The organism is uncultured Streptomyces sp., assembly GCF_947488945.1.
Taxonomy (GTDB): Bacteria; Actinomycetota; Actinomycetes; order Streptomycetales; family Streptomycetaceae; genus Streptomyces.
In genome coordinates, this window is record NZ_CANLBS010000013.1 from 1 (window position 1) to 55,880 (window position 55,880).

Annotated in this window: 55 protein-coding genes and 2 pseudogenes (1 of these 57 running past the window's edge); 18 read left to right on the forward strand and 39 right to left on the reverse strand. The window is 70.6% G+C overall.

The annotated features are described in order from the left end of the window. The coding region (locus Q0994_RS20930; protein WP_299537303.1) for an FG-GAP-like repeat-containing protein at window positions 1-1,796 on the forward strand (1,796 nt) is incomplete at its 5' end. Between the two features lie 213 nt (window positions 1,797-2,009). Here the strand turns inward: Q0994_RS20930 and Q0994_RS20935 are convergent. The 3 genes from Q0994_RS20935 to Q0994_RS20945 form a co-directional block, all read right to left on the reverse strand. Continuing rightward, window positions 2,010-2,225, reverse strand: a complete 216-nt coding sequence (locus tag Q0994_RS20935) for a hypothetical protein (protein WP_299537306.1) — start codon at window positions 2,223-2,225, stop codon at window positions 2,010-2,012. Between the two features lie 61 nt (window positions 2,226-2,286). Further along, the gene (locus tag Q0994_RS20940) at window positions 2,287-2,655 is read right to left on the reverse strand and encodes a hypothetical protein (RefSeq protein WP_299537309.1); all 369 of its coding nucleotides are present in this window, start codon (window positions 2,653-2,655) and stop codon (window positions 2,287-2,289) included. Then, window positions 2,645-2,875 carry a hypothetical protein gene (locus Q0994_RS20945; RefSeq protein WP_299537311.1) on the reverse strand — a complete coding sequence of 77 codons (231 nt, stop codon included), beginning with the start codon at window positions 2,873-2,875 and terminating at the stop codon, window positions 2,645-2,647. The genes Q0994_RS20940 and Q0994_RS20945 overlap by 11 nt, the downstream gene beginning before the upstream one ends. 762 nt (window positions 2,876-3,637) lie before the next feature. On the opposite strand from Q0994_RS20945, the gene Q0994_RS20950 reads away from it, so the two are divergent. Together Q0994_RS20950 and Q0994_RS20955 are read left to right on the forward strand one after the other, a co-directional pair. Continuing rightward, window positions 3,638-4,276: an RNA polymerase sigma factor gene (locus Q0994_RS20950; protein WP_299537313.1), complete on the forward strand. Its 639-nt coding sequence runs from the start codon at window positions 3,638-3,640 to the stop codon at window positions 4,274-4,276. A 2-nt stretch (window positions 4,277-4,278) separates the two neighbouring features. Continuing rightward, window positions 4,279-5,376 (forward strand): CU044_5270 family protein, encoded by a 1,098-nt coding sequence (locus Q0994_RS20955; protein ID WP_299537315.1) that lies wholly within the window; start codon window positions 4,279-4,281, stop codon window positions 5,374-5,376. Window positions 5,377-5,802: 426 nt separating this feature from the next. Here the strand turns inward: Q0994_RS20955 and Q0994_RS20960 are convergent, their stop codons facing one another. The 5 genes from Q0994_RS20960 to Q0994_RS20980 form a co-directional block, all read right to left on the reverse strand. Then, on the reverse strand, window positions 5,803-6,540 hold the full coding sequence (locus Q0994_RS20960; protein WP_299537317.1) for an ATP-grasp domain-containing protein: 738 nt from the start codon (window positions 6,538-6,540) through the stop codon (window positions 5,803-5,805). A 617-nt stretch (window positions 6,541-7,157) separates the two neighbouring features. Continuing rightward, window positions 7,158-7,595, reverse strand: coding sequence for a hypothetical protein (locus Q0994_RS20965; protein WP_299537319.1), 438 nt, complete (start codon window positions 7,593-7,595; stop codon window positions 7,158-7,160). A gap of 1,115 nt (window positions 7,596-8,710) precedes the next feature. After that, complete coding sequence (locus Q0994_RS20970) at window positions 8,711-8,905, reverse strand: hypothetical protein (RefSeq protein ID WP_299537322.1); 195 nt, start codon at window positions 8,903-8,905, stop codon at window positions 8,711-8,713. 204 nt (window positions 8,906-9,109) lie between these two features. Then, window positions 9,110-9,547 (reverse strand): hypothetical protein, encoded by a 438-nt coding sequence (locus tag Q0994_RS20975; RefSeq protein ID WP_299537324.1) that lies wholly within the window; start codon window positions 9,545-9,547, stop codon window positions 9,110-9,112. Window positions 9,548-9,818: 271 nt separating this feature from the next. After that, entirely contained in the window at window positions 9,819-10,151 is a 333-nt protein-coding gene (locus Q0994_RS20980; RefSeq protein WP_363325560.1) for a hypothetical protein, read from the reverse strand. Window positions 10,152-10,340: 189 nt separating this feature from the next. Here Q0994_RS20980 and Q0994_RS20985 point away from each other — a divergent pair. Then, a pseudogene (locus tag Q0994_RS20985) lies at window positions 10,341-11,350 on the forward strand (zinc-dependent alcohol dehydrogenase family protein). 563 nt (window positions 11,351-11,913) lie between these two features. On the opposite strand, the gene Q0994_RS20995 reads toward Q0994_RS20985, so the two are convergent. Together Q0994_RS20995 and Q0994_RS21000 are read right to left on the reverse strand one after the other, a co-directional pair. Further along, the gene (locus Q0994_RS20995) at window positions 11,914-12,096 is read right to left on the reverse strand and encodes a hypothetical protein (RefSeq protein WP_299537326.1); all 183 of its coding nucleotides are present in this window, start codon (window positions 12,094-12,096) and stop codon (window positions 11,914-11,916) included. A 196-nt stretch (window positions 12,097-12,292) separates the two neighbouring features. Then, window positions 12,293-12,606, reverse strand: a pseudogene (locus tag Q0994_RS21000) (DUF6879 family protein); the annotation flags it as partial. Between the two features lie 102 nt (window positions 12,607-12,708). On the opposite strand from Q0994_RS21000, the gene Q0994_RS21005 reads away from it, so the two are divergent. After that, complete coding sequence (locus Q0994_RS21005) at window positions 12,709-13,548, forward strand: alpha/beta fold hydrolase (RefSeq protein WP_299537328.1); 840 nt, start codon at window positions 12,709-12,711, stop codon at window positions 13,546-13,548. Here Q0994_RS21005 and Q0994_RS21010 read toward each other — a convergent pair. The 15 genes from Q0994_RS21010 to Q0994_RS21080 form a co-directional block, all read right to left on the reverse strand. Beyond that, window positions 13,545-14,219, reverse strand: coding sequence for a ScbR family autoregulator-binding transcription factor (locus Q0994_RS21010; RefSeq protein ID WP_299537330.1), 675 nt, complete (start codon window positions 14,217-14,219; stop codon window positions 13,545-13,547). The two genes, Q0994_RS21005 and Q0994_RS21010, sit on opposite strands and share 4 nt — an antisense overlap. Before the next feature lie 6 nt (window positions 14,220-14,225). After that, a complete protein-coding gene (locus Q0994_RS21015) occupies window positions 14,226-15,269 on the reverse strand; it encodes a DMT family transporter (protein WP_299537333.1) in 1,044 nt (347 codons plus the stop codon). A gap of 212 nt (window positions 15,270-15,481) precedes the next feature. After that, the gene (locus Q0994_RS21020) at window positions 15,482-16,510 is read right to left on the reverse strand and encodes a GntG family PLP-dependent aldolase (RefSeq protein WP_299537335.1); all 1,029 of its coding nucleotides are present in this window, start codon (window positions 16,508-16,510) and stop codon (window positions 15,482-15,484) included. Window positions 16,511-16,559: 49 nt separating this feature from the next. After that, on the reverse strand, window positions 16,560-17,804 hold the full coding sequence (locus Q0994_RS21025; protein WP_299537337.1) for an MFS transporter: 1,245 nt from the start codon (window positions 17,802-17,804) through the stop codon (window positions 16,560-16,562). Further along, window positions 17,801-19,135, reverse strand: coding sequence for a DUF1116 domain-containing protein (locus Q0994_RS21030; protein WP_299537340.1), 1,335 nt, complete (start codon window positions 19,133-19,135; stop codon window positions 17,801-17,803). Before Q0994_RS21030 ends, Q0994_RS21025 begins: the two co-directional genes overlap by 4 nt. Then, a complete protein-coding gene (locus Q0994_RS21035; protein WP_299537343.1) occupies window positions 19,132-20,505 on the reverse strand; it encodes an acetyl-CoA carboxylase biotin carboxylase subunit family protein in 1,374 nt (457 codons plus the stop codon). Before Q0994_RS21035 ends, Q0994_RS21030 begins: the two co-directional genes overlap by 4 nt. Window positions 20,506-20,561: 56 nt before the next feature. Next, the gene (locus tag Q0994_RS21040) at window positions 20,562-21,563 is read right to left on the reverse strand and encodes an aspartyl/asparaginyl beta-hydroxylase domain-containing protein (protein WP_299537345.1); all 1,002 of its coding nucleotides are present in this window, start codon (window positions 21,561-21,563) and stop codon (window positions 20,562-20,564) included. 60 nt (window positions 21,564-21,623) lie between these two features. Continuing rightward, window positions 21,624-23,429, reverse strand: coding sequence for an asparagine synthase (glutamine-hydrolyzing) (gene asnB / locus Q0994_RS21045; RefSeq protein WP_299537347.1), 1,806 nt, complete (start codon window positions 23,427-23,429; stop codon window positions 21,624-21,626). A 3-nt stretch (window positions 23,430-23,432) separates the two neighbouring features. After that, the gene (locus tag Q0994_RS21050) at window positions 23,433-24,698 is read right to left on the reverse strand and encodes a hypothetical protein (protein WP_299537349.1); all 1,266 of its coding nucleotides are present in this window, start codon (window positions 24,696-24,698) and stop codon (window positions 23,433-23,435) included. Window positions 24,699-24,740: 42 nt separating this feature from the next. Then, window positions 24,741-25,748 carry a 2,3-diaminopropionate biosynthesis protein SbnB gene (sbnB, locus tag Q0994_RS21055; protein WP_299537351.1) on the reverse strand — a complete coding sequence of 336 codons (1,008 nt, stop codon included), beginning with the start codon at window positions 25,746-25,748 and terminating at the stop codon, window positions 24,741-24,743. 82 nt (window positions 25,749-25,830) lie between these two features. Beyond that, window positions 25,831-26,811 carry a 2,3-diaminopropionate biosynthesis protein SbnA gene (sbnA, locus tag Q0994_RS21060; protein WP_299537353.1) on the reverse strand — a complete coding sequence of 327 codons (981 nt, stop codon included), beginning with the start codon at window positions 26,809-26,811 and terminating at the stop codon, window positions 25,831-25,833. Further along, window positions 26,808-28,259 (reverse strand): M20/M25/M40 family metallo-hydrolase, encoded by a 1,452-nt coding sequence (locus Q0994_RS21065; RefSeq protein WP_299537356.1) that lies wholly within the window; start codon window positions 28,257-28,259, stop codon window positions 26,808-26,810. The genes sbnA and Q0994_RS21065 overlap by 4 nt, the downstream gene beginning before the upstream one ends. A gap of 29 nt (window positions 28,260-28,288) precedes the next feature. After that, window positions 28,289-29,224 (reverse strand): hydroxyacid dehydrogenase, encoded by a 936-nt coding sequence (locus Q0994_RS21070; RefSeq protein ID WP_299537358.1) that lies wholly within the window; start codon window positions 29,222-29,224, stop codon window positions 28,289-28,291. Window positions 29,225-29,395: 171 nt separating this feature from the next. After that, window positions 29,396-30,376: an NAD(P)-dependent oxidoreductase gene (locus tag Q0994_RS21075; RefSeq protein ID WP_363325561.1), complete on the reverse strand. Its 981-nt coding sequence runs from the start codon at window positions 30,374-30,376 to the stop codon at window positions 29,396-29,398. Next, window positions 30,325-31,422 carry a ScbA/BarX family gamma-butyrolactone biosynthesis protein gene (locus Q0994_RS21080; RefSeq protein ID WP_363325562.1) on the reverse strand — a complete coding sequence of 366 codons (1,098 nt, stop codon included), beginning with the start codon at window positions 31,420-31,422 and terminating at the stop codon, window positions 30,325-30,327. The genes Q0994_RS21075 and Q0994_RS21080 overlap by 52 nt, the downstream gene beginning before the upstream one ends. 53 nt (window positions 31,423-31,475) lie before the next feature. Here Q0994_RS21080 and Q0994_RS21085 point away from each other — a divergent pair, with 53 nt between their 5' ends. After that, window positions 31,476-32,111, forward strand: a complete 636-nt coding sequence (locus Q0994_RS21085) for a ScbR family autoregulator-binding transcription factor (RefSeq protein ID WP_299537362.1) — start codon at window positions 31,476-31,478, stop codon at window positions 32,109-32,111. A gap of 310 nt (window positions 32,112-32,421) precedes the next feature. On the opposite strand, the gene Q0994_RS21090 is transcribed toward Q0994_RS21085, so the two are convergent. Then, window positions 32,422-32,760 carry a MerR family transcriptional regulator gene (locus tag Q0994_RS21090; protein WP_299537365.1) on the reverse strand — a complete coding sequence of 113 codons (339 nt, stop codon included), beginning with the start codon at window positions 32,758-32,760 and terminating at the stop codon, window positions 32,422-32,424. 926 nt (window positions 32,761-33,686) lie between these two features. Between Q0994_RS21090 and Q0994_RS21095 the strand changes: the two genes are divergently transcribed. The 3 genes from Q0994_RS21095 to Q0994_RS21105 all read left to right on the forward strand — a co-directional run bounded on the left by Q0994_RS21095 (window position 33,687) and on the right by Q0994_RS21105 (window position 36,596). After that, window positions 33,687-34,007, forward strand: a complete 321-nt coding sequence (locus Q0994_RS21095; protein ID WP_299537367.1) for an STAS domain-containing protein — start codon at window positions 33,687-33,689, stop codon at window positions 34,005-34,007. A 160-nt stretch (window positions 34,008-34,167) separates the two neighbouring features. Then, on the forward strand, window positions 34,168-34,527 hold the full coding sequence (locus Q0994_RS21100; protein ID WP_299537369.1) for a hypothetical protein: 360 nt from the start codon (window positions 34,168-34,170) through the stop codon (window positions 34,525-34,527). An 869-nt stretch (window positions 34,528-35,396) separates the two neighbouring features. Beyond that, window positions 35,397-36,596, forward strand: a complete 1,200-nt coding sequence (locus Q0994_RS21105; RefSeq protein WP_299537372.1) for a PP2C family protein-serine/threonine phosphatase — start codon at window positions 35,397-35,399, stop codon at window positions 36,594-36,596. Window positions 36,597-36,684: 88 nt separating this feature from the next. Here the strand turns inward: Q0994_RS21105 and Q0994_RS21110 are convergent, their stop codons facing one another. Continuing rightward, window positions 36,685-37,089, reverse strand: coding sequence for an STAS domain-containing protein (locus Q0994_RS21110; protein ID WP_363325563.1), 405 nt, complete (start codon window positions 37,087-37,089; stop codon window positions 36,685-36,687). 62 nt (window positions 37,090-37,151) lie between these two features. Continuing rightward, window positions 37,152-37,502, reverse strand: coding sequence for an ATP-binding protein (locus Q0994_RS21115; RefSeq protein WP_299537378.1), 351 nt, complete (start codon window positions 37,500-37,502; stop codon window positions 37,152-37,154). Window positions 37,503-38,047: 545 nt separating this feature from the next. Between Q0994_RS21115 and Q0994_RS21120 the strand changes: the two genes are divergently transcribed. Further along, window positions 38,048-38,362, forward strand: a complete 315-nt coding sequence (locus tag Q0994_RS21120) for a chaplin (protein WP_299537381.1) — start codon at window positions 38,048-38,050, stop codon at window positions 38,360-38,362. 727 nt (window positions 38,363-39,089) lie between these two features. Here the strand turns inward: Q0994_RS21120 and Q0994_RS21125 are convergent. Further along, entirely contained in the window at window positions 39,090-40,661 is a 1,572-nt protein-coding gene (locus Q0994_RS21125; protein WP_299537389.1) for a DHA2 family efflux MFS transporter permease subunit, read from the reverse strand. Window positions 40,662-40,972: 311 nt separating this feature from the next. Between Q0994_RS21125 and Q0994_RS21130 the strand changes: the two genes are divergently transcribed. Both Q0994_RS21130 and Q0994_RS21135 read left to right on the forward strand, forming a co-directional pair. Beyond that, window positions 40,973-41,593: a TetR/AcrR family transcriptional regulator gene (locus Q0994_RS21130; RefSeq protein ID WP_299537390.1), complete on the forward strand. Its 621-nt coding sequence runs from the start codon at window positions 40,973-40,975 to the stop codon at window positions 41,591-41,593. 111 nt (window positions 41,594-41,704) lie between these two features. Next, window positions 41,705-42,451 carry an NADPH-dependent F420 reductase gene (locus tag Q0994_RS21135; protein WP_299537391.1) on the forward strand — a complete coding sequence of 249 codons (747 nt, stop codon included), beginning with the start codon at window positions 41,705-41,707 and terminating at the stop codon, window positions 42,449-42,451. 314 nt (window positions 42,452-42,765) lie between these two features. Here Q0994_RS21135 and Q0994_RS21140 read toward each other — a convergent pair whose 3' ends face one another. From Q0994_RS21140 to Q0994_RS21160, 5 genes are all read right to left on the reverse strand, one after another. Continuing rightward, window positions 42,766-43,764 carry a zinc-dependent alcohol dehydrogenase family protein gene (locus tag Q0994_RS21140; protein WP_299537392.1) on the reverse strand — a complete coding sequence of 333 codons (999 nt, stop codon included), beginning with the start codon at window positions 43,762-43,764 and terminating at the stop codon, window positions 42,766-42,768. Window positions 43,765-43,901: 137 nt separating this feature from the next. Beyond that, window positions 43,902-44,252 (reverse strand): helix-turn-helix transcriptional regulator, encoded by a 351-nt coding sequence (locus Q0994_RS21145; protein WP_299537394.1) that lies wholly within the window; start codon window positions 44,250-44,252, stop codon window positions 43,902-43,904. A 576-nt stretch (window positions 44,253-44,828) separates the two neighbouring features. After that, window positions 44,829-45,284, reverse strand: a complete 456-nt coding sequence (locus tag Q0994_RS21150) for a replication-relaxation family protein (RefSeq protein ID WP_363325564.1) — start codon at window positions 45,282-45,284, stop codon at window positions 44,829-44,831. 73 nt (window positions 45,285-45,357) lie between these two features. After that, window positions 45,358-45,480 carry a hypothetical protein gene (locus Q0994_RS21155; protein ID WP_299537396.1) on the reverse strand — a complete coding sequence of 41 codons (123 nt, stop codon included), beginning with the start codon at window positions 45,478-45,480 and terminating at the stop codon, window positions 45,358-45,360. Between the two features lie 108 nt (window positions 45,481-45,588). Beyond that, window positions 45,589-46,494 carry an NADP-dependent oxidoreductase gene (locus tag Q0994_RS21160; RefSeq protein WP_299537398.1) on the reverse strand — a complete coding sequence of 302 codons (906 nt, stop codon included), beginning with the start codon at window positions 46,492-46,494 and terminating at the stop codon, window positions 45,589-45,591. Window positions 46,495-46,736: 242 nt separating this feature from the next. Here Q0994_RS21160 and Q0994_RS21165 point away from each other — a divergent pair, with 242 nt between their 5' ends. Then, window positions 46,737-46,883: a hypothetical protein gene (locus tag Q0994_RS21165; protein WP_299537400.1), complete on the forward strand. Its 147-nt coding sequence runs from the start codon at window positions 46,737-46,739 to the stop codon at window positions 46,881-46,883. 326 nt (window positions 46,884-47,209) lie between these two features. On the opposite strand, the gene Q0994_RS21170 is transcribed toward Q0994_RS21165, so the two are convergent. Then, window positions 47,210-47,485, reverse strand: coding sequence for a hypothetical protein (locus Q0994_RS21170; RefSeq protein WP_299537402.1), 276 nt, complete (start codon window positions 47,483-47,485; stop codon window positions 47,210-47,212). Window positions 47,486-47,548: 63 nt separating this feature from the next. Next, window positions 47,549-48,307 (reverse strand): DeoR/GlpR family DNA-binding transcription regulator, encoded by a 759-nt coding sequence (locus Q0994_RS21175; RefSeq protein WP_299537404.1) that lies wholly within the window; start codon window positions 48,305-48,307, stop codon window positions 47,549-47,551. A 48-nt stretch (window positions 48,308-48,355) separates the two neighbouring features. Between Q0994_RS21175 and Q0994_RS21180 the strand changes: the two genes are divergently transcribed. Continuing rightward, window positions 48,356-48,739 (forward strand): DUF4406 domain-containing protein, encoded by a 384-nt coding sequence (locus Q0994_RS21180; protein WP_299537406.1) that lies wholly within the window; start codon window positions 48,356-48,358, stop codon window positions 48,737-48,739. Between the two features lie 323 nt (window positions 48,740-49,062). Continuing rightward, window positions 49,063-49,611 carry a GNAT family N-acetyltransferase gene (locus tag Q0994_RS21185; RefSeq protein ID WP_299537408.1) on the forward strand — a complete coding sequence of 183 codons (549 nt, stop codon included), beginning with the start codon at window positions 49,063-49,065 and terminating at the stop codon, window positions 49,609-49,611. Window positions 49,612-49,722: 111 nt separating this feature from the next. Here the strand turns inward: Q0994_RS21185 and Q0994_RS21190 are convergent, their stop codons facing one another. From Q0994_RS21190 to Q0994_RS21200, 3 genes are all read right to left on the reverse strand, one after another. Next, a complete protein-coding gene (locus Q0994_RS21190; RefSeq protein ID WP_299537410.1) occupies window positions 49,723-51,441 on the reverse strand; it encodes an acyl-CoA dehydrogenase family protein in 1,719 nt (572 codons plus the stop codon). Window positions 51,442-51,575: 134 nt separating this feature from the next. Then, window positions 51,576-52,148 carry a PadR family transcriptional regulator gene (locus tag Q0994_RS21195; protein ID WP_299537412.1) on the reverse strand — a complete coding sequence of 191 codons (573 nt, stop codon included), beginning with the start codon at window positions 52,146-52,148 and terminating at the stop codon, window positions 51,576-51,578. A gap of 111 nt (window positions 52,149-52,259) precedes the next feature. After that, window positions 52,260-52,550: a DUF4873 domain-containing protein gene (locus Q0994_RS21200; RefSeq protein ID WP_299537415.1), complete on the reverse strand. Its 291-nt coding sequence runs from the start codon at window positions 52,548-52,550 to the stop codon at window positions 52,260-52,262. Between the two features lie 293 nt (window positions 52,551-52,843). Here Q0994_RS21200 and Q0994_RS21205 point away from each other — a divergent pair, with 293 nt between their 5' ends. The 3 genes from Q0994_RS21205 to Q0994_RS21215 form a co-directional block, all read left to right on the forward strand. Beyond that, window positions 52,844-53,986: a GH12 family glycosyl hydrolase domain-containing protein gene (locus tag Q0994_RS21205; protein ID WP_299537418.1), complete on the forward strand. Its 1,143-nt coding sequence runs from the start codon at window positions 52,844-52,846 to the stop codon at window positions 53,984-53,986. Window positions 53,987-54,194: 208 nt separating this feature from the next. Further along, on the forward strand, window positions 54,195-54,422 hold the full coding sequence (locus tag Q0994_RS21210; protein ID WP_299537421.1) for a hypothetical protein: 228 nt from the start codon (window positions 54,195-54,197) through the stop codon (window positions 54,420-54,422). Window positions 54,423-54,988: 566 nt separating this feature from the next. Further along, on the forward strand, window positions 54,989-55,880 hold the 5' portion of the coding sequence (locus Q0994_RS21215; protein ID WP_299537424.1) for a carbohydrate ABC transporter permease. 35 nt of this gene lie beyond the right edge of the window; the window shows 892 of its 927 coding nt (coding positions 1-892); its start codon is at window positions 54,989-54,991; the stop codon falls past the right edge of the window.

The window sequence follows — 55,880 nt, forward strand, 5'->3', positions numbered from 1 at the left end:
ACGCCGCCACCGGGCAGCCCCTCGGCACCAGGGCCGTTCCGGGCGCGGACGGGGCGCTCGTCGTCCGCGACTACCCCGAGGCCACCCCGGGCCCGCAACAGTGGCAGTTCACCCCCGCGCCGGGCGCCGGGGACGATCCGGCGTATGTGATCCGCAACGCGGTCAGCGGCAAGGTGCTCGACAACCCCGCCGCTGCGGACCGCGGCGTCCGGCAGTGGGACGCCGCAGCGAACAAGAAGGGCCAGCAGTGGCGCCTCGTCCCTGTCGAGGGCGAAGCGGGCCTCTACGTCATCGAGGGCGCGGTCGATGAAGCCGTTCTCGACCTCGCCGAACCCGGCCCGGACGACACCCGGATCGTCCTTGGTGAGTACGACGACAGTGCGCAGAGCCAACGGTGGCGCCTGGTGCCGGCCGAGCCGGAGCGCACCAGCGACCTGGTGCTGCACTGGGCCACGCTGAGCCACTGGAACAGCCGCCAGTCCTGGCGACTGGCCCACGACAAGACCGCTCTGCGGCCGGTGGCCGACGCGACGCCTTCCTTCAGCAACGTGCTGCTGGTCCTGGACAAGTTCGGCAGCGACCAGGAGGCCGGAAAGTGGCAGGCCGTCACCTCCACTCCCTGCCCTGCCGGGCAGCCGGGCTGGTGGGCGGGGCTCGGTGAACGGTTCCTCGCCGACACCACCGGAACAGGGCGCGCGGACATCGTCGGGCTGAAACCCGCGAAGGGCGCGGTGACCTCCTCCGGCCGAGGGGACGGAACCTTCGACGACGAGGAACGGGTTCTGCACCCGCCCGCGTCCTCCGCGAGCCCCAAGGATCTGTGGACCCTCGCGCCCCTCAACGGCGAGAGCCGTCCCGGTGTCGTCGTGCTTACCGCCGAAGGCGTCCGGGTGTCCGCCCAGGACGAGAGCGGCACGTTCACGCCCGCGGGCGGCAACCTGGCTTTGAAGGCGTTCGGCCACGGCCCGCAGGCCGGCAGCTGGCTCACCGACAAGCACCCCCGCTTCCTCGCCGACACCACCGGCGACGGCAGGCTCGACATCATCGGCTTCCACGACGACGGCCTCTGGGTCTCCCTCCAGGACGAAGAAGGAAAGTTCGCGCCGCTCTCCGACGAACCCGTCCTTCGGGCGTTCGGCCACAACGAGGAGGCCGGCGGCTGGCTGGTCGACAAGCACCCCCGCTTCCTCGCCGACACCACCGGCGACGGCAGGCTCGACATCATCGGCTTCCACGACGACGGCCTCTGGGTCTCCCTCCAGGACGAGGACGGAGTATTCGCCGAACCCCTGTACATTCTCGACGACTTCGGGGTGGACCAGGGATGGAGTTCGATCAGGGAGCACCCCCGGTTCGTGGTCGCCACCAGCCGCGGCGGGGTGTCGGACATCGTCGGTTTCGGCCCGCAGGGCGTGGTCGTCGCCCGCGGACGCGACGACGGCACGTTCGAGCCCTCCCGACTCGTCCTGAACGACTACGGGCAGGCCCAGGGGTGGACGGGCGAGAAGCACCCCCGGATCCTGGCCGACGTCACCGGCGACGGAACCCCGGACATCGTCGGCTTCGGCAACGAGGGCGTCTGGGTGTCGCACAACAACGGTGACGGCACCTTCGAGCGGGCCCAGTTGGTGTGCCGCGGGTTCGGGTACAACGAGGACGCGGGCGGCTGGCGGGTCGACCGGCATCACCGCTTCCTGGCTGACATCACCGGCGACGGACGCGTCGACATCGTCGGCTTCGGCGGGCCGGGCGTACACGTGGCCCGCAACCTCCACCGCCGCTTCAGGACCCGGTGACGCCGGAGACACCTCGGGCCCGCGCGATCGGGAACCGTGTCCGGGGCGCTCCAGGGCCGTGCGCAGGTAGGCAGTGAACGCGGCCGGCTCGGCGGCGCGAGCGTTGCCTTGGCCAAGCGGGCGGCGAGCCGCGGACGCAGCTCGCCGCCCCGCGGCCGACTCCACCCCTCGGGCGGTGACGGTTCAACCTGGCCCGCCGTCTCCGACACGCAGTCAGGCCAGTGCGGGAGCGACCTCGGCACGGTGTGGCAGTTGCTGGTCGAGCAGGTCGAAAACGCGGTGAACTTCGTCGAGAAGCGCCTGGCCCCGCGGTGTCGCGGCAACGGGGCATGTCCGGTGATTGAAGATCTCGGATCCGGCGGCGGTTTCCAGCATCTTCAGCCGAGCGTTGAGTGACGCGACATTCTTCGGCGGCACTGTCACTTTCATGGAAGCGACTGGTGACGCTCCCGCAGGGCTCGTGGCTGCGAGCTCCCGTGCCATCCCGGGTTCATCTGAGCTCTGATTGGAGTCCTGCTGCGCCCTGACATCTCCGCAGCCATGCCCGACTCGTTGGGGGTTCATAGCCGAGGATCGGGACGGCTGAAGGTGCGGGGCGAGTCACGCCTCGATGTAGGCGACGATCGTGACGGTTCTGAGTGCGGTCAACGAAGTGGATGACGCGGACGCCGTCGATGTCGTCGGTGGAGTCGCGCAGGAGGGTACCGGGGATGCCGGTGCCGGGGTCGGGGTTGACGCTGATCGCGACGATGGCGCGGTCCAGGCGGTGCGTCTCGTCCGCGGTGAACTTCGTGAGCTGGGTGAGCGCGGGTTCGACGGTGATGACCCGTGCGCGGCGGGCGCCTGGATCAGGCGACACGGCGCTGCCGGTCGGCGAGGCGGGCGAGGTGCTCGTCGCGGGCCACTTCCCACGGCACGCCGGTCTCGGGTGAGGGGTAGCCGTTGGTGGCGATGTCCTCCAGGACGGAGGCGAGGGTGTCCGTCTTCGCGCGCTCGGCGGCCGCGTACGCGCGTGCCGACGCGGCGGCGTGCTCGTCGAGGGGCTGGCGGGCGGGCGCGGTGGCCGGCTGCTGGCTCATCCGGGACTCCTGGACTCTGAATGTGGCGTGTGCCCCCACGGTAGCGCCGGTGCGACCGTGGGGAGCTGTAGTGCAGGTGTTGCGCTGGAGGGGGCAGTCCGGGGGTGGTGCTTCGACCTGCGCCGCCACGACCGGTCCGGATGTTCTGCGTCGTCGTGTCAGTTCGATCGGTTACCTGCCCGCGAGTACGTCGGTTGGTGTGCTGCCGCAGTCGTCCCGCTGCCCAGAAGGCGGCCATGGGCTCTGCGGCGAAGGGGAGCTGGGTCAGGTCTGCTTCCAGCGGCGTGTAGTTGAGGCTCTTCTGCTGGTAGAGGGGGAGGAAGAAGAACGTGGCGGCCCAGACCGCTCCCGGAGCAGAATCAGAAGGTTGCCGGTGACGGTGGAGCGGTTGCACAGGAGGGACGGCGGCAGCAGGGGGCTTCCGCCCGTCGCTCGATCGGCAGGGTCGCTCGACCGAATTCGGCCGTCCCGGGCGGGGGGCGCATGCCAGGTGGGAGTGCCCGCGCGGACCCTCCGCGCCCCGTGGCACACTGCGGGACGCCGTACCGCTGACCTCGGTCGGGACGGTGATCGCCCCCGGGCGGGCCGGACGGCCTCGGCCACCGGTCCGGTTGTCCCTCCGGCAGGAGAGGGCGGGCTGAGAACCCGAGGGGACGATCGTCAGATCCCGAAGGACGACCGGCATGGGATGCCGCCCCGACGTGATGTAGGTCTCGGGAACTCCGCGGCCGGGACCGACAGCTGACTGAGGTGACCACAACCATGCGTGCGCGCATTCGAGCGGGGGATCCGCAGGCCTTCGCGGAGCTCTTCGACGAGTACGCGAGAACCGTCTACAACCATGCCTACCGGCTGACGGCCGACTGGGGGGCGGCCGAGGACATCGTCTCGGCGACGTTCATGGAGGCCTGGCGCGGCCGGCTGCGTCTTGACGCGGAGGGCGGCAGTGTCCGCCCGTGGCTGCTCGGCATCGCGACCAACCTGGTCCGCGCCCAGTCGCGCAGCAATCGACGCTACCGGGCGGCGGCTGCGGCATCCGCCCGTGCCGCCGGTCTCGGCGGTGGGGCGGCGGTGGCCGATCACGCCGACGAGGTCGCCGGCCGCCTGGACGACCGCAAGCGCCTGGCCGCCACCGCCCGCGCGCTCGCAGAGCTGCGGCGCACCGAGCGGGAGGTGCTGAGCCTGTGCCTGTGGCAGGGGCTGGACTACGCCGCCGCGGCACGGGTCCTAGGCGTCCCGGTCGGCACGGTGCGCTCCAGGCTCTCCCGGGCCCGGAAGAAGCTGAAGAGGATCGCCGAGGCGCAACTCCTGGCCGAATTCCGGGAACCCCGGGCGGCGAACCAGCAGGTAAGAGGCAACCGCACGATCGCGGCCCGGTCCGCACAGGAAGGAACCCGATGAACATGCGCCGGCCACGTCCGAGCGATCCCCGCCGCACGCCTGACGAGCGGCACGAGGGCGAGCAGCTTCTCTTCCTCGGTGAAGCCGACCTCCCCGCAGACCGTCACGCCTTTCACAGGGAAGAGCTCATGGCCTTCATCCAGCAGGAGACCAAGGACGCTTCGGCCACCGCGCCGGTCTCCCCCGTCGCACCCGTGCGACGTCGACTCGTGCGTCCGCTGTTCGTCCTGCCCGCTGCAGCGTGCTCGCTCGCCGTCCTGGCCGCGGGTGCCTTGACCCTCACCGGCAGCGGTGGCCGGGAGGCGGTGGCCGGGCCGCCGCTCACCGCGACGGTCGGCACCGGGACCGGCTCAGGTGTCCCCCAGCTCCTGGACCGGATCTCCCTCGCGGCGAACAAGGCCCCGCAGGTGAAGGTCGGCGCGGGCCAGTACCTGTACGTCGAGAGCAAGGTCGGCACCACCTACGAGAAGACGGTCGACGACAAGACGTCCCTCGCCAGCGACGGCATCCACCGCCGCCAGGTCTGGAAATCCACCGACGGCACACGGGGCTGGCTCATCGACCCGGCCGTCTCCCCGCCCGACGGCGAGAAGCTCGACCGCATCAACGAGAAGGGCGCGAGCGAACCGGCCTACCTCAACGCGCCCACCCACGACTACCTCAAGACGCTGCCCACCGACCCCGCCGTCCTGCTGAAGAAGATCTACAAGGAGACGAAAGGCAAGGGCAACAACCCCGACCAGCAGGCCTTCACCACCATCGGCGACCTGCTGCACGAGTCACTGCCGCCCGCCGAACTGAACACCGCCCTGTTCAAGGCCGCCGCCAAGATCCCCGGCGTCCTCCAGGTCAAGGACGCCACCGACGCCGCCGGCCGGCACGGAATCGCCGTCGCCCGCCTGGACGAGACCTCCGGCGCCCGCACCGAATGGGTCTTCGACCCCAAGACCTTCACCTACCTCGGCGAGCGCACCATCCAGGTCCGGCCCCAGGGAGGCGACTCCGGTCTCATAACTCCCGGCACCGTCCTCTACACCGAAGCCGTCATCGTCCGCCAGGCCGTCGACACGCTCAAGGAGATCCCCTCCTCCGGCGTATGACACCCCACACCAGGGTGCCCCGCAACGCCCCCCTGGGCACTGCGGGGCACCCTGGCGACAACGGTGGTACGCCCCGCAGCCGGTCCCACCGCCCGGGCGGACGTGCGGGCCGGACGACATCGTCATCGACATCGCCCCGGCCCCGCCGGCGACCCAGCGGGAGCAGCGGGAGCCCGAGCGGCGCTTCGCCCGGATCCATCGGCGCCCACCCCCGGACCTCTCCGGCCTGGACGCCTGACGGGCGCAGTACTCGGCTGCTGCGCTGGAGGACCGCGCTGAACGCCTTCGACATCACCTTCGACGGCCGCCTATCCGCAGCACGTCAGTAACCCAACAAGCCCATTTACACCGTTCGTTCGACAGACCCGTTCCTGGAGTGCGACCGGGCCGGGCTGACCGCTGGGGGCCCTGTCCGCGCGGTGCGGATCAGTGCCGTTCGAACTCCAGGTCTTGCGGCCGCATGTGCTCGCGCGGGCCCGCCGCCCGCAGGACCACGTCAAGCACCCGCGCCGGATCGGCGGCGTAGGCGTGCGAGAACCACGCCATGTTCGCCTCCACCACGGCCCAGCGGTGGCCCGGGCGGTACGGGTCGAGCAGTTGCCCGACGTCCACGACGACGGCACTCGGCAGCGTGTGCCCGGCTGCGGCGGCCAGCCGGTCGGCGAACTCCGCGATCTCCACCGCGGTGGCCCGGTCTGCACGGTCCGTACCGAGCGGATGGGGGTCGAGCCGGCCGAACACCGCGTACCGGCTCGCCGCAGCAATGCACCCGTCCAGCAGGAACAGCCGATACTCGGCCGCGAAGGTCACCACGTCGGACAGCAGCACCGGTGTCGCCGGGTCCAGGGCAAAGGACAGCCGGGAGCCGTCGGTGTAGACATCAGCCGGGAAGGACTTGTCACGCGGCGGCTTGACGAACGTCGGCTGGGCGAGCGCCCATGCATCCGAGACGGTCCCCGCCCGGACCTGGCGGCCGGTGAACTCCTCTGGCAGCTCGGCGAGCCAGCCGTCCGCCGGCTCGAGCAACGCGAACCCGAGTCGGCCCGCCAGCAGCGCGCCGGCGACCGGCCCGCCATACCAGTACGCGGGGTCTGCGAGACCGGGCTCCTCCGCGGCCCTGACCGGCATCCCTCGGCCCGCCGCCTCGACAGCCAGCAGTTCCATCGTCGACGTCCGTCGCCCAGGCATGACCAGCACCGCACATCCCTCCCGCCCTCCTCAAAACCGCCACGCTAGTCCCACGGCGCCCACCACCGCAGCCGAGATTCCTCCGCCGCAGGCCCCAGGCGGGCCAGGGAGCGGCAGGGTGCAGTTCACGACCAAGTGACAGGAGCCCGGCCTTGGTCAAGGTCACTTGGCAAAAGGTCAAGATCGCCTGTCAGAGGACAACCAGGAAGAAAAGGGGGTGACCTCCCAGGCTTCCTAGAGAAAAACAGACAAACCGGACACCTGGGAGGCCGAGCCGGGAGCAGCCGGGGAGACCGACCGGGGCACGCTCGGGGGGCCGCTGTACGGCGCTCTGGCGGCCCCGCGCGGCCAACCCGGACTACGGGGTACGGGGTCCCAGAGCGGCAGAAGCGTGTTCACGGGACCCCTGGACCCGTGGGTGGGGCGGGTGGTCAAGGGGTGCTTGCCTGCGGAAGCCAGGCGGTCAAAGGGGTGACCTCGCTGCTTCGCAGGCGGCGCAGCCGCCGTGGCCGTGCCGGCCCCGGCGGCACCCGGCACGCTCCGGACGGGCTTGCCCCTGGGGCACGCGCAAGGAGCCAGGCGACGCACGGTAGTTACCCGGAAACCAGGCGCCGTTCCCAGGGCACGAGTTCACCATCCGGGCGGAAGTCTCTCCCAGCCGAGTGAGAGGTAGCACCTGCTGAGACGTGGAGCACGTGAGAGGAGAGGATCAAGAAGGATCTCTCCTTTTTGATCCTTGCATGCCCGCAGAAAATCTGTTTCAGAAATTCTTCCAAGTGGTCTGCGGGCACACCGTCGAAAGTCCAGTCGTCGAGTAGAACCCGAACTGTCTTCCCTTCGGGCGATCCCCCCATGATCCCGATGTACACATCGGAATCGGCTAGCACTCCGTCCCAGTCTGCGAACCAGCTCTGGTTTTCGACATCCCGCTGTTCAAAGGCCGCCCCCTTCACGCCGAGATGTTCCAGAGCTCTCTCCGCCTGCATGACTGGGAGATACTTTTCAGTTCGCCTTGAAGTCATTACATTCACCTACCCTCCTGTCGTCCCAGTGCAGCTTCCCGGAACCCCGGCCAACCCGACCCTGCACAGCCTCCCCGGCCCGGCACCCAGCGCCAAACCAGAACCACGGCCGGCACAGCGCCGCACGCTTCCCCGAAGCCGCCCCGCCACTCAGCCACCCACCCATCAGTCAGAGGACGGGAAGAGCCGGGGGAAGTCCGAGCACTCACCACGCGGAGTCCGGGTACCGGCCTGGGGTGGGGTGGGCGGTGGCCCGCAACAGCGTTCGCCACCACTGTCGCACCGCCAGCCCTACCCCGTACGCAACACCCGGGCACCGCCGCAGCCCTCGTCCTGGTGGGCGGACACCGCCCCGCGATGCTCACTCTGGCGCGAGGCCGCCGCGGCGTGCGGTGCCAGCCGCAGCACGACCCGCCGGCGACGCGAAGCGGGCGACCCGCCCCACCCGGTCCACGACGAGGCCCGCAGCTACCTGATCCCGGTCAAGGACCTTCTGGCGGCCGGGGCGGCCGGAGGCGGTCGTCGTGGGCCAGGAGGACGCCGCCGGACTCCGTGCCGAACCCGAACGCCCGCCACAAGCACGCCCTGGCCCGCGCGGAAGCCGAGCACGGACGGCAGCTCGCGCAGGCCGAGCCGCGCACCTACGGAAGCAGCTGGAGGCCCGCGTCGAGCACATTGCGGACCTTCGGCAGGCGTTGCAGGCACTGACGGCCGCACCCGACCGGGCGGTGATCCAGCCGTGCGTGCCCGGACAGATCCACCCCGCCGCCCCTCCGGCCCGCGAGCCAGGGCCAGCCCCGGCGGCGGAGGCCGAGGCCGGGCGGCGCCGGCCGAGGCGGCACACCTGAGCGCACGCAGGACAGCGGAGAGGCCCTGCCGTGACAGCCGGGCCTCTCCGTGTGTGCGGGTGGGTCAGCTCTGGCCCTCGTACACCGCGTCGGCCGAGGCCTGGTCGGTGTACTCGTCGCGCAGGACCTTCTCGGTGTCGATCAGGTCGGCCGGGGTGCCGGCGGGGTGTGCGGCCAGGAGCATGCGGGCGACGCGGCGTGCGTGGCGCTGAAGGGGGGACAGCTTCAGGTAGTTGTCCGCGGCTTCGGGGCGCCGCCTCGATACGGGCGGCCTCCTCACGGGCGCGCGGCGGCCAGGGCCGCCCCGGCCGTCGCCCTCTCCGTCCCCGCCAGCTGGTGCTCGTGCGTAATGCGGTCCTTGGTGCGACGGACCGTGTCCTGCGCCCGGCTCCGCCTGGTCCCCGGGCCGGGCCGCGCCTCGTCGCGGTCGCGGGCCGCCTTCAGCTCCAGGGCGGCCGCCTCGTCCTCCACATCATTTTTGGTGGCTGGGTGGGACTGTGTAGCCGTTGGGATTGTGGCCCGCCACCTCTCCGCGCCTGGGAGTGACTTTTGATGCGCGGGTAGAAACAGGAGCCGATTGCTATCTCCGGCCCGGGAATCTGAACTCCGGGCGTACCGATAATTCGCTTGTTTTGGGTTCTCAGATTCTGATTTGATTGCCGGTTCTACGGTGTGTCAGTGGCGCCAGCGGTTGAATAGGTACCACTGGATATGTCCTGGGAGTTGATGGCGCCAGAGCCACCAGGGCAGGTTCCGGCGCGGGACGAAGTCCCAGAGATCGTCGTCCGCCTCGTTGCCACGTGGCTGGGTGCGCAGCAGGGCGAGGCATTCCGGGTCGGTGGTGTGGTGCAGTCGCGCGACGTGCGCGAGCGCCACTGTGCCTTGGTGCTGCCGTGCGGGGTCGGTGGCGCGGAGCGCCTGTGCGACGCGGGGCAGGATGGTCCGGGGGTCGGGGTGGTGCAGGGCGAGCCCGATGACCGCGACGCCGACGTGGCGCTCACCGCGTTCGAAGGCCGCGTCGACGACGGCCGGGTCACGGACCCCGATCAGTCCGGTCCCATGCTCCCAGTCGGGAACTGCGGGCTGGGACTCCGGAATCTCCTCGTATGCCATGACCGAACGTTAATGCGGGCGGGTTGGTTCCGTTCCGGCGCCCGCCAGAAGGAAGAGCACAGGACGACGGTGCGCGCGGGCGGATGACGGGGCGTCTGATACGCCACGTGCTGCTACGCCACACCAGGCGTGGTGGCTCCGGGGCGTCCGTGCGGGTCACCACCCGCGGCAGCAACCGGCATGGCAGCACCTGCGTGCCTCGCTCTATCCGCTCCCACGCCGCCTCCGTCAACTCGCCTCGACCCGCCACAAGAACAATCAACGACCGACCTCAGTCGCCCATGAACCACAGATAGCTGCCCGGCGTTGCCGTACACGCTTCAAGGAGCACACCCAGGTCGAGGAGGGCCGCCCGCTGCCCCTCGTCGGAGCACTTGCGCACCAGGACAGCAACCTCCTGACGAGCAACTTCGGCCTCCTGCTCGTTGAACATGGTGTCCCCGTACGGGTCAACCCAGCCCAACTTGCCAGACCCGTGGCGGTCCAGCGCACTCAGCAGCGCACGCGCCAGCGCGTCGCCGTGCGCGTAAGACACACGAAGCAACGTCGCCCGAGATGAACCCTTACGAGGCCTCCCGGAGTGCAGTTCAAGCTCAATGCCCACCGACCCTCCAATGATCTCCGCCTCACAGCTTCGCAGAGATCATGTGTCAGACGGGCTCCAGTCCCTTCCAGCGGACTCGACGGCGTGAACCCTTTCACATCGAGGAAGACGCCGCCCCGCCGTGCCGTCCTGAACACGAGCAATCCGGCGCCTCACGCGCTGGCACGACAGAGCAAAGGAGACCCCACGATGCGTGGAGTAGTGATGTACACCGCCGGAGACGTCCGGGGGAGGAGCGCGAGGACCCGAAGATCATCGAGCCGACCGACGCGATCGTGAAGCTGACGGCGACCTGTATCTGCGGCTCGGACCTGTGGCCGTACCGCGGCATCGAGCCCGCCGACCACCAGGTCATGGGCCACGAGTACGTGGGCGTCGTGGAGGAAGTCGGCTCTCAGGTCGAGAACGTCGAAATCGGCGACTTCGTCGTCGGGTCGTTCGTCATCTCCGACAACACCTGCGAGATCTGCCAGGCCGGCTTCCAGTCCAAGTGCCTGCACGCCGAGTTCGTCTCGCAGACGATCGGCACCCAGGCCGAGAAGGCCCGCATCCCGCACGCCGACGGCACCCTCGTCGCCACCCCGGGCCGGCCCGACGCGGACCTCATCCCCGCCCTCCTTGCCGCCTCCGACGTGCTCGCACCGGCTGGTACGCCGCCGTCGCCGCCGAGGCAGGCCCCGGCAAGACCGTCGCGGTCCTCGGCGACGGGGCCGTCGGCCTGATGGCCGTCCTCGCCGCCAGGCAGCTCGGCGCGGAGCGCATCATCGCCATGTCCCGCCACCCCGAGCGGCAGAAGCTGGCCCGCCACCGACATCGTCGAGGAGCGCGGCGACGACGGCGTCGCGAAGATCAAGGAGCTGACGAACGGGCTCGGCGCGCACTCGGCCATCGAGGCGGTCGGGACCCAGGAGTCGTTCATGCACGCTGTCGGTGCCACCCGCGGCGGCGGGCACCTGGGCTACGTGGGCGTGAACGACGACGTGAAGATCCCCGGCATCGAGCTGTTCTTCGCCGGCATCCACACCCTCGGCGGCCCCGCCCCGGTACGCCGGTTCCTGCCCGACCTGATCCAGCTCATCTGGGACCGCAAGATCGACACCGGCAAGGTCTTCGACCTCACCCTGCCCCTCGACCAGGCCCCCGAGGGCTACAAGGCCATGGACGAACGCCGCGCCACCAAGGTCCTGCTCACCCTCTGACACGCCTGCCCACGAGATCGGGGGCCGCTCCGCACCACAGCGAAGCAGGCGACCGGGTCGGGGAAGACCCGGGTGGCGGTCCGCAGCGCCCCGAAGACGACAGCCACTGACCGCTCGGCTCCCCCGGGCCCGCCCGGTTTCACCCCGCAGGGGCCTCCAGCCGGTCCAGGCGCTCGTAGAGAGCGCGCACCGCTCGGGCGCGGGCCTTGGCGCAGTCCATGGTGCCTTCGGCAGCGGGGACAGCTGGTCTTCCGTCTCCCGCAGGACGAGGTCGGTGAGTGCCCTGGGGCCGCTGGACTTCGGCAGAACGTCGGCTCGTCTGCGGAGTTCGGCGGAGACGGCGCGGGCGTGGCCGGTGAGCTGGAGGGCGATCTGGTGGCAGTCCCGGATCGCGAGGGTGTCGGGGCAGGTCCACCCGAGGACAGCCTTGATGAGGCTCTCGTACGGCTCACGGCCGCGCGTGAGCTCCGCTCCGAGCAGTCCGCCGGGGTCGTGGAGGACGGTGTGCGTGCTCGGGCGCAGCGGCGATGTGGCCGGTGCGCTGTCTCCCGGGGGGCCGGCGGTCACCGGGCGCTGCTCGTGCGGTGCGCGGCCTGGTCGTCCCGGTCGTCCTGGTCGCCGGTCCGGTCGAGGAAGCGTGCGTAGCCGCGGTCGGCGCGTGCCAGCAGTGCCGGGGAGGGCCGCCCGAACACGGGGCGGGGCCCGTGGTCTTCGGGTTCGGGTTCGGCGGGCGTGGGTGCGCGCATGGGGTGCCGCCTCCGGTTGCTGGGTGCGTCGGTGTCATTCGACGCTACGGAGGAAACGGATGGGTCCTCAAGACGATTGCGGGTAATTGCGGGAATGCACTCCAGGGCGTCGACCGCGGCCTGGATGAGGGCGCGGGCGGCGTCTCCGTAGACGGCCATCTCCGCGGGGCCGGCGAACGCCTTCGGCGTGGTCGGTGGCCAGTTCCCACACCGTACGGAACGCCTCCGCGCACAACTTGACCGCCTGCGGATCGTCGGTGTGGTCGGGTTCCAGGGCCTCGCCGTCGCCGGAGAAGATGTTCCACCGCACGACCTGGTCGTCGATGAGACAGAAGTCGTTGCCGGGCAGGGCGAGGGTGGAGGCGCGGCGGCGGGGCGGCGGGGCGGCCAGCGGACCTGTTCGCCGGCCCGGAGGTTCGCGTCGGTGATCACGTGCTCGAAGCGGATGTAGTCGGTGACCGGCTCGGAGACGATCCGGGCCCGCCGTACTGTCACCCCGCGCGCGATGGTCCGCTCCACGGAGGCCGCCGTTTCTTCTCGTCCGGGCGGTCGTTGTGCCTCCCATATGTGCCTTCTCTTGGGCACGGGAATTACATCGGGAGGTATCACGTCGTGCTGAAGCACGTGGAACGCGAGGATATTTCGCTTGCCCTGACCCGGCGTGCCGGCTCAGGCCGGCCTCTTCTGATCGTGCCCGGTGTCATGGCCGACGCCGCCTCGTGGCAGCCGGTCGTGGACGCGCTGGACGTGGCCGGATCGGTCTACGTGCTCAACCGGCGTGGGAGGAGGCCGAGCAGCGCGCTCGGGCCGGGCTACTCGCTCCGCACCGAGATCGAGGATCTCGGCCACGTGCTGGAGGTGATCGCCGCGGAGGAGGGCGCGCGGCAGGGGGTGGATCTGTTCGGCTGGAGTTTCGGTGGGCTGGTGGCGCTGGAGACCGCCGCCCAGAACCTCCGGTACGTCCATACGCTGACTCTCTACGAACCAGTCGTACGGCCTTTCGGCGACCAGGTGCTCGACGCGCTGCGGGAGGCTGATGCCGCAGGTGACCTGGACCGTGCCGTGGAGATCGTGAACCGGGACCTGTCGGGGTTCTCCGCGCAGTACGTTGCGCGGCTGCGTGAAAGCGACACGTGGGAAGTCCTGAGGCCGCTGGCCGCTCCTCTCCTCCACGAGTTGACCGCTCTCAACGAGCACCGCGCCGATCTGGGGGCGTTCGGTGCCCTCGATCTTCCCGTCACCCTGCTGCTCGGATCCGAGAACGAGGGCACCGTCCCCTATGGCGAGGCGTTCGCCCGATTCGCGTCGGCCCTGCCGCGCGCCCACGTCACCGTCATGCCCGAGCAGGGGCATCTTGCGCACGCACAGGATCCGGTGGGGCTGGCCGGCCACATGACGGAGGCACTCGCCCGAGCAGTCCACCAGCGCGGGACGGAACCCTGCCCGGGCTAAAGGTCGTCGGTGGCATCAGGCGTCACCGATCCGCCTTCCGGACCGCTCCCCCGCCGGTCCTGTGTCGGAGGCTTCCGGTGCGTCGGCGGCGGGCCGGGGGTCAGTTCGGGAAGGGTGACGCACCAGAAGAGTTCCAGAACCCGGGAATGCACTTGGGCGGCGCCACGCTGGCGTGCCAGCATCTGGATGCCCACCGTGATCGCGACGACACATACGACGATGTCGTCGACCGCGGCACCCGGTGCGAGGCTTCCGTCGTGCCGGGCCTCCTCCAGCAGCCCCACCAGAAGACAGGAGAGCCGACGGCGCAGGACCGGCTCTTCCCCCTCGGCACGGTCGCAGCTGACCTGGAACCCGGCCCGCACGACCACGTCGTCGGTCAGCGCGCGGGCGAGTTCGCGCGTCGTCTCGACCATCGTCGTCAGAGCCGGAGCCGGCCGGCACGTCCGGGCGGCCGCCATCCTGTCCAATGCCCGTGCCGCCTCCTGCTCCAAAGCGGAGGCCAGCGCGTTCTTGTCGGCGAAGTGGAAGTAGATCGCACCTTTGGAGAGGCCCGCCTCGACGCTCACCCTGTCGAGGGTCGCGGCGGTCAGACCGTGCCGGTCCACGACTCTTGCCGCGGCTCGCAGGATGGCTTCGCGTGAACGGACGGCGCGTTGCTGTCGTACCACCGGAGGTCACTTTCCTCCTCCGTCGAGGCCGTCCGCGGGCGGATGAACCGTGAGAAGCGGCGGAAGAGGGCCGGGGGCGCTGCGGGCCGGGGCGGACGGAGCCGCCATCACAGCCGCAACGATCAGCAAGACCGCTCCGATGACGACCGCCCAGAGGTGCGGCGGCGGTTGCCCCATCAGCGGCCCCAGGACGAGCGACCCGAGCACCTGTCCGCCGACCATGCCGAGCCCTGCGGCCAGTACACCGATGCGGCGCACGGCCAGCACGGCCGACAGCACCACCACACAGCCGAGCAGGCCGCCCGTGTAGTGCCACGGCGGGCCGGAACGGGGTGCGGGCAGCCGGCCGAGTACCGCCAGTGCGGCGGCGGCGGCGAGCATCAGCGCGCTGCCGGTGGCGAAGCTGAGAAGGACCGCGGGGTACGGGTGCCGTCCGGCGGCTTCGTCCACCCGGCCATTCACCGCCATCTGCCAGGACAGGGCGGCACCGGCGAGGAAGGGCAGGGCGGCGAGCGCCAGCGTGCGTCCGGCGTCCGGTGCGGCCAGCACAGGGAGGGCCACCGCGCACACGGAGAGCAGTCCGCCGACCAGTCGGCGCCGGGTCGCCGGGTGCGGGGCGCCCGGGCCCAGACCGAGATGGTCGACGAGCACTCCGCACAGTGTCTGGCCGGAGACGAGTGCGAGCGTGTACGAGGCCGGCCCGAGCGGCGCCGCGGTCAGCGCCTGGGTCAGGATCATGCTGCCGCCAGCGACACCGCCGAGGCAGTGCCGGGGACGCAAGGCACCGGACTGCAAGGCGGCGCGCAGGGCGGCGAACGCCGGTCGCAGCGCTGTCAGGAAGACCGCGGCGCCGACTACGACAGACAAGCTGAGCATGTTCGACCAGGTCGCCGCGGCCACGGATCCGGCGTGCTCACCGAGCCTGCCGTTGACCACGGATTCCAGGGCGAGCGCGACGCCTCCGGCCACGGCACCGGCCAGCGGCAGGGCGGCGGATCCAGTAGCACGTGACGCGTGCTCCGGTTCGCCGCGCGGCCGGGTTCGTGGCACCGGGTCGGTCTCGGGGATCCATCTGCGTGGTGTACGCGACAGCGGCATGGGCGCTCCGGTGGAGGATTGGCAGGCGGCTCAGTGATGTCCGACCGATCGGGGCCGGACAACGCTCGGGGGGGTGTCGCAGGCCGACCGGGTGCCGAGGGCGGTCGGCACCCGGTGGCGGCGCTACGGGGATCGTCGCGGTGCCCGCTGCCCCGGCACCCCGCTCAGGCGGGCGGCGGGAAGGCGTTGATCGTCCGAATGATGTCGTGACGTGACACGTCGCAGTGCGTGATCATGCGGACGCCGGTATCCGTCGGCAGGGTGAGGATCCCGACCTGTCCGAGGCGAGCGACGGTGCCGGCCGGGTCATGGACGGGCACGGCAACGATGTTGGTCTGCGGGGGCGCGGTCTTCCATCCCCGGTCGGCGAGGCCGGCCGCGAGCAGCAGGGCGTGTTCGTGGTCGACGGCCAGTCGGTCCTGGCGCTCCAGGGCCACCAGTCCGGCCGCGGCCAGGACTCCGCCCTGCCGGACACCGCCCCCGAGCATCTTGCGGACCCGACGGGCCTGCCGTACGAACTCCGCGCTGCCCGCCAGCACCGAACCCACCGGCGCGCCGAGCCCTTTGCTCAGGCAGACCTGGACGGTGTCGGCGCCCTCGGCCAGCACCGCAGGCGCCACACCGAGTGCGGAAGCGGCGTTCCACAGGCGGGCGCCGTCGAGGTGAACCAGCAGCCCGGAGTCGTGGGCGGCGGCGACCAGGCGGCGGTGCTGCGAGGCGGTGGTGACCGTGCCGCCGGCTGCGCCATGGGTGTTCTCCAGGCACAACAGCCGGTCCCGCAGGGCGAAATACGGCCCGCCGGGGGCGACGGCCCTGCTGATGTCGGAGGGGTCGGGCACCCCGGGGCCTGCCGTCCAGGGCAGGGCGCGGGGCATGCCTCCGGCCAGCCAGGCAGCCGTACCCGCTTCGAGGTCGAGGATGTGGGCGCGGTCCGGAGCGAGGAAACGGTCTCCTCGTTCGAGGTGCACGCATAGGGCGATCAGGTTGCCCATCGATCCGCTGGGCACCCACAACGCGTCCTCGGTGCCGAGGAGCTCGGAGACCTTCGCCTCCAGCGCCCGCATAGTGGGGTCGCCGTCGAGGACGTCGTCGCCGACCTCGGCGCTCGCCATGGCCGCGCGCATCCGTGCGTCCGGCCGGGTCACGGTGTCGGAGCGCAGGTCGACCGGCGGTCCGACGGGGGGGACAGTCATGGATGCCTCCGTCAGGGGGTTTTCGGCACGGGTGACGACGGGGCCCCGGCTACTCGGGGCGGGCGACGCTGTAGCGGGTCATCAGGAGGGCGGCGACCAGGCTGAATCCGGCACCGATGAACATCACCGCGGAGGGGCCCGAGGTGTCGACGAACCACCCACCGATCAGTGCGCCGAGCGCGATGGAGATGTTGAAGGCGCAGATGTACAGCGAGGTCGCGGCTTCGGGGGCCTTCGGGGCGCTGGCGAAGACGAGGGTCTGCAGGCAGACCGGCAGCGCGGTGTACGCGATGCCCCACACGAGCAGCAGGACGACCGTACCGGGGCGCCACTCGCCGTTCACCACCAGCAGGACGACGGCCGCGGCGAGCAGCAGGATGCAGGTGAGGGTGGTGGTGCGCAGTGCTCGGGCAGCGGCCGCGCCGCCCCCGAAGTTGCCGACGACGCCGGCTACGCCGTACAGGAGCAGCAGGGCGCTGACCCAGTGGGCCGGGATACCCGCGTCCTGTTCGAGGAAGGGCGCGACGTAGGTGTAGGCGGCGAAGTGTCCGATCACCATGGCCACGGTGACGAGGGTGGCGATCCGGAGATTGGCGTCCCCCAATAGCCGGGGCAGTTCGGCCAGGCGCACTACGGTGCGTGGTTCGAGGCGCGGCACGAGCAGCACCGCCGCGGTCAGAATCAGGACGCCTATGCCGGAAATGACCCAGAACGCGGTACGCCAGTCTGACTGACCTATGAAAGTACCGAAGGGCACGCCGACGACGGAGGCGATGGAGATGCCGCTGAAGACGACCGCCGTGGCCCGGACGGCCTGGCCTTTCGGCACCAGGCGGATGGCGATGCTCGCGGCGATCGACCACATCACGCCGTGTGCGAAGCCCGTCAGCAACCGCGAGACCATGAGGACGGTGTACGAGGACGACAGCGCAGTGAAGGCGTTTCCCGCGATGAAGATGCCGAGGACCAGCAAAAGCAGCACCCGGCGGTCGAGCCTGCGGGTCGCCGCAGTCAGCACCGGTGCGAAAAGACCCGCGATGGCGCCGTACAGGGTCACCGACAGGCCGACGGAGCCCTCCGAGACGCCGAGGTCCCGGCTCATCGCGGGAAGCAGTCCGATCGGAACCATTTCGGTCGTGGTGAAGGCGAAGACGCCCATGCCGACGGCGACCACGGCGAGCCAGCTGCGGACGGGACCGAGGGGGACAGAGGGCTTGGCCGGGCGGTCGGGGCCGTCCGGGGTGGTCGTGGGTGCCTCGTCCGTGTCCGGGCGAGAGGGCAGCGAGGGTGTCACGGGTTTCTCCGGGTCGGGCTGGTGCGGGCGTGGTGGCCGGGCGGGTCGGCGGACAGGTATGCAGCGGCCCGCCGGAAGGGTTCGAGCGGGGGGAGGAACAAAACGGCGCCGGCGTGCCCGCCGTCGCGCAGCGTCGCGCCGAGGTGGACCGCGGGGACGATGCCGGTTTCCGCGACGCGCGTCACGTCGATGCCGCACGGCGCGCCGCGGTAGGCGAGGGCGGGGATGCGGTACTCGGGGTGCTCCCGCAGGGTGATGCGGAACATGCGTTCGGTCAGCCGAATCATGTCGGCCGGGGTGCCGGCGGAGTGGTCCTGCAGGGGCATGGCGGCTGCGGCGGACATGCCGCCGAGGCCGATCGTCTCCGTGATCAGGCTCTCGCCTCCCACGTACGCCAGGTCGTCCGTGGTCCAGCCGTCGTAGAGGCGGCCGCGCAGGGTGGACACCGGTGGGAGGGGTGCGGTGAACCATCGGTCGCCGAGACCGGACACCCGTAACCCGAACTGCTTCCCGTTGAGGTTCATCGCAGTGACCAGCGTGCTGCCGGCGATGCCGGAGGCGCTGTCGGTCGCGGCCTTGGCCGCTGCCATCACGAGGTGCAGGAACAGGTATTCGGCCGAGCGCAGATAGGCGGCCAGAGCCCGGTGGTGCGACGCGACCCCGCTCGTCGACAGGTCGAGCAGGGCGTCCAGCACGACGTTCCGCAGCATGGCGCCGGACGCCTTGTGACGGCTGTGCAGATCGTCGCCCATGGCCAGGGCCCGGCGGACGAGCGGGGCGAGCGGCAGCCCGCCCAGGTGCTCCAGCACCTCGGCGAGCGCGGGCGAGACGACGTCGGAGACGTGTCGCAGTCGGGCGCCGACCCCCTCGTCCCAGACTCCGAAGGTGAGCGAGGCGCGGTCGGCTCCCTCGTTCATCCGGCAGAAGGCGCGCCGTCCGGAAGCCTCGTCACGGACGACGACCACGGGCATTGACGCGGTGCACACACCGGTGAGCGATCCGACTGTGGCGTGATCGTGGGAGGCCCGCACCTCGATGGTGCCCTCGGCGAGCAGTGCCTCAGCCTCTGCTGTGCTCCGGGCGAGGCCCTCGTAGAGGACGGCGCCGACGACGGCCCGGCGCTGACCGCCCGCGTACTCCTTCCAGGGCATGGGGGGGCCGGAGACGAGGACCGTCAGGGGCGTCATGCCGGGGACGACGTCGCCGGCGGGGGCGACAGTCTCCAGGACGGGACGGGATCCGGTGAGACGAGCCACGGCCCGGGCGTTGGCCGCGTCGCGCGCCGCGGCCCCGGTGCCGGTAGCGGGAGCGGCGGTGGGGCGGGCGGTCACCGCACTGCCTCCTCGGGCGCGGCGGGCGCCGGCTCCAGCGTGTAGATCCCCGTGACCGCGGTCACTTCGGCAACGGCCTTGTCGAGATCCGCGTCGAGGGGGCCGTCCAGGACGACGGAGACCGACCGGCCCTGAGAGTCGGACTGCTCACCGAGCAGGTCGCCGCGGTGCCGGCTCACCAGGACTGCGTGACTTCGGGGTGGAACGTCGCTCGGGAGCGGCGTCAGATCCGGCCACCGGCCCTGTTCACCGACCCAGTGGACGGGTACGTCTCCTGCCGTCACGTCGGCGAGCAGCCCCCGGGGATGGTCGAGGTAGACCTGCTTGGCGCGGCGACGCGGCGGTGCGGTGGCGGGCTCGGCGCCGAGCGCAAGGTCCAGCAGGGCGGCGTCCAGGTCCATGCCCGTGGCCAGGCGCCACAGCCGGGTAATGGCGTCACCGGGTGGCCGGGCCGCCGCCTCCATCAAAATCACCTGCTCCCGCGCCGTCAGTCTGAACTCGGCGTGGCACATGCCGGTGCCGAACCGGACGGCCCGCAGGAACTCGTTGTTGGCTTGGAGCAGCAGCTCTTCCTGGGCCGGGGTGAGGTCGGGTGCGGGGGAGGTGTGGCCGGTTTCGGTGAAGAAGGACGTGCCGGACTCGTTGGTGTCTTTCGCGGTGATGCCGGACCAGAGCACCTCTCCGTCCCGGACCAGGGTCTCGACGGAGTATTCGCGGCCGACGATCCGCTCCTCGAGCAGGAGCAGCTCGTCGGGGCCGTACTCGGGCAGGAGCGGGGGCACGCCTCCCGGCTCGTGGACCGCTCGTACGCCCGAACTGGACATCCGCGAAGCCGGTTTGAGGACGGCGGGGTACAGATCCCAACCGTCCGTCGGCCTCGTCCGGCCGGGCTGGAGCAGGGTCCAGCGGGGTGCGAGGCCGGGGGCGGCCATGCGCTGGAGCACCTTGTTGCGGCAGACCAGCGCCGCGTGCGTACCGGGACCGGGGAGCCCCAGCGTCTGGGCGAGGGCTCCGGCGGACTCGACGAACACCTCGCCGACGTTCAGCACCGCACGCACGGACCGGTCGCGCAGCCAGGGGGTCACCCCGTGCAGCAGGGTCTCCAGCGAGGTGTCCGTGAGGTGCCGGAGGTCCTCGTCGGGGATTGCGGAGAGCGGGTGCTCCGGGTCGCCGCGGTGCCGGGCCAGTTCCTCGGCGGGGGTTTCGGGCCCGAAGACGAACAGCGGTGTCACGCCACGCCGGCCGGCCGCGTCCAGCAGGCGCAGGTGCTTGGCGAGCACGACCAGGTCGGTGATGACGATGACGGCGGGCCTGGGACGGTCGGTGGCGGTCGCCGCGGATGGCGCGCCTCTGTCGCGGTAGGCGGTCATGGCTTCCCTCGGTCGGGGCGGGGCGCAGCCGTGGCTGCGCCCCGTACGGTGGTGGGTCAGGCGGCGAGGCGCTCGGCGGGCACGGTCAGTTCGTGGACCTGATTGCCCTCGCGGGTCCGCAGCACGACCCTGGGGTCCGGGCCGTCGGGGAAGACCTGGAGGGTGCGTTCCTCGCTCCAGCCGGAGAGGCGGTATTCGTCGTCACCGAGGTGTACCAGTGCGAAGTCACGGTCACCGGACAGCCGGAGCGTCATCCGGTCCCCGTCCTCGGCCAGCGTCGCGGTCTGCTGGGGCTGGTCGGCGGACAGCGGGGTGAAGTCCTCCCACAGGTGGAATGTGGCGGGGAGGGAGAAACGGGTGGCGCCGTTCCGGCGGCGTTCGTCGGCGGTCTGCGGGCTCTCCTGGCGGTTGTACAGGACCTCGCCCTTGCTGAAGTACTCCTGCCAGGTCTCCGGGAAGAGGGAGGCCAGGCCGGGGGTGACCAGGACATCGATGACCAGGTGCACGCGGTGCTCGCTGCCGCTGTTCTGGACGCGGTGGGTGCGACTGAAGTCGCCGAACCAGAAGTCCCCGGGCTGCCAGCGGTGTTCGACGCCGTCGAGGACCAGTACGGCGCCGGGGTTGGTGACGACCGGGACGTGCAGCCGTCCGACACCCCAGCGGGGCCCGTACTTGGGGTCGGTGTGGTCCATCCCGACGGTGTCGGGGCCGAGGGCCATGAACCGGACGGCGTGCAGCGGAGCCGGGATCGACTCCAGCACCTCACGAACGTACGGGATGCGGTCGAGCCACACGGTGTCCGCGAAGCTGAGCGGGCCGGGGCCGCCCGGGTCCGTGCGGTCGCCGGCGCCGCCGGGACTGCGCAGGGCGAGGCAGCGCCAGTCGACCTCGGTGGCGTCACCGACGCCGTTCTCGGTGTAGACGCGCTGCTGGTCCCAGGAGTGCTCGCGGACGGAGGTGAGTTCGCGCAGCAGTCGAGCAGCGTCGAACGTGGGCTTGAGCCGGGCTCCTTCGGCGGGCATGGACGGTGCACCCAGGAGCGTGGGATGAGCGGTCATGAGGATCACCTTCGTAGACGTGCGGGTACGGTCGGGTGGATGGTCCGTCGCGGTGCTGGTTCAGGCGTGGGCGACCGCGGGCGCCTCGTGGGCGGCGCTGCCCTCCTGGAGCTGGTGCCACCGCTCCAGCATGTAGAGCGTCCACAGCGCGTAGCTGTGCGCCGGCCGGAACTCGCGGACCGTGGAGCGCAGGACGTCCGGGCGGAAGTAGCCGCGTTCCAGTGAGGCTTCGGACAGCAGGGTGTCGGTGATGGTGGAGCGCAGCTCCGTGCCGAGCCAGCTTTCCAGGGGCACGGCGAGTTCCTGCTTGCGGCGCTCCAGGACCGGCCGCGGGAGGTAGCGGGCCGCCACCCGCTTGAGCGGGGCCTTCTCCTGCCCGCCGACGAGTTTGCGGGCGGCGGGGATACGGGTGACGTAGTCGATGAGCCGGTGGTCGAGCAGCGGGCTGCGGGGTTCGACGGAGTGGGCCATGGACATGCGGTCGATCTTCACGAGCTGCGCGTCGGGCAGCCAGAATCCGCTGTCGACCTGCATGGCGCGGTCCAGGTCCGGCACCGAGGGATCGGTTCGGCCGAAGCGGGCCCTGAGGTAGTTGTGCGGGTGTCCCGGGATCCGCGCGGCGAAGTCGGCCGAGTACAGCTCGTCCTTGAGCACGTGGGGCACGCCGTCCACAAGGACGCGCTCGTAGCGGTCGGCGAGGTCGCCGCCTCCGGTCAGGTCGCGCAGCCGCTGGTAGCGGCCGTATCCGCAGAAGATCTCGTCGGCTCCGTCGCCGGTCAGCACGACGGTGACGTGCTGTTTGGCCAGCTTGTACATGCAGGATGCCGCGATGGCGGACGGGAACGCATAGGGCTCGCCCATGTGGGTGAGGATGGTGTCGACCGCCTCCTTCGCGTCCTGGGCGCCGATCCGGTACACGTGGTGGTGGGTGCCGCAGTGGTCTGCAACGGCGCGGGCGTGCACCGACTCGTCGAAGGCGGCGTGCTCGAAGCCGACGGAGAAGGTGTGGAGGGGCCGGCCCAGCTGCCGGGTCGCCATGGCGACCACCAGACTGGAGTCGAGGCCGCCGCTGAGCATGGCGCCGAGCGGCACTTCCGATTCCAGTCGGTCCCGCACTGCCTGCTGGAGCAGTGTGTCGATCCGGTCGTCGATTTCGTCCTGCGGTACGTCGGTCAGCTCGGCGGTGAAGTCGAACTGCCAGTACGTGTGCCTGCGTTCGGGGCGGCCCGCCTCGAACACCAGCGTAGTCGCCGGTTCCAGCCTGCGGACTTGCCGGTAGATGGTGTGTGGTGCGGGTACGACCCGGTAGCTGAGGTATTGGTCGATTGCGACGGGGTCGGTGGACTTGCCGATGCCGGGGTGCAGCATGAGGGCGGGCAGCTCCGAGGCGAACGCCACCGAGTCGCCGGTCGGCCTGGCGTAGAACAGCGGTTTCTTGCCGACCCGGTCGGTGGCCAGGACGAGGCGCCGGTGGCGGGTGTCGTAGACGGCGATGGCGAACATGCCGTGGAGCCGTTCGACGAAGCTCTCGCCCAGCTCCTGGTACAGGTGTGGCAGTACCTGCGCGTCGCTGCCTCCACGCACCGGACGGCCCCGGGAAGCCAGGAAGTCGCGCAGTTCCCTGTGGTTGTAGATCTCGCCGTTGAGGACGCAGATGACGGTGCCGTCGTCGCTGTGGACGGGCTGGGACCCGTCGTGGAGACCGATGATCTTCAGCCGGCACATCGCCAGGGCGGCGTCGGCCGCGGCGAAGGTCCCCGTCTCGTCGGGGCCCCGGTGCTCCATGGCCGCGCAGGCGGCGAGCGCGTAGGGAGAGTGGACGGGAGCGTGTCCGCCGAGGGACACCGTTCCGGCGATTCCGCACACGGTTCAGCCCTCCTTGAGGTCGAGGCGGCGCTTGGCATGACCGGACCTGAGTGCGTCCAGAGGAACGGCCTTCACGCGGACCGGCCCAACGAGGCCGGATGCGATCATCTGCGCGACGTCGGGGGCCAAACGGTCGACGGCCGCCCGGACCGCGGCGATCTGGTCGTCGCCGACGCGGTCCGCGACGACGCTGATGATCAGACCGTCCTCGTCGGACGCTTCGAAGGGGCGGCCGGGAAAGTTCTCGGCCATGACCTGTGCGAGGTCGTGGTTGCTGACTCGCTCGCCGTGCTTGAGGTCTCCGGCGAGGCGCCCGTCGATGCGCTCGAACGCGAACACCTCTCGGCCGTCGTGGCGGACACGGCGCAGACCGGTGATGGCGTCACCGGTCATGTAGCGGACCGCGGGGAAGTACCGGCGCGCGAGCGACGTGAGCAGGAGGGCCCCGCTTCCTTCCTGGTGGGACGGGACCCGGTCGTCCTCGGTGAGGTGGGCCAGCTTCTCGGGAGGAACCACCTCGGGGACGATGTGGTCGTGGAAGTGGTAGAGGCCCGTCTCGGCGCACGAGTGGGCGATGGCCCCGACCTCGATGGAACCGAACACGTCCAGGACGTCCTCGGTGCGCAGCCCGAACCGGGCGGCGATGTGGGCGCGCCAGGCGAGGGGTGCGACGTCGCCGACGACCATGATTTTCCGCGGGCGGATGTCGAGGCCGGGACGGGCCTGCAGCAGCTTGTCGAGGATCATCGGCATCGTGAAGAAGACGTCGGGGCGCCAGGCGTTGAGCTTGTCGATGTGCTCGTCCACGGGCCGGGTGAAGTCGATGTCGTAGGCCGTGAAGCCGAGCTCGAGGAAGACGCGGCGAGCGGAGGCTGCGGCGTGGCCGGTGCCGAGGTCGGCCACCGCGACGGAGCCGCGCGGCACGGATCGGGTGAACTCCCCGAAGAGCAGGCGGCGGTGGGCCACGTAGGCGTCGTCGTCCGCGGGTGAGTAGAGGATGCGCTTGCGCTGTCCGCCGGAGGTTCCGGAGGTGTGGTAGGCCGACGCGTCCGGCATCTGCGGATGTTCGGCGGTGTAGTAGTGCGCACCGAGGAGGCCGGTGCCGATGACCGGGAGTCTGGACAGGTCGCCGGACCCCAGTACACCGCGGCGCAGGAGAAGTTCCCGGTACCAGGGGAAGCGCTGGGCGTGGCCGGCCGCGAGGGCGGCCAGCTCGGCTTCCCGGGCGTGGGCGCGGGGCCAGGTGGTGGTGGCGGTGCTGAGAGGCATGACGGGGCTCTTTCTCCGGGGGGCGAGGAAAGCGTGCGGACGTCAGTTCCAGCGCTGTGTCTCACCGAAGAAGTCGGGGACGGACACCGCGAGGCCCTTGTCCACTGCCTGCTGGTAAAGGCGCTGTCCCACCGCGAGGTCAAGGACGCCGAGCCCGAAGGGTGAGAAGATGCGCGGCCGGTCCCTTGCCGGAGTGATCTCGCCGCGCAGCATTTGGGCGAGGGTGCCGTCGATGAAGTCGCGGTTGCCGAGTTGCTGTTCGGCCAGGTGGGGCGAGGTGTTGGCGGTCAGGCAGTGGTCGACGTCGTCGAGGATGTTCTGCGCGCCGGCCACGACGTCCGGTCCGAGGTCGCGCAGCGAGATGTTGAGGACGGTCTGGCCCGGGGCGAAGGCGTCCGCCCGGGTGACCCAGGGCTCTGGTGCGGTGGTGGCGAAGACCACGATGTCGGCGTCGGCCGCGGCCCGCTCGTAGGAGTCCTCCTGCTCGGCGCGGTAGCCGAGTTCGCCGATGCGGCGGGTGAGTGAGGAGGCGTAGGAGACGTCCCGGTCGTGGACGACGAAGGTGTCGACCGACCACGACTGCGCGGCGAAGAACTCGGCGATGTTGCGCGCGATGACCCCGGCGCCCACCAGGCATATTCGGGTCGCAGTCGGTCCGCCGGCAAGTTCCTGGGCCCCCAGGACGGCGGACGCGGCGGTGCGGGCGGCGCTGATCTGTGACGCCTCCAGGCAGGCGAAGGGGTAGCCCGTCTCGTAGTCGTTGAGGAGCAGCGTGGCCGAGGCACGGGGGATGTTGCGCTCGATGTTGCGGGGGTAACTGGCGATCCACTTGATGCCGGAGACGCCGTGGTCGCCTCCGAGGTGGGCGGGGAGGGCGATGATGCGGGCGTCCGGCTTGTCCGGGAAACGCAGGAAGTAGCTGTTGGGGTTGACGGAGTCGCCGTCGTAGTGGGTGAGGTAGGCGGAGCGTACCGTGTCGACGATGTCGGGGCGGGAGTCGTCGATGAGGGTGCGCAGCACTGCACCGCCCACCACGTGGAAGTCGAACATGCTGGATTTCCTCGTCTCGTTTCTGGTCGGAACGGGTGCGTCGTGCGTCGCTCGCCGGGCCGGGGGGCAGGCCGGCGGCCGGTCACACGGCGACGGGATGTCTGCCGGAAGGGTCGAGAACGTGCGTGCCGAAGGTGTCGGCGACCCAGTCGTCGTCGTAGATCGTCCTGACGTAGCGGTCTCCCATGTCCGGGGAGACGGCCACGACGCGCGAGCCCGTGGGAATCCGGTCGGTCATCGACTCCAGCGCGGCGAGCACGGATCCCGTGGAGCCTCCGAGCGGCAGTCCTCGTTCGCGGGCCAGGCGGCGGCACATGCGGACGGCGTCGCCCTCGTCCACCAGGACGACCTCGTCCACCTGGTCGGGCCGGCACAGTTCGGGGCGGCGGCTGGTGCCGAGGCCGGGGATGTGACGGGGGCCGGGCGGGCCGCCGAAGGTCACGGATCCGACGGTGTCCACCGCGACGATCTTCGTCCACGGCGAGAACGTCCGGAAGTGCTGCGTGCAGCCCATGAGCGTGCCGGTGGTGCCCGCGCCCACCACCAAGACGTCGACGTGGCCGATGTTCTTCAGGATCGAGGTGGCGGTACGCCGGGCGTGGGCCTGCGCGTTGGCGGGGTTGGCGTACTGGTTGAGCCACACCAGGCCCGGGTCGGCGTCGATCATCTCGTGGATGCGGGCGATCCGGGTGGCCAGGTAGCCGCCGTTGTGGTCCCGCCGGGTCACTTGGACGACATCGGCCCCCAGGGCACGGATGAGAGCGAGGCTCTGCGGGGAGACGTTCGGGTCGGTCACGCAGGTGAAGTCGTATCCGCGGGAGGCGGCGATCACGGAGAGCGCTATGCCGAGACTGCCGGAGGAGGACTCGACGATCCGGCCTCCGGGCCAGAGCACACCCTTGCGTTCGGCGTCGTCGACCATGCCGACCGCGGACTTGAGCTTGACCGACCCCGCCGGGTTCATCCCCTCCAGCTTCAGGAAGAGGTGGCTGCCCGGCAGGACGTCGTCGACTTCGAGGAAGATCTCGTCGGTGACGATGTCGCATGCACGCTGGTAGATCATCGGTCCTCCTGCGGGCCGGTCGGCGTGGTGCGGGGTACGACGTCGCCGCCCGCACTCCGCGGGTCCGTCCGGAGAGCGGCCAGACGGCGGAGGAAGAGCGCTTCGGCGTGGGCCAGCGAGGCGATCTCGCGTGGGCTCACGCTCTCGTCGGTGCCGTGGATGTTGGACGGGGGATCCTCGACACCGCACAGAAGGATCTCCGCGTCCGGATAGAGCGTCCGCAGGACGGAGCACACGGCGATCGAACCGCCGGCCCCCACTTCGCGGGCGTGGACACCGAAGGCGTCCCGCAGGGCGCCACGCATCACGCCGTGGGCCTCTCCCCCGGTGTCGGCGAGGAAGGACGGACCGCTGGTGACACGCCGGACTTCCAGGTGCGCGCCCCAGGGGACCTGGTCCCGCAGGTGCCCGGCCAGCGCCTCATGCGTACCGGACACGTCCGTGCCGGGCGGTGTGCGCACGCTGATCAGCGCCTTGGCCGAGGGCAGCAGTGCGGGTACGGCACTGTCGAGGGGCGGGGACTGTACGGCCAGGACGGTGACGGCCGGCAGGTTCCACAGCCGGTCGGCGATGCTGCCCGCGCCGATGAGTTCGACGCCGTCCAGGAGGCCGGCGTCGGCGCGGAGGTCCTTCTCGGCGTACTCCGCGCGGTCCCCGCCGTCCCGGGCCCCGGATGCCGGCTCGGGATCGAGGCCGGGCACCCTGGTCGTGCCCCCGCTGTCGTGCAGCGTGCCCAGGAGACGGATGAGAGCGGTCATCGCGTCGGGCACGGGCCCGCCGAACTGGCCCGAGTGCAGCGTCTTGGACAGAGTGGAGACAGTGACCTCCACGACGGCCATGCCCCGCAGCGAGGTGGTGAGGGTCGGGACACCGGGGGCGACGTTCCCGGTGTCGGCGACGACGATCACGTCGGGTTCGACGACCAGACCGGGGTGGGCGCGCAGCACTTTCTCCAGGCCTCCGTCGCCCGGTTCCTCGCAGCCGTCCACGAGGACCACGAGGTCGAGGTCGGGGAGGGACTCGCCGGTCCGGTCCCCCTGGAGGGCTCGCAGTGCCGTGAGGTGCATGACGACGTTGCCCTTGCAGTCCGCGCTGCCTCGGCCGTACCAGCGTCCGTTACGGTCGGTCAGCTCGAACGGGGGTGTCAGCCAGTCGGTTTCGTCCTGTGCGGAGACGACGTCGTAGTGGGCGTAGAGCACCACGGAAGGCGCGCCGGGCGACCCGGGGCGGCGGGCGTAGACCGTCTCGGGGCCGTCGTCGGTCGGGAGCAGGCGGGTCTCGGGAAAGCCGGCGTCCGCGAGCAGATCGGCGATCCGGCCGGCCGCGCGGCGGAACTGGTCCGGGGGCGAGGCCCCTACGACGGTGCGCAGCGCGACCAGTTCCGCGAGGTCGTCGCGGGCTCGGGGTATCAGCGAGCGCACTGTCGCGGCTGAGGGGGATGCAGGCATGGTGGTCTCCGGCGTGCGGGCGCGGTCGCTCAGACAGCGGCGGGTGTGGGGGCGAGCAGCGGAGCCAGCTCCGCGAGGACGAGGCGGACGACTTCCTGTCCGGCCCTGAGCTGGGCGCCGTTCGTACTGGCGCCCAGATGGGGAATTCCGAGAACGTTCGGCAGACCCAACAGCGCCGCGGGACCAGGGGGCTCGGTGGTGAAGACGTCGAGCGCGGCGCCGGCCAGCCGTCCTTCCCTCAGTGCCCGTTCCAGGGCGGCCTCGTCGACGATGCCGCCCCGTGCGGTGTTGATCAGGTAGGCGGTGGGCCGCATCAGGGAGAGTTCCCGGGCCCCGACGAGACCCGTGGTCTCCGAAGTCCTGGGCAGATGCAGGGTCACGACGTCGCTGGAGGCGAGCAGTTCGTCGAGTTCGACGGACCGGACGCCGCTGTCGGCAGGGACGGCGTACGGGTCGTGGACGAGGATCTGCATGTCGAAGGCGGCCAGCCGTCGTGCGACCTGCCGGCCGACTCGGCCGTGTCCCACAATGCCCGCGGTACGGCCCGCGAGCTCCACGCCCGTGAAGTCGGCCCGACGCCACTCCCCCGCTTCCAGCGAGCGCGCCGCGGTCTTGACGTGGCGGACCAGGGCGAGTAGGAGCCCGACGGTGAGCTCGGCCACGCTCACGGTGTTGGAGTCGGGGGCGTTCACCACAGTAATGCCACGAGCCGCGGCAGTGGCGGTGTCGACGTTGTCCAGGCCGACGCCCGCTCGCGCGACGATCCGCAACCGGGGCGCGTGGCCGAGCGCTTCGGCGTCGACCTTCGTGCCGCTGCGCACGATCAGGGCGTCCGCGTCGGACAGGGCGGTGAACAGGGCGGCACGGTCGCGGCCGTCGATCCGCCGGACCTCGCACGCGGCTTCGAGCGGGACGACGGCGTCGTCCGGAAGCACGTCACTCACGATCACGATCGGTGTGGACACAGAGCTCTCCCTCAGGGAGGTGACGGGACACAGCCGAACTTTCATAAGCCGAACGATTGGTTTGTTTCTGAAAAAAGCCTAACGGTCGGTTTGTTTTAGGGGAAGGTACGTGCGTGTGTGTCCTGCGTCACCTCCCGCCGCAGCGGCCCTGCGGCGGGAGGTGACGCGGGATCAGCGCACCAACTGTGCGCGGTACCAGGCGGCGTGGGCGGCCAGGCCCGCCGAGAGCCCGATCTCGGGCGCGTGGTGCCCCATGGCACCGAGCCGGGTCGCATCCAGCCAGTGGTCGACGCCGAGCAGATCCAGGATGTGACTGTCGCACCCGGCGGCGACCAAGGCCTGCCGAGCATGCTCGAAGGACTGGTCGCCATCCACGAGGGGGAAGCCGAGGTGACGATGGGCCGCCGCGGCCAGCTCCCGCAGGCTGACAGGCTGGGACGGACAGGCATGGAAGACGCCGGCCGCTGCCCGGGCCCGGTGGGCCACGGCCATGCGGGTGAGGGACAGGGCGAGGCTGCCGACCTCGGTGAGCGAGAGCAGCGCGGCGCCGCGTTCGGGCAATCCCGAGGGCAGAGCGCGCAGCATGCGCAGCAACGCCGGCATCACCCACCGGTCACCGGTGCCGTACACGAGGTACGGACGGAGGACGGCACCGCCCGCCTCCAGAGTGAAGCGTTCGCCGACGAGACGGCTGCGACTGGTCGGCGATACGGGACGCGGCTCCATCGCCCCTTCGGTCAAGTTTCGGAACGGGCCGTTGCCATACACAGCCGCGGTGCCCAGTTGGACGAACCGGTCCACACCGGCGCGCCTGGCCTCCTGCACGAGGCCGCGCGTGCCGTCGACGTTCACAGCGACGCACCGGTCCTCGTCCTTGCCCACGTACGAGGCCAGATGCAGCACAGCATCCACGTCCCGGCAGATGCCTCGCAGGGACGATGGGTCCGCGATGTCGCCGTCGACGGCCTCGGCGTACCGCCCCGCCTCGACGGGTTGCTCGTGGACCAGCACGCGCACACGCACACCCGCGGAATTCAGCAGGGGAACGACCGTGCCACCGATGAATCCGGATCCGCCGGAGACCAGGACGCGTGGGCGATTCACCGTGAGCCGCCCGAGGGCGCCGACGCGTCGTGGACTGTCAGGGTGCACTCGTAGACGACGGCGTCGCGCTGCTCGGCCGCCACCCGCACCCGGAGCGGACCGGAGCCTTGCGGTGGGTCCGGCAACCAGGCGCGGACGAGGCACGGGGTGTCGAACTCGACGTACCGGTGGAAGTGGTTGGACATCGAGGCCGCCAGTACCGCGCCCGGGCCGGCGAGGCTATGGGCCGCCTGTCTGGCTGCTTCCAGCAAGAGCATCCCCGGCACATGGTCCGTCGGGTGGTCGAAGAGCGTCGGGTGTGACCAGTTGACGCGCAGCGGCCAGACCTTTTCGTACCGGTCCCCTCCGCCGCCGTCCTGCAGCGGCCGGCCGAGCACCACGTCAGCCTCAACGACCCTGCCCACCTCTCGCGGCGGGAGGGGCTCCGGCTGGGCGGGCAGGCGCACAGGCGCCTCGGCGTACGCGCCCCGCAACCTGCGGTAGACGGAACCGCGCATGCAGTTGAACACCATTCGGGCGCGCCCCATCTCCGTCGCACCGCGGCTGAGCAGGACATCCATGGTCATCCCCGCGAGCCGGTTCGCGTGCAGCACGACGTCCTTGCACGCGATGGCGAGTTCGACGTCGAGGGGACGGTCGTCGAGGAGGAGAGCGTCCGGATCGAGATCGGTGCTCAGTTCCGTCATCAGGGTCGGGTGGTCCCGGGGCAGGTCGTAGAAGACATGACTGACCAGAGAAGATGCCTGGCGGATACTCTCGGCGGCGAGCAGGGGATCATGCCAGCGATCATTGATCGGGCTGTAGAAACCGTGCCCGCGCGGCCACTGGGCGCCCACCTTGAAGCGGTGCGTAGCCAGACGTATCCAGTGGTCGGTCAGCAGCACTTCACCTATGGCTCGGCGGTGCACCAGATCACGTGACGCTGTTCGCTCGAAGGAGAGAGGACTCATGGGCTCGGCGGGGAGGACGTGTGGAGAGGTCCGTAAGACAACCGGCATTTCACGACTCCTGTCTGCGTGGCGTCCCCCAGGCGGCACTCGGTGGCCACTGGGCACGTCGAACCGTACTGAACGTACGGTTTGTTTTGGAAGCATTGAATCAGCCTCACTACAAGACCGACATCTCCAGGAAACGAGGAAGCAACGCGATGACGCGACAGGAACGGGCGATCGAAACGCGACGAAGGCTACTGGTGGGGGCCGCCAAGGTCTTTGACGAGCGTGGTTACGCGGCCGCGAGTATCAACGAGATCCAGGAGCGCAGCGGCATCACAAAAGGAGCCATGTATTTCCACTTCAAGTCGAAAGAAGAGATCGCGAGGGGGGTGATGACCGCTCAGACCGAAGTGCCGATCGAGGTGGGCGACTCCACCGCGTCACCGATGCAGCAGGTCATCGACTTCACGCACGAGTTGGCCCACAGGCTGCGCACGGACGTCCTGTTCCGCGCGAGCATACGTCTCACTGTGGAACAGAGGATGTTTCAGCCGGACGACTCCGGCATGTACAACTGGTGGCTGAGCGCATTCACGCTTGATCTGGCGCGTGCTCAGGGCGCATCGGAACTGCGTGAGGAGCTGGTACCCGAGGACGTGGCGGCCAGCGTGGTGGGCTGCTTCACGGGCATACAGATCCTCTCCTACGTCACGTGCGGACACCGCGACCTCCACCAGCGCCTGACCCGTTGGTGGCAGCAGATGCTGCCCGGCATCGCGACGCCGGAAGCCGCGGCTGCGGCTCTTCCGGCCGGATCCCGGAAGTTCGGTCAGGCCGACCTGGCCTGACCGGAGGCCCCGGCCCGAGAACGGTCACGCCGCGGCATGTGGGTCTTCGCCCTGACGGATGCCGCCCCATACTGACCGCACCCGTCGACGTTGACGTGCCGGGCCACCTCACGCAGCGTGATCGTCCCTGCCGGTCGCGCAGAAGACTGCTGGGACGTCCGTGACGAATGCCGGGTCGATGTCGGCCGGCAGCCCCGGCTCCTCAGTCCGGGCCAGCCGCCGCGCCGATCTGGTCGGCTTCCCGCTCACCGGGCGGCGCTGAGTCCAGGAACGCCCGCCGGGCGCGCTCGACATCGCCCGCCACGGCCGCTCAGGCCGCGGCGGTCGGGTCCGCGGGGGCGGTGGCGCGGCGGTGTTCGGCGTTGATCCGCTGGGCTTCTTCGAGCTGGTCCTCGAGGATGATGATGCGGCAGGCGGCCTCGACGGGGGTGCCCCGGTCGACGAGTTCGCGGGCGCGGGCGGCGATGCGCAGCTGGTAGCGGGAGTAGCGGCGGTGTCCGCCCGGGGAGCGCAGCGGGGTGATGAGGCGGGCCTCGCCGAGCGTCCGGAGGAAGCTCGGGGTGGTGCCGATCATGTCGGCGGCCCGGCCCATGGTGTAGGCGGGGTAGTCGTCGTCATCGAGCCGGGCGTGCGGGGTGTCTGCGGTCATCGGCACCTTCCTGTGGTGGGACGCGTGGAGGGGCCCTGGTGCCGTGTGGCACCAGGGCCCCGAAGGAACTGCTACACCATCCGCCGGGCCCCGTCACGGGGCCGGGCTTCGTGTTCCGCATTCACCCGCGGGGGGAACGGGGGTGTGTGCGGGGATCGCGGTTGCTTGACCGGAGACCACCTCACTGTCGATGTCCTGCGGTACCCGGACCCTGGTAGTGCGTCCGGGCGATCCTGATGGCGCCTCAACTCCTCCGTTCTTCCCTCTGTGTTCGATCTCTTACCGGTACTGCTGGTACTGCGCACTGCTGGTGACCTGAGCCGAGCGTCACCCTTCTCGGCAGCCAGCCCCGTCGCCCGCCTTGCACAACGCTCTTGGCTTGGAACCCCACTGCCGGACCTCCCGGTGCGCGCGCCCGCAGCCGACGCCTTCACCGGGGTACTGCTCTTTGACGCAACTTCGCTGCGGTCCTGCAACCTGCACCTGCTGGTGGTGGCCCCTGATCACCGCGGGCCACCCGGTCCAGTCGCCAGTCCCGTCACCGTCCTGCACCTGCTCATGGCTCCGGAACTCCACCACCGCACCGTCCTGCGCACTGCCCCTACCGGTACTGCTGCCCGGCAGTTCGTCCCTGCCGGGCCCTGCTGTCTCTCTGGGCTACGACAGGAAACATACCCACACGATCAGCCAATGTCTACTCCCTCCAGTAGAGGTTTTCGTTCTGGCTGCGATGAGATAATCAGTCCTGCCAGACACAGGGCGGTCGTATGGGCCCGGCACCCGGAAAGCAGGCCCGGATACGCCTCCTCGCAGCGGACGGAGGACCCGGCGGCCTTGCGGTCCGCACATCCACCGATGAGCGACTGCAGGGCCGGCCAGCGGTTCCGTGTCTGTGCGGGCACACGGCCGGGCGGCATAATGGCGGGATGACCACCTCTGCCCCCCGGCCCTCCGGCCCCGGGTCTCTGCCGGTGATCGCGCTCCAGGGCGAGTTCGACTACGCCTCGGTGCCGGGGCTGCAAGCCCGGATAGACACCGCTGTGAACACGCACGGAGGACTGATCCTGGACGCCGGAGCCGTCACGTTCGTCGACTCCACGGTCGTCACCCTGATCCTGATGACCCACCAGCGCACCCACCTGCGCATCGCCGGCCTCAGCCCTCACCTGGAACACCTCTTCGGCATCTACGGCATCGACCAGGTCCTGCACATCTACCCCACCGCGGACGCCGCCCAGACCGCCTGAACCAGCGGGCGCCCAGCCGGAAACCCCACGACGCCGGCCATGGACGGGAGCCGTGAGCGCCGTCGGCAGAAGCCGTCTTCGCGCCCGGCGGCAGGGCCGCATACCTACCTGCCCGGCACCGCCAGGAGCAGCCGGCAGGCCGGTGGATATGATCGGTACCATGTCGAAGCCTGACACGCTGCTCGTTGAAGTTGCCGCCCTGGTCGAGTCCGGGCGCAGCAATCAGATGCCCCTGACCGTGGTCACCGGCGGGGCAGTCATCACGGGCCGGCTGGCCCCCGAAGCCGTCTGGAGACAGCGGGTGTCAGAGGTCCTGGCGGACTCGGCCCACCTGAGCGGCTTCTCCGGAATGTTCACCGATGCAGCACCCGAAGACGGACCGCCCACACATCTGCACTTCCACGTGGCCCGGATCCTCCAGGGCACGGTCGGGATCCCGGAGACCGGCGGGATGTACCGGGTCGCCATCGACGACGTCAGCGCCTGGACCATGGGCGACTTCAGCTACTCCGACCAGTAAATACTGCGATGTTCGAGGGCCCCGGGACGGATCACGGAAGTGCGCGGGCTGCGGTGAACGTTTTGAGGCCGACAGCCGGGTCTGCGGTTATGTGTGCTTCGTGACGGGGACGAGGCGATCCGCCTGTACGTCGCCGCCTGCGCCGAAGGCTTGGGTGCCGCTGTTCGTGGAGCTGAGGGCAGGCGAGCAAAGCCGAGGAGCCGGTCTGTTCCGGCCCGGCGGGACGCGGCGACGGCCTGCCAAGCAAGCTGGCCGTTGAGCCCGGCGGCCCGGACAGGGGTCCCAGCGGCGAGGGCGCGGGCCCACCGGGGCGGTAGCCGACACGATCGGCACCGCGCGCGACCCGGGGCCCAGTGCCGCGCCGGGGGGCTGTGCGGGGGCGAGTGCTACGGGGTCGGCTGCCGGGCCCGGCACCGGCACCGGGTCGAGCACGGCAGCACACGCCTTGGAAAGCCTTGGGACGGTCGGAGAAGGCGGGCGCCCGGAGCACGGCCAGGAATCGACGCAGGCGGAACACGGCTGCCTACTCGAGGCCGCCCGGGACAAGCTGCATCCTGCCCGGGGAAGGCTGCATGCGTGCGCGCATGAGGTCTTCTGGGCGGCGGTGGCCGCAGGGAGGGAGCCCGCGGTGGACGGTCCGCGGTCGGCAGGGTGGGAGACTCAGAGATGTCGCCGTCCTGGCCGGCGTTCCAGCCGGGGGCGGGAGGGACGTACACATCGGTGCCGCTCTGCGGGCCGAGTCCGGCGTGGTCCCGTCAGTACACGCGTGGTAATCGATGCGCGGACCTTCGTGGTCTTCGCCTGTGGAGAGTCATGGCAGAAGAGCGGAACCTCGCCGGCAAGCCGGATCCCGGACTGGGGAGCCGGGTGTGACGGCGCAGGATCTGGCGCGGGCGCTGGCCGGCCTGCTGGAAGCCAGTCACACGGCACCGTTCGAGCAGTTGCCCCTTCTCCTCGGCAGTGCAGCGCAGACGGCCGGTGCGGGCGGGGCCCGGCTGTTCGTGGCGGACCTCCAGGAGGAGGTACTGCGCGAGGTCACCGGTATCGGACTGAGCGCCGGCAAGGGCGGCGAGGAGCACCGGATCGAGGGCACGTTGCCCGGCCGCGCCTATCAGATCGCCGAGATCACGGCTCCGGCCCGCGGCGGGGCGTGCTGGGTGCCGGTGCGGGACGGTGCTGAACGTTTGGGCGTCCTGCACGTCGAGCCCGGCCCCGGAAACGGGAGCAGACCCGACGAGGAGGTGATGCGGGCGCTGGCGTCGATGGCCGGACTGCTGCTGGTCTCCAAGCGGGCCAACAGCGACTCCCACGCCCGGCTGACCCGCACCCGGCCGATGGGGATACCGGCGGAACTGCAGTGGAGCATGATGCCGCCGCGGACCTTCGCCGACCAGCGGGTCACCGTCAGCGCCTTTATGGAACCGGCCTACCAGGTCGCTGGGGACGCCTATGAGTACGCGGTGGCCGACGACGTCCTGCACCTGGCGGTCTTCGACGCGATGGGCCACGACACCTCCGCCGGCCTGACCGCGGCCCTGGCCATGGCCGCCTGCCGCAGCCACCGACGCGCCGGCGCCACCATTCCCGAAGCCAGCAAGGCCATCGAGGACACTCTGATCGAACAGTTCGGGCACAGCCGCTACGCCACCGGGATCCTCGCCGACCTGGAGCTGGACACCGGAAAGTTCAGCTGGGTCAACCGCGGGCACCTGCTGCCCGTACTGATCCGCGGCGGGCGGTGGGCCAGCACACTCACCTGCCCGCCCGCAGGCCCCATGGGCAGCGGATTCAACCTGCCGATCACCCAGCGCACCGAACAGCTCGAACCCGGCGACCGGCTGCTGCTGTTCACCGACGGCATCACCGAAGCCCGGGACACCGACGGCCGCGAGTTCGGCGTGGAACGCTTCACCGACTTCATCATCCGCCACCACGCCGACCACCTACCGGTCGACGAGACACTGCGCCGCCTCATGCACGCCGTCATGGACTACCACCAGGGAACGCTGGAAGACGACGCCACCGTCCTGTTCTGCGAATGGCACGGACCGGGCGCCCCGAAGCAATGAAGAGAACGCTTCCAGGGGGGATGAGCCGCCTCCGGACGGACGCACAGGCACGGGAACCAGCCGCGCGGGGGGGGTTCCGCCGCGCCGTTCACCTCCGCAGGGCAGCTTCCAGAGTGTCGTACACGTCGATGACATGGCCCAGACCGACGGTCCTCAGGGCACGCGGGGGTGCGTCGGGGATGCTGCTGAGGCGGAGCCGGCCGCCGGCCCCGTGAAAGATGCGGTGGGCGTGCAGCAGCGTGTTGATGCCGGTGGAGTCGATGAAGGTGAGGTGGGCGAAGTCCACGACGACGCGGGGCAGCCGGCCGGACGCGGTGATGGCCGCTTCGAGGGCTGGGACGCTGTCGTGGGCCAGATACGCCCGCCGGGGTGAGGACCGTGATGCCTCGCGGAGTGACGGACGTGCGAATCCGCAAGCGTTCGCTGGGCAAGACGCCACCTTTCCGGTCGGCCTCGGCACCGCCGGCCGTGAGAGCGGCCTGATCACGACCACAACGCACTCGTCTTGCCGGTGTCAACTTCCCTCACGGCCCCGCCGGGCCGGGGCTGCTGAGTTCAGAGGACCGTGAGGCAGGCACGAACGGTCTTGCCGCGGTCACCGATCTCCGTGTCGACCTTGGTGCACAGGGCCAGAACGATCTCCAGCCCGTGCTGGCCGATGCGTCCGGGCTCGAAGGGCTGCGGCTGCGGTGACCGCCCCGAAGTGTCGGACACCGCGATCTCCAGCAGACCGTTTTGCAGGCCGAGGGCGAGCGTGCACGGCCCGGGCGCGTACCGCACCACGTTGGTCACCAGTTCGCTGACCACCAGAAGCGCATCCCCACGCTTCACGTCCGCCACCGCCACACCCCGCGTCACGGCCCGGTGCAAGAACATGTCGGCGAAGCTGCGCGCTTCACCGATCACGGGCGGCCCCTCGTACGAGACCGCTGCCCCCAGCCGGGCACCCCGGAACACCGTGCTCCCCTCCTGCGGCATCTCCTGCATCACAGGCCCCCACCCGCCTTCACCGCCCTGCGACCGGCAGCGCGACCGCGCTCGAACGATCAGTATCGGAGGCGGCACCGTGCCACACCGAATGCGTGCTGTTCACCCCTATGTCCTTGTGCCTCGTCTGCCCCGCGAACCGGGGCTCATGTGCGGCCGGGAGACGCCCCCTCGTCCGGTCCAGGACGGCCTTCCCGTCATCGCCGCCCACGCCCGCGCGCCGCGATCACCCACTCGCTTCACGGCCTACGGCCTGCCTCTCCCCCCATGGCCCCGCCGCTCCCGGCAACGACCACCCGGCCCCGACCCCAACCCGCGTTCGGTGAGATGCGGATGGTCCGGAGGGCCGTTCAGGGGGAGCTCGGCGCTGGTCAGGCGTGTCGGCGGCCCCGCACGGAAGCGGCCCGCATCGTGGAGGCAGCTGCCGTGATCGAGCGGTGGCACTCGAAAGCTCGGAGAGCTCCATGTTGAAGCTGAGAAGCACAGTGGTTCTGGCCGCGGCCGCGGGCGCCCTGGTGTTCGCCGGCGCCGGAACGGCCGGCGCGGACGCCGGAGCGCAGGGCGCCGCCTTCGGCTCCCCGGGCGTGCTGTCCGGCAACGTCGTCCAGATCCCCATCCACGTCCCGATCAACGTGTGCGGGAACTCCATCAACGTCATCGGTCTGCTGAACCCGAGCTTCGGGAACTCCTGCGTCAACGGCGGCGGCCACGACCGCGTCCGCGACGAGCACGAGAACGACAAGGGCTCCGAGGGCTATGCGGGGAGCTACAGCAAGTAGCTCCCGGGGATTGCCCGGCTGTGGTGCTCGGGGGCTCCGGTCAGGTGGTGCCGGCGGTACGGGCCAAGTCGGTTTCCCAGTGGCCCTGTTTCCCCGGTCGGCCCTCCGTCCACGCTTTCCATGTCGGTCCGCGCCGGTGCCGGGCAGGATTCCCTGCCCGGCACCGGCGCCGTCGTGCTCGGCTCTGCGGCAGTGCGACATCAGCTCCTGGTACCAGGCCGGATGAACCGACGAGTGAGGTCTGGTGGTGGTGTTCACGCGGAGGATGCGCTGTGGTTCGGTGCGCCCCTCCCCCGTGTGTGCGGCGCCCCGGCAGCCGGGGCCGAGTTCGAGTGCCACGCCGTGCCCTGCCCGCCTTGGGCAAGTGGATGCATCACGGGGCAGCGGCATGTCGCCTGCCGTCGACCGTACCCTTTCGGTCTGCGTCCCGGCGCCTCACACCCGGAAGCGGACACGAACCGTGAAACGGCTGGCCTGTGGATGGACGCAGCGAAGAACGGGCCGGGAATCGCGAGCTGTGGATGTGGCGCCGCAGCACAGTCGGCAAATCAGCAGGCTTGTTGGCATATGACACCCGTCGTTACTCTGCGGAGCCCTTCGGTCTCGGCCATGCGCATGTCAGCGGTGTGAGGCGGGACGGGTCGAGGCGGCCCGACTGGGCATGTCAGAACGACAAGAGGACCCCGGCTACTGCCGGGGTCCTCTTGTCGTTCGCGCTACCAGGGGGTCAGGGGTTGGCGGTGAGTTCGCCGTGAAGGTCAGCGCTCAGGTCGTTCAGCCCAGTGACTGCGGCGGCGTTGTCGGAAGCATCACTCGGTGGAGTAGCCGGCGGCTGGGGGGCGGCTGCTGCCTTGCGGACGCAGAGGGTGCCGATGATTGCGAAGCAGCCGATGACCGCTGCCGTCGTGAAGGCGGCTTGTGCAGCTGAGACGGACTGGGCCAAATCCAGTACTCCCGCATCTTTCGCGTGGGAGCCGATGGTGTAGGCCGAGATCAGGATGGCGCCGCCGGCGCCGCCGGCCAGCTGCTGGGCGGTGTTGAACGCCGCGGTGCCGTGCGGGTAGAGCTCGGCGCGCAGGGAGGACAGTGCGGCTGTCGTCATTGGTGCCCACATCAGGGCTTGCGAGGCCGACAGGACGAGGTAGGCGGCCAGGAGCGCGGTGATACCGGTGTTCTCGTTCGCTCGGCTGAGGAACCACAGGGAGCCTGTCCAGATGACCGATCCGGGGATGGCCAGGGGGCGTGGTCCGTAGCGGTCGTAGACGCGTCCGCCGAGGGCCGAGACGAGGGCGATCAGGGCTCCGCCGGGGACCAGGAAGAGGCCGATCTGGAACGCCGTCAGGCCCGCGACGTTGGTAAGGACCAGGGGCAGGACCATCGTGGCACCGAACCCGACCAGCGCGACGACGAGCATCACCAGCAGCGGCACGGTGAACGACGGGGTGCGAAAAATCCTCATGTCGAGGAAGGCGTTGTCGCTGCGCTGCAGCACGGTCTGCCGACGGACGAAGACCGCCAGGGCGAGAAGCCCGATGATGATCGGGATCCAGGGAGCGACCGGTGCGTGGCCGGAGGTGGACTCGCCGATCGTGGACAGGCCGTAGACGAGGGCGCCGAACCCGATGGCGGACAGGACGAGGGACAACACGTCCAGCCTGACCGGTTCGGGAGTGGTGATGTTGCGCAGCTTGGCGGCGCCCAGGGCCAGTGCGGCCAGGACGATGGGCAGGACGATGATGAACAGCCACCGCCAGCTGAGCTGGGAGATCACCAGGCCGGACACCGCCGGGCCGACCGCGGGTGCCACCGCGGTCAGACCGGTGACCACTGCCATCGTCCGGCCTCGGCGGTGCGGGGGCACCAGTCGCATCGTCGTGGCCATCAGCAGGGGCATCAGGGCGGCCGTGCCCGCTGCCTGGATGATGCGACCGGTGAACAGCACGCCGAACCCTGGGGCGACGGCAGCGATCGCCGTCCCCAGGGTGAACAGGGACAGCGAGCCGAGGAAGATCGCGCGGAGGGTGAACCTCCGCAGGAGGAATCCGGTGGCCGGGATGAGGATCGCCAGAGTCAGCAGATAGCCCGTCGTGAGCCACTGTCCCGTGGTGGGCGTGATGTCGAGATCGGTGATCAGGGTGGGGAGAGCGACTCCCAGCAGCATCTCGTTCAGCAGGACGGTGAACGCGGAGACCATCAGGATCCCGATGACCAGGACATCTTGGGAGGCCAGCCTGTCGTCGCTGCGGGTCGCCGGCGGTGCGTCTGCGGCGGCCGGCGCCGGAGTCTTGTCGGGGGACATGTGATCTCTTCCGTGTTGCTGAGGAGGGTGTGCGAAGGGCCGTGCGCGTTCCATGCCGCAGGTGCAAGCCGACGGGGTCCGGCTGTACGAGCCCGGGCCGAGTGGGCCTCGGCTGTAGAGCTGTCGCGTGGGGGTATGCCGCCCCGGCGGCCCTCGGCACGGAAGACCGGTGTGCCGCGCCGGGCCGCCTTGGAGGCAGCGGATGTCTGGCGCGGTCGGCGGTGGCATCGGAACTGATAAGGAGATAGTCTCCGTTTCGTGAACGACGATACGGAGACCCTCTCCGCATTGTCAACGGGAGGTGCAAGGACATGGGTGAGGCAGCTACCGGCGACCGTCGGCAGCGGACGGACAAGCAGCGCAACCGCACGCACATCCTCGAGGTCGCGCAGGAGTTCTTCGCCGAGCAGGGCATCACCGGCTCCATGGACGCCATCGCCAAGCGGGCCGGTGTCGGTCCGGGCACCCTGTACCGGCACTTCCCCAACCGGGAGGCACTCCTGGCTGCTCTGCTGCAGGCCCGCGACGAAGAACTCGAGGCCCGCCGGGACGCCATCCAGCGCGAGGTGACCGACTCCCGCGCCGCGCTCACCCAGTGGCTTCAGGCGCTGGGCGAATGGGTGACCGCCTTCGACGGCCTCCCCGAGCCCCTGCGGGCCGCGCTGGCGGAAGGCACGTCCCCGCTGGCGATCACCTGTCAGGGCTTCGTCACGACCACCGAGGATTTCCTCGCCGCGGCACAGCGCGACGGCGGCGCCAAGCCCGGGGTACGGGGACGTGACCTCTTCCTCAGCACGCTGGCCACCGCCTGGGCCCGAGGTGCCGCCATGGCCGACGAGTCATCGCCCGACGGACTCGTCTCCCTCATGCGCACCGGGTGGGAGACACCCACGACGGAATCCGCCCCCGGGAGCGGCGAAGACCCCGCGTAACCGCCGGCAGAAGCGTGGCGCTCCGGCGCGGGACGCTTTCCCACACTCGGACACCGCGGCCGCGGCGTCCGAGTGCCTCTCGCGACTGAACTCAAGGCAAGGAGAAACTTCGTGAAGATCGGCATTCTGGGCGTAGGACATATCGGGAAGACGCTGACCCAGCGGCTGGCCGCGGCAGGGCATCAGGTGAAGGTGGCCAACTCGCGGGGCCCGCACACGATCGAGGCTGACGTCCTCTCCACGGGCGGGCGCGCGGTGACGGCGGCAGAAGCCGTCGAGGACGTCGACGTCGTGATCCTCTCGATTCCCCTGAACCGTCTTCCGCAGGTCGCGCCGCTGATCGCCGACGTGCCGGCCGACACGGTCGTCATCGACACGTCGAACTACTACCCGGCGCGGGACAGCCGGATCGAGGCCGTCGACGCCGGGCAGGTCGAAAGCCTGTGGGTCACCGAACAGCTGGGCCGGCCGGTCGCCAAGGCGTGGAACGCGATCGGATCCCACTCGTTCGCGGTCAGGGACAGGCCCGCAGGGAGTCCCGGCCGTATCGCCATCCCCGTCGCCGCCGACCGCGACCGGGACTGTCAGACAGCCATGGCGCTGGTCGAGGACACCGGATTCGACGCGTTCGACGCCGGGAGGCTCTCGGACTCCTGGCGGCAGCAGCCGGGTGCGCCGTGCTACTGCACCGACCTCACCCGCGAGGAGATGCCGGGTGCGCTGGCCGCAGCGGAGGCCGAGCGCCTGCCCAAGCGGCGCGACCTTTCCGTCGCCGCGATCCAGGAAAGGGTCGGGGACGCCCGGACCAACCCCGACGCGGAGTACGGCGTCCGCCTGAGCCGCGCCCTGTTCATGTGACCTCTCGGTGGGGCGCCTCCTGGGGTCTTCCCACATCGGACCCCGGTTGAGCGGTACACGTCCCCGCCCGCTCCATCTGCCTGTGCCCCGACGTCGGCCGACGTCGGGGCACAGGCAGATGGAGCGGGCACGCATGACAAGGCTGCCCGGACACGTCGTGCTGCCAGAAGGTGCGCGCGGCCACCTCCGTCTCCCACGCGACGCCCGGGCGCGACGCGGCGAAGAACGCGAGGGGCCGCGGGCGCCACCTGCCGGTGGTGATGAGGGTCGCCCGGGCGGGCGTCCACGACGCGCACACTGCGCGCTGAGGAGGCTCAGGCGCCGGGGACGGTGACGACGATCTTGCCGACCTGTCCGCCGGCTTCCAGGTAGCGGTGTGCCTCGGCGATGTCCTCCAGCGGGAACGTCTTGTCGATGGTGGGGGTCAGTTCCCCCTTGGCGAGACCGTCGGCCACGAAGGCGACCGCTTCGCCGCGTCGCCGGTCGTCGGTGGTGATCTCGAAGAGTTCGAACCCCCGGATGGTGAGGTGCTTGAACAGGACCTCACCGACGTTCAGCGGGGTGGGGGTGCGGTCGAGGACGCCGTAGAGGACGAGGTGGGCCTCGTGGGCGGCGGCGGTGACGAGGTCGGCCAGGGCCGTGCCGCCGACCGGGTCGAAGATGATGCGGGCGCCCTGGCCGTCGGTCAGCTCCCGCACCCGGGCGGGGACGTCCTCCTCGGCGGTGGCGACGACCTCGTCAGCGCCGGCGTCCAGGAGCTGCCGGCGCTTGGCGCCGGTGCGGGTCAGAGCGATGGCGCGGGCGCCGGCCTTGTGGGCGACCTGGATGGCGGCGAGGCCGACGCTGCTGGAGGCCGCGGAGATCAGGACGGTGTCGCCGGGGCGGACGCCCGCGAGGTCGACCAGGCCGCCGTAGGCGGTGATGAACTGCATCCACACCGAGGCCGCCTCCTCGAAGGAGAGCCGCACGGGATGGGCGACGACCGCGTGGGCGGGAGCGAGAACCGCCTCCCCGTGCACGCCGTAGTCGGTCATGGCGAAGGACGGCACCACGCTGACCGGCTCACCCACACTCAGGCCGCGCACGCCCTCACCGAAGGCCTCGACCACTCCGGCCGCCTCGTAACCGATGCCGGAGGGGAAGACGGGATCGGTGCCGTACTGGCCGAGCCGGAACATCGACTCCGCCCGATTCAGGCCCAGCGCCCGGGTCCGGATCAGAACTTCGCCCGGCCCGGGCTCGGGCACGGGGGCCTCCTCCAGATGCAGGACTTCGGGTCCGCCGGTCTGATGGAAACGGACGACGCGGTTCATGCGTGGCTCCTTGGTGCGGTTCGGTGCGCTGGGGAAGCCGGTGTCGCACGGCCTCCTCATGCACCCTGCTTCAAGGTTCGATGGGTGTCAAATTTTGACCGCCATCGAAATATGTACGCCAAGGCCGGCTCAACCTCTCAGTCGACGTCCGAGCCGGCCTCCGCCACGCAGGCCGCGATCACGGAAGGGAGCAGGCCGGGAAACCGCTCCTCCATCTCCTCGGCGCGCAGTGTGTTCATCTTGGCAACGCCCACGTAGTACTGCCGGATCACCCCGGCTTCGCGCAGCACGTTGAAGTGGTGGGTGAGCGTGGAGATGGAGACCGGCGCCTCGAACGTGCCACAGCTCATGTCCTCGCCCCGGCGCGCGAGCTGGGAGACCACCATCCGGCGCACCGGGTCCACCAGTGCCTCCATCACCTGCTGGAGACCCACCTGAGCGAGGTCGGGATGCTCCACTGTCCGGGGGGCGGTACGGGGGCGGGCCACATTCAACTCCTAGGCGCGATACCGACAACGCACCCATCCTACGACTGTCATCGAAATAATGATCAGGGACCGACTGCAGCCTTCTGTCAGCGCGACGCCGGGACAGGTTGATCACAACCGTGGCCACTGATTACCAACCAACCCACGTCGTCCTTACCAACTACGAAGCGTCACAGCTCTCTGATCACGGGTGCCCTGCCGCCGTACTTGCCAGCCAGCCCGCGTCGTCACACCGTGGACGGCCTCGCGGATCAGAACTCCGGGTCGGCGGGGCCCGGCCTGAGTGGAAGCCGGGCCGGGCCCGGTGTGCTTACCGCGGCCTGGACAGCGCCGTCAGCGCCCGCCGGTCCTCACTGGCCGACGACCCACCACACGGGCCGGTCGGCCCCGTCGGGGGTGAGCTGGTGCAGGGTCGTCGTCGCCACGGTCATCCGGTAGGTCACATCCGACAGGCGGCGGGCGCGGGCGTGGAAGGCGGCCCCCCCCTCGTGCGGGGGCCGCGCGGCGCGGGGCCGGGGCGAAGACGAACAGCAGCGGCGGGAAGGGCCGGTCCAGGTACGGCCCGGCGTAGGTTTCCTACCAGCGGGAGCGCGGAGGGCGGGCGGCGTTGCCGCGCCCGGACGCGGGGGCGTTGCGGTAGGCGTCGTAGGGTTCCCGGCGGGGGTGGGGTGGGGAACCTCCACCCGCCAGTCGGCGTGGTCGGGACACCTGGGCCTGGTGGAAGGCGATGACGGTGCCGACCAGGGCGAGGCCGTGCTCGCGAAGGCCCGTCTCGCCGGCCGCGATGCGCCTGCCCGTCGTCCGGCCGGTCGCCGGGGCGAGCTCGCCGGAGGCGGCGGCTTCGGCGAGACCCGCCGGAGTGCAGTACCAGTAGCTCTGCTGGGCACGGTGGGTCCGGCCGACCAGGGCCGGTGATTCGGCGAACAGGTTGCGCAGCGCGCGCCGGACGTGGTCGGTGCCCTGCTGATGGGGCAGCAGCAGCGCCCGGAGCTGGCGGGGCGTGGCCAGGCGCAGTTGGGCAAGGGTGAGCAGGACCTCGTCGCGGAGGTCCGCGCCGGCCTTCGTCGCCGCCTTCCTCCTGGTTCGGGACGCTTCTCCAGGTACATCAGTACCTGTAGTGGAGGAGTTGCAACCGGCCGGGGGTCGCCGGGTGCGCGTCCTCGTAGCGGGCGCCGACGGCCGTGTTCCGCCGGCCGGTGGTGGTGACCGGGGTGAGGTAGGCGACCAAGGCGTGCGGGCCGCCGCCGTTGTACCCGATCTCTTAGCGGTCCGCCCCGTAAATCCTTCGGGAGTTGTCTCCGGGGCCGGTGTTGTGCGCGAGACGTGTAGGGGGTGCTCAGAAGATCACGGTGATCTTTCCTGCCAGGCCACCTTGGAGGAAGCGTTCGTGTGCGGCTTGGATCTCTGGGAGGCCGAAGGTGGAGTGCACACGCAGCCGCAGGGAGCCGCAGTCGACGAGCTTGATGAGTTCGTTCAGTCCCGCGCCGTCCTCACGCACCTGGTTGACGGTGGTACGCACACCGCGGGAAGACAAGTCAGGTACTGGACCTGCTTGGGTGGCGATCGACGCATACCGGCCGCCATCCGCCAGTGCCCCGGTCACGAACGCCCCGAAGGTATCGAAGACCGCGTCATAGCGACGGTCTTGAAGAGCGCGGCGGTCGGTGGTGACGAGGTCGGCACCGTGCTCGTGGGCGAAGGCGACCTGAGCATCCCGGGAGACCAGAGCGTCGACCTTGACGCCGCGCGCACGGGCGATCTGCAGCGCCAACCCGCCAACCGCACCTGCGGCACCGGCGATCAGCAGCCGCTCACCGGCCTTCACCGCAAGCCAGGCCAGGGTCTGCCAAGCCGTCAGTCCGGGAAGCGGCAAGGTGGCCGCCTCGGCCAGGCTGACCGTCTGCGGCGCAAGGGCGACGGCCCGTGCTGGAAGCGCGACCAGATCGGCCCAGGTCCCCCGGCCGGAGCCGAGCTGGTGCGACATGGCGATGACGCGTTCCCCGGCGCGCAGCCCACTGCTGCCGCCGTCGACCACGATGCCGGCCAGGTCCCAGCCAAGCGTCATCGGCAGTGGCGGCGTTCCTTCGCCGATGGCTCCTTCTCGCGTCTTGTCGTCGACGGGATTGATGCTGGTCGCGACAGTCCGGACCAGCACATCCCCGGTGCCCGGTTCAGGCTCGGGAGCATCGACGACGTCGAGGACGTCGGGAGTGCCGAAGCGATTGATCTGTACTGCGCGCACGAAAGATCCTTTACACGACTGGCGCTGACCGGAGGGTCAACACCTGGGGTGATCATGGGATTCCCGATTGCAGCGACGGCTCGCAACTGGACCAGCAGGTGGGCCCACCCGCGACATCTGGGTTCCATCCTGGCGGCGGGCGGGGCAGGCTGCGGCTTGCCATGATCCACTTCGGCCGAACCGTTTCGCCCGCCATGCCCGTCCGCAACGCCTGTCCGACAGCCCCGAGTGCAGCCGAACGCGTGCGGCTGAAGAAGATGGCCTACGGCCACAAGACCGAGCACTGGCTGCGGGTGCGTGCACACGTCGTCCTGCACGCCGCGCGCGGCCGCTCCAACGCGCGCATCGTCCAGGAGACGGGCCTGCACCTTGACACCGTGCGCCGCTGACTGACCGAGGATGCCAGCACCACTCCTGCATCTTCATCACCGACCCCGGCTTCCGGCTGAAAGCCGCCCGGGTACTGAACCTGTACGCCCGCACCTGGCAGGGCGAACATCTGCGGGATGACGAGTACGTGATCAGTGCAGACGAGAAGACCTCCATCCAGGCCCGCTGCCGCTGCCATCCCACCTTCGCTCCCGGCAAGGCCCGCGCGATGCGCGTCAGCCACACCTACGGACGCGGCGACGCCCTGGCCTACCTGGCCGCCTACGAAACGCACCGGCATCATTCCGTTCATGCACCTGGTCACCCAGGTCATGAACACCGTGCCCTACGGCAGCGCCAAGCGCGTCTTCTGGATCGCGGACAACGGTTCCTGCCACCGCGGGCAGGAGGCCACCGCCCGGCTGACCGCGGCGTTCCCGAACACAGTCATGGTCCACACACCCGTACATGCTCCGTCGAGCGAGAGGCGGAAGCCCGGTGTGAGGGCGAGGCCGCGGGTGGCTGCCCGGTCGGCCAGTCGCCGGGAGTCGGCTTCGAGGAGTTCGAGCCACGGGGACAGCCCGCCCCGGACGTCCCACCGCGCGTTCCTGGCGTCCGGCACGGGCAGGGGCGGCGGCGCTGACCGGCCGGTCGCAGGCGACCTCCGTCCTGTTGGCAGATGTCGTCAGTCGGCCGTCAGGACGTCGACGCCGCGTCCGACGAGCTCCGCGACCACCGGGTCCTGGGGGGCCCGGTCCGTGATCAGTCCGCTGATCTCCTCCCAGGGCAGGACGCGGAACCGCGACGCGGTACCGATCTTCTCGCAGGACGCGAGGACGTAGGTGTCCGCGGCCCTCGCCGCGAGGGCACGCTTCATCGCGGCGTCCTCCGCGTCACCCGTGGTGAGTCCCGCTTCGGGGTGCACGCCGGTGACACCGACGAAGAAGACGTCGGCGGACACGTTCTGCGCGGCCTCCACCGCGGCGGCGCCGCAGGTCACGGCCGAGTGCTTGAAGAGGCGGCCGCCGAGCATGAAGACCTCGGCCCGCGGATGGTCGAGCAACGCGGTCGCGACCGGCGGGCTGTGCGTGATCACGGTGCAGTCCAGATCCTTCGGCAAAGCGTGGACGACGGCCAGAGCGGTGGTGCCGCCGTCCAGGATCACCACACCGCCGGGGCGCACCAGCGCGGCGGCCACCGCGGCGACCTTTTGCTTGCCCTCCGGCGCGACGGTCTGCCGGGCGCCGTAGTCCACGACGGCCGGAGACACCGGCAGCGCCCCGCCGTACACGCGCTGGCACAGCCCTTCGTTCGCCAGGTCCCGCAGATCGCGCCGCACGGTGTCCTCCGAGATCCGCAGGTCGGAGGCGACGTCCTTGGCGACGATCTTGCCCCGGCGGGCAAGCAGGTCCAGCAGGTGGTCACGTCGTTCAGCAGCCAGCATTCGCGTTCTCTCCTGTTGTTGCACGTTTTTGCGTGTATTGTAGCGTCCATGAACGACAAGCCCATGCTCATCCTGATCGCCGGCCCCTACCGGTCCGGCACCCACGGCGACCCGCAGGCCATGGCCGCCAACCTCGCACGCCTCGAAACCGCCGCGTGGCCCGTCTTCGCCGCCGGCCACCTTCCCGTCATCGGCGAGTGGATCGCCCTGCCCGTCCTGAGCTCGGCCGGAGCCGGCCCCACCGACCCCCTCGCCGAGCAGGTGCTCTACCCGACCGCCGAACGCCTGCTGGACCGTTGCGACGCCGTTCTGCGCCTGCCGGGAGACTCCGCCGGAGCCGACCAGGACGTCGCCCTCGCACGGCGCCGCGGCCTGCCCGTCTACTACGACGTCGCCGAGATCCCGACGCTCGCCCGGCACGCGAACGCGTGAGCCCGTCGGCGGGCATGCCCACCTCCGGCCACGCTGAGGGCCGGTCCACGCCGCGCGCGGCCGCTCGCCCGGTTCAGCGCGTGCCCGCCGGAGCCCGCGGGCGACGCGTACAGGGGGTCCACACACTGCCGAAGGCCCAGGAACGCCGACTGCTGCCACGGCGGCTTGGCGAGTCCACGGCACCGGGCGCCGTCCGGGTCCACCGCCTTCGGGCCGACCGGCGCGCTCGGCTACCGCCGCCACGGCGGTGAGGGCGCCCGGTGGGGGGCGAGGTGCCTCCCCGGCTATGCTGCCTCGTTCCCGAGGCCAGGAGGATCCGCGCCATGAGCACCCCCACGTCGTCCCCCTTCCCCGACCGGATGGAGCTCAGGGGGGAAGGCCTCGTCCTGCGTGACTGGACGGAAGCGGACGCGGCCGCGATGCCGGGCTTGTTCGACCACCCCGACATCGCCCACTGGACGCCGATGGTCTCGCCCTTCGACGAGGCGGCCGCCCGCGCGCGGCTGGAGCGGGGTCGGCGGCTGAGGGCCGAGGGCACCACCGTCCTGCTCGCCATCACCGACGACGGGGGCGCACCGCTCGGCGAGGTGATGCTGCGGCGGGCCCCCGAGGGCACCGAGCTCGGCTACGCGGTCGGCCCGGCGCACCGCGGCCGGGGGCTGGCGGCGCGGGCGGTGCGGGTGATGGCCGCATACGCGTTCGAGCAGTTGGGGGTCCGGCAGGTGATCCTGGAACTGGAGGCCGAGAACGCCGCCAGCGTCGCCGTGGCCACCGCGGCGGGCTTCAGCCCGCTCGACGTGCCGCTGATCGAGGGGGAGGAGAAGGGGCGGCCCTACGCCCTGCAGACGTGGGGCCTGGCCTCGCCGTCCTGAGGTTGGCCCACTCTTCCCGCCGGCACGACACCCGCCGGGTTCCGGGTCCGTGCGGCCGGGTGGGGTCCGGTCGCCCGGCCGGTCTGTGCGGCCGGGCGGCCGGCGGCGGGGTCAGGGATTCATCTCGTACGCGCCCGAGTGCGCCTCGACTCGCTTCCAGATCCGGGCCGATCGGTCGGGGTCGACGACCGGGCGGCGGACGGCGCCGAGAGCCCAGTGCTGCTGCTGCTCGGTGGCCGAGTCCTTCCCGTGCAGTTCCACGGCGTGCGCGGAGAAGTCGCGCACCAGGACGGCGAACAGCTCGTCGAGCAGTTCCTCGTCGAGGCCGGTCAGGCGGGCCTGCTCCAGGATCAGCTGGCCGTGCACGACGAGGGCGAAGAGCTGTCCGACCGCGAGCAGCAGGTCGAGATCACGGCTCTGCTCCTCGTCCGGGGCCGCGTCGGTGACGAACGCGCACAGGGCGTCGGCCTGTTCGCGGAAGCGGGCGACGTTGGGCACCTCGGCGTACGCGTCGAAGGCGGTGCGCCAGTCGTGGAAGCGGACGGAACCCAGGCCGCGGGCCGGGCCCTGGCTGAAGAGGAAGTCGTCGTCGGCCGCGTCGAGGCGGGTCGGGACCTCGGGGTGGTCGACGGGGTCCAGCAGGTGGTTGCGCATGAACTTCAGGATCAGCGCGAGGTTGACGTGGACGGTGCCTTCCAGCTTGGGCAGCCCCCGGATCTCGACGGCGGCCTGGGCGAAGTAGTTGTCCTTCTCGAACCCCTTGGCGGCGACGACGTCCCACATCAGGTCGATGACCTTCTCGCCCTCCGTGGTGACCTTCATCTTGGTCATCGGGTTGAACAGGAGGTAGCGGCGGTCTTCGGGCGAGGCCGAGCGGAAGTAGTCGACGGCCCGGTCGCTGAAGAGCTTCATGCCCACCAGGCGCACGTAGGCGTCGGTCAGCTCGCGGCGCACGTGCGGGAACGCGGTGACCGGACGTCCGTAGAGGACGCGGTTGTTCGCGTGGGTCACCGCCTCGTACAGGGCGTGCTCGCAGATGCCGATCGAGGCGGTGCAGAGGTTGAACTTGCCGACGTTGACCGTGTTGAGGGCGGCGTCGAAAGCCGCACGGCCGGTGTGCAGGACGTCGGAGGCGGCCACCGGGTAGTCCGCCAGCCGGAACTCGCTGACGTACTTCGAGGAGTCGACGACGTTCTTGACCAGCTGGTACGCGGGGTGGCGGCTGTCCGCCGCGAAGAACACGTACGCGTCGGGGCCTTCGACGTCCGTGCGGCGGCCGAAGACGGAGACGAGCCCGGCCGCGTTGCCGTTGCCGATGTAGTACTTGGAGCCGTTGGCCACGAACCCGCCGTCGCCGGTCGGCTCCAGCAGCATGTCGGTGGAGTAGATGTCGGCGCCGTGGGTCTTCTCGGACAGACCGAAGGCGAACACCTCGCCCTCGGCCAGGAGGCGGGCGGCGCGCTCGCGGGCCTCGGCGTTGCCGCTCTGCCAGACCGGACCCAGGCCGAGGATCGTCACCTGCCAGGCGTACCAGTAGTCCAGGCCGTAGAACCCCAGGATCTCGTTGAGGGCGGCGATCCGGGCGGTGTCCCAGCGCTGGTCCGCGCGGCCCGCCTCGGCGGCGGGGGTGAGGAAGGTGCTGAACAGCCCCTCCTCTGCGGCGAAGGCCAAGAAGTCGCCCAACCAGGCGCGGGTCCGGTAGTCCTCGATGATGCGGCGCTTCCCGCGCGCCTCGAACCAGTCGACGGTGGCGCGCAGCAGCCTGCGGGTCTCGGGGTCGAAGTGGGAGGGGTCGTAGGTGCGGGGGTTGAACAGCAGGGAGTCGGCCATGGAGGGCGCCTTCCGGTGGGGAGGGAGGTGAAGGGACGGGCTGGGGCGATGGGGCGGGTCCGCGACGCCCGGGAGACGCGCCGGCGCACCGGAGCGCGCTGCGGCGGCCGGGGCGCCGGGGACGACGGGCCCGCTCAGAGGGCGTGGACCGTGGACGTGTCGATACGGTGGAGGGTGGCGAGTACGTCGTCGAGCCAGGCGATCGTCATCCGCTCGAACGCGATGCCGCCGCGCAGCACCACGTGCTGCAGTTCCTGGCCGGCGTCCCGGGGCGACGGGGTGTCGGCGGCACCGGGGAAGTCCCGCTGTTCGCCCGCGAGATAGTGCGCGAGCCGGTCGCGGTGCACCTCGCGGTGCCGCTCCACCTCCGCCACCAGCGCGGCCGGATCGTCGAAGGCCGCTCCGCGGATCTTCACGGCGAGATCGTGCCTCAGGGTCTCGGGTTCGATCGGCTGGTGCAGCCATTCGGTGAGTGTGGCGCGGCCCGGTCCGGCGACCGAGTACTCCTTCTTGTCGGGTCTGCCCTGCTGGGGCACCTCGCGGACCAGGAGGAGGCCACCGGCCGTCATCCGGGTGAGGACCCGGTAGATCTGCTGGTGGCCGGCGGTCCAGAAGTAGCCGATCGACCGCTCGAAGCGCCGGGCCAGCTCATAGCCGGAGCCGGGCCGCTCCAGCAGGGAGACGAGGATCGCGTGTTCGAGCGCCATGCCGGGATCCTGCTATGCAACTTGTTGCATAGGCAAGCCCCGGACGGGCTGCTGAGAGATGGCTCACGCGAGCCCCTCCCCCGGTGCCGCCGACCCCCGGGATCGCGCGGTTCAGAAGGGTGCGGGTCCGTCGCCCCGGAGCGTGGCGGTGCCGCTTTCCGCGTCCATGTCGATCTCCGCCCGCGCGCTGCGGCCGTCGGGCAGGCGCAGGGTGACTCCGCCGCTCTGCACGGCGGGCCAGAAGGCCGCCTGGAGCCCGTCGGCCCCGACGCTGCCGGCCCACCGGCCCGGCCCGTCGGGGCCGCCCGCCCGCAGGGTGGCCATGACCGCGGTCTCGTGCCCGCCGATGATCAGGGTCGCGGGTCCTTCGTAGATGCCGTCGATGCCGTCGATGTCGCTCATGGATCCAGCCTGCCCGGCGAACCCGGATCGACGCGCGACCGGTGGAGGGCGGGCATCCGGGCGGGGCGGGCGAGGTCGCGGGCCGCCAGGGCGGCGGCGCGGGCAGGTGGCGGGGCCGGGGGTGCGGGCTCCGGGGAGGCCGGGATTCCGGGACGGGGGGCGGTCGGGAGGCCGGGCGCAACAAACCCTGTGCAGTCTCTTGTCACCCCTCCCCGGCAGCCCTACAGTCCCGACGGATGGGAGCGCTCCCACGGCGCTCTCCCCCACCTCCCGCACAGGCCCGAAGGGACACGATGCGACACCGTGCACGCACCCTCCTGACAGCTCTTGCGCTGATGCTGGGCACGACCGCCGCCCTGCTCACCACCACTCCCGCCACCCAGGCCGCGGCTCAGGCCGCCGGCCAGGTCGTCTGCGACCAGTACGGCACCACCACCGTCCAGGGCCGCTACACGGCCCAGAACAACCGGTGGGGCACCGCCGCCACGCAGTGCATCGACGTCGGCGACACCGGGTTCACCCTCACCCAGGCCGACGGGGCCGTCTCGACGTCCGGCCCGCCGAAGTCGTACCCCTCCATCTTCCTCGGCTGCCACTACACCACCTGCTCGCCGGGGACGAACCTGCCGAAGCGGATCGACACCATCGCCGCGGTCCCCACCTCGCTCACCTACGGGTACGTCGGCAACGCGACCTACAACGCCTCGTTCGACATCTGGCTCGACCCGCAGCCGAAGACGGACGGGGTCAACAAGACGGAGATCATGATCTGGTTCAACCGGGTCGGCTCCATCCAGCCCATCGGACGACCGGTCGGCACCGCCGACGTCGGCGGCCGGTCCTGGGAGGTGTGGACCGGCAACAACGGCGGCAACGACGTGATCTCCTTCCTGGCCCCGTCGGCCATCCCCAGCTGGTCGTTCGACGTGAAGGACTTCGTGGACCATACGGTCAGCCGTGGCATGGCCGCCGCGAACTGGTACCTCACGAGCGTGCAGGCGGGCTTCGAGCCGTGGGTGGGCGGCGCGGGTCTCTCGCTCTCCTCCTTCTCCTCGTCCGTGACGGACGGTCAGGACACCGGCGGCGGTACGGAGACCCCGCCCCCGGGCGGACAGGCCGCCTGCCAGGTCACGTACGCGCCCAACGTGTGGCCCGGCGGGTTCACCACCAACGTGACCGTCAAGAACACCGGCACCTCGGCGGTCAACGGCTGGGACCTCGCCTTCACCCTGCCTCCGGGCCAGCAGGTGACCCAGGCGTGGAACGCGACCGTCAGCCCCGGCAGCGGAGCGGTCACCGCTCGCGGCGCCGCGCACACCGCCGTGATCAGCCCGGGAACCAGCCAGTCCTTCGGCTTCCAGGGCACCTGGACCGGAGGCGCCTTCACCGAGCCCGCGGGCTTCACGCTCGGCGGCGCCGCCTGCACGGTGGCCTGACCGGGCACCGCACGCCGGCACGGGCCGCGCCGGGACATCCAACCCCGGCGCGGCACCGTGCGTCCCGGAGCGGCACCGCGCACCCCGGCACCGCCCGCCCCTCCGCGGCCCCGCACCACTGCACCCTTGCGGCCTTGCGGCCGTAGTACATGCGCCGCACTACGCGCATCGGCCGGTCGGCCGGGGCTCGGCTTTCTACACTCGCGGGATGGACAACAACCACACCTGCACCCAGTGCGGCACGGTCGGCCTGCTGGACGGTTTCCTCGAGGACGCGGGTGAGCATGCACGCGGATACGCGCGCTGGATCGAGGGAGCCCTGGAGCGGGGGCTGTTCGGGGGCGCCAAGCGGATGGGCCGGCCCCGACGGCAGATAGAGGCGTTCCGCTGCCCGGAGTGCGGGCATCTCGAACTGTTCGCGACCGGCGAGGTGTAACCGAGCCCGCGGGGCCGTGCACGGCCCACTCCCTCCGCCGTACCCGACCGCCGTCTCTTCCCAAGCCCGTCGCTCCGGCCACCGCGCCGGGGCGGCGGGCTGTTCGCGCTGCCCCGGCGCGGGGCGGGCCGGCGGGGCCGAGGCGTTCCGGCAGCGGTCTCCCGGCCCTTCGTGGTCCCGGTGCGGCGGAGTGCCCGGTTTCCGGGCGTCGCGGCTCTCTGACGTGCGACGGTGCCCTTACAGACCCATGTTGCACGTACATCACATGCACATTGCGCAAGTACTGTTCATCCTGTGGGATTTGTTGTACGTTTCCGGCGCAGCGAGGAGATCGTGCGACGCGGCGCGGCGGGTGACCCCGACCAGGTGAGCCGATGTCGCCGGGACCATACGGAACCGGCGATTCACCAACAAAGGGTTGACGCAATCGCACCATACGGAGAACGATCCCGCATGCTGCAACTTACGTTCCACGGAGCATGTATCGGCTTCCAGTCAGGGCCTCGGACGAGCACCCGCGCTGCCACGCCCAGCACCGCTCCCGCCCCGTTCGAGAGGACAGACCCATGAGTACGGCCGCACCTCCCCGGAAGGCCGCCGCACGCCGCGAGCGGGCCGGCGGACGGCTCTCCAACGGCGCGTTCGCACTGCTGCTGACCGCACCCGGCATCGCCCTGTTCGCGACGATCATCATCTACCCACTGGTGTCGGCCCTGTTCACCGGCTTCTTCAAGCAGGACCTGCGGCTGCCCGGCCGCGAGTTCGTCGGCCTGGAGAACTTCGCCTACTGGCTGGACGGTGACTTCCTCACGATCCTGAGGCAGACGCTGGTCTTCACCGTCGGCGCGACCCTCGTCCCCTTCGTGATCGGCTTCGCGCTGGCCCTGGCACTGAACACCGGCCTCAAGGGCAGCGGCTTCATGCGGGGGCTGTTCCTGTTCCCCTGGGTGATCCCGGGCGTCGTGGTGTCCTTCCTCTGGATGTGGATCTTCAACGCGAACTACGGGGTCCTGAACGGCGTCCTCATGGAGACCGGGATCATCGACGAGTCCGTCTCCTGGCTCGGCCGCCCCGGCACGGCCATGGTCGCCGTCATCGTGACCAAGACCTGGGCGAGCTTCCCCTGGATGATGGTGATGCTCCTCGCCGGTCTGCAGACCGTGCCCAAGGAACTGCACGAGGCGGCCTCGATCGACGGCGCGGGCTCGATCCGCCGCTTCCTCTCCGTCACCTGGCCGCAGGTCCGCGGTGTCGCATCGATCGTGCTGCTGCTGGAGTTCATCTGGAACTTCCAGCACTTCGACACCATCTACGTGCTCACCGGCGGCGGCCCGGCCGGCGCCACCGAGACCTTCGCCACCGCCGTGTACCGCACTGCCTTCAAGGGCTTCGACATCGGCCGGGCGACCGCGCTGGGCGGCCTGTGGATGCTGCTGCTCCTCCTCCTCGTCGTCGTAT

What these genes read in the sequence shown, in the direction of transcription:
- Q0994_RS20935 (WP_299537306.1), bottom strand. Translation starts at nt 2,225, where the DNA reads ATGAAAGTGACAGTGCCGCCGAAGAATGTCGCGTCACTCAACGCTCGG.
- Q0994_RS20945 (WP_299537311.1), bottom strand. Translation starts at nt 2,875, where the DNA reads ATGAGCCAGCAGCCGGCCACCGCGCCCGCCCGCCAGCCCCTCGACGAG.
- Q0994_RS20950 (WP_299537313.1), top strand. Translation starts at nt 3,638, where the DNA reads ATGCGTGCGCGCATTCGAGCGGGGGATCCGCAGGCCTTCGCGGAGCTC.
- Q0994_RS20955 (WP_299537315.1), top strand. Translation starts at nt 4,279, where the DNA reads ATGCGCCGGCCACGTCCGAGCGATCCCCGCCGCACGCCTGACGAGCGG.
- Q0994_RS20960 (WP_299537317.1), bottom strand. Translation starts at nt 6,540, where the DNA reads ATGGAACTGCTGGCTGTCGAGGCGGCGGGCCGAGGGATGCCGGTCAGG.
- Q0994_RS20975 (WP_299537324.1), bottom strand. Translation starts at nt 9,547, where the DNA reads ATGGCATACGAGGAGATTCCGGAGTCCCAGCCCGCAGTTCCCGACTGG.
- Q0994_RS20995 (WP_299537326.1), bottom strand. Translation starts at nt 12,096, where the DNA reads ATGCGCGCACCCACGCCCGCCGAACCCGAACCCGAAGACCACGGGCCC.
- Q0994_RS21020 (WP_299537335.1), bottom strand. Translation starts at nt 16,510, where the DNA reads ATGACTGTCCCCCCCGTCGGACCGCCGGTCGACCTGCGCTCCGACACC.
- Q0994_RS21035 (WP_299537343.1), bottom strand. Translation starts at nt 20,505, where the DNA reads ATGACCGCCTACCGCGACAGAGGCGCGCCATCCGCGGCGACCGCCACC.
- Q0994_RS21040 (WP_299537345.1), bottom strand. Translation starts at nt 21,563, where the DNA reads ATGACCGCTCATCCCACGCTCCTGGGTGCACCGTCCATGCCCGCCGAA.
- Q0994_RS21050 (WP_299537349.1), bottom strand. Translation starts at nt 24,698, where the DNA reads ATGCCTCTCAGCACCGCCACCACCACCTGGCCCCGCGCCCACGCCCGG.
- sbnB (WP_299537351.1), bottom strand. Translation starts at nt 25,748, where the DNA reads ATGTTCGACTTCCACGTGGTGGGCGGTGCAGTGCTGCGCACCCTCATC.
- sbnA (WP_299537353.1), bottom strand. Translation starts at nt 26,811, where the DNA reads ATGATCTACCAGCGTGCATGCGACATCGTCACCGACGAGATCTTCCTC.
- Q0994_RS21065 (WP_299537356.1), bottom strand. Translation starts at nt 28,259, where the DNA reads ATGCCTGCATCCCCCTCAGCCGCGACAGTGCGCTCGCTGATACCCCGA.
- Q0994_RS21080 (WP_363325562.1), bottom strand. Translation starts at nt 31,422, where the DNA reads ATGCTTCCAAAACAAACCGTACGTTCAGTACGGTTCGACGTGCCCAGT.
- Q0994_RS21085 (WP_299537362.1), top strand. Translation starts at nt 31,476, where the DNA reads ATGACGCGACAGGAACGGGCGATCGAAACGCGACGAAGGCTACTGGTG.
- Q0994_RS21090 (WP_299537365.1), bottom strand. Translation starts at nt 32,760, where the DNA reads ATGACCGCAGACACCCCGCACGCCCGGCTCGATGACGACGACTACCCC.
- Q0994_RS21095 (WP_299537367.1), top strand. Translation starts at nt 33,687, where the DNA reads ATGACCACCTCTGCCCCCCGGCCCTCCGGCCCCGGGTCTCTGCCGGTG.
- Q0994_RS21100 (WP_299537369.1), top strand. Translation starts at nt 34,168, where the DNA reads ATGTCGAAGCCTGACACGCTGCTCGTTGAAGTTGCCGCCCTGGTCGAG.
- Q0994_RS21120 (WP_299537381.1), top strand. Translation starts at nt 38,048, where the DNA reads ATGTTGAAGCTGAGAAGCACAGTGGTTCTGGCCGCGGCCGCGGGCGCC.
- Q0994_RS21125 (WP_299537389.1), bottom strand. Translation starts at nt 40,661, where the DNA reads ATGTCCCCCGACAAGACTCCGGCGCCGGCCGCCGCAGACGCACCGCCG.
- Q0994_RS21130 (WP_299537390.1), top strand. Translation starts at nt 40,973, where the DNA reads ATGGGTGAGGCAGCTACCGGCGACCGTCGGCAGCGGACGGACAAGCAG.
- Q0994_RS21140 (WP_299537392.1), bottom strand. Translation starts at nt 43,764, where the DNA reads ATGAACCGCGTCGTCCGTTTCCATCAGACCGGCGGACCCGAAGTCCTG.
- Q0994_RS21175 (WP_299537404.1), bottom strand. Translation starts at nt 48,307, where the DNA reads ATGCTGGCTGCTGAACGACGTGACCACCTGCTGGACCTGCTTGCCCGC.
- Q0994_RS21180 (WP_299537406.1), top strand. Translation starts at nt 48,356, where the DNA reads ATGAACGACAAGCCCATGCTCATCCTGATCGCCGGCCCCTACCGGTCC.
- Q0994_RS21185 (WP_299537408.1), top strand. Translation starts at nt 49,063, where the DNA reads ATGAGCACCCCCACGTCGTCCCCCTTCCCCGACCGGATGGAGCTCAGG.
- Q0994_RS21190 (WP_299537410.1), bottom strand. Translation starts at nt 51,441, where the DNA reads ATGGCCGACTCCCTGCTGTTCAACCCCCGCACCTACGACCCCTCCCAC.
- Q0994_RS21195 (WP_299537412.1), bottom strand. Translation starts at nt 52,148, where the DNA reads ATGGCGCTCGAACACGCGATCCTCGTCTCCCTGCTGGAGCGGCCCGGC.
- Q0994_RS21200 (WP_299537415.1), bottom strand. Translation starts at nt 52,550, where the DNA reads ATGAGCGACATCGACGGCATCGACGGCATCTACGAAGGACCCGCGACC.
- Q0994_RS21205 (WP_299537418.1), top strand. Translation starts at nt 52,844, where the DNA reads ATGCGACACCGTGCACGCACCCTCCTGACAGCTCTTGCGCTGATGCTG.
- Q0994_RS21210 (WP_299537421.1), top strand. Translation starts at nt 54,195, where the DNA reads ATGGACAACAACCACACCTGCACCCAGTGCGGCACGGTCGGCCTGCTG.